At 62.8% G+C, this 54,297-nt stretch carries 63 protein-coding genes (1 of these 63 only partly in view); 41 read left to right on the top strand and 22 right to left on the bottom strand.

Annotation, left to right across the window (positions count from 1 at the left end; translation table 11 throughout):
• Together NKI47_RS26810 and NKI47_RS26805 are read left to right on the top strand one after the other, a co-directional pair.
• Positions 1–39, top strand: partial view of a hypothetical protein gene (locus tag NKI47_RS26810; RefSeq protein ID WP_352594183.1) — the 3' end only. 804 nt of this gene lie to the left of the window's left edge; the window shows 39 of its 843 coding nt (coding positions 805–843); its start codon lies off the left edge, out of view; it ends in the stop codon at positions 37–39.
• Complete coding sequence (locus NKI47_RS26805; RefSeq protein WP_352594182.1) at positions 36–521, top strand: hypothetical protein; 486 nt, start codon at positions 36–38, stop codon at positions 519–521. The genes NKI47_RS26810 and NKI47_RS26805 overlap by 4 nt, the downstream gene beginning before the upstream one ends.
• 231 nt (positions 522–752) lie before the next feature.
• Here NKI47_RS26805 and NKI47_RS26800 read toward each other — a convergent pair whose 3' ends face one another.
• A complete protein-coding gene (locus NKI47_RS26800; protein WP_502898077.1) occupies positions 753–1,589 on the bottom strand; it encodes an ATP-dependent DNA ligase in 837 nt (278 codons plus the stop codon).
• Positions 1,590–1,700: 111 nt separating this feature from the next.
• Positions 1,701–1,913 (bottom strand): KTSC domain-containing protein, encoded by a 213-nt coding sequence (locus tag NKI47_RS26795; RefSeq protein ID WP_352594181.1) that lies wholly within the window; start codon positions 1,911–1,913, stop codon positions 1,701–1,703.
• Between the two features lie 290 nt (positions 1,914–2,203).
• Between NKI47_RS26795 and NKI47_RS26790 the strand changes: the two genes are divergently transcribed.
• The 4 genes from NKI47_RS26790 (at position 2,204) to NKI47_RS26775 (ending at position 6,918) form a co-directional block, all read left to right on the top strand.
• Complete coding sequence (locus NKI47_RS26790; RefSeq protein WP_352594180.1) at positions 2,204–2,578, top strand: VanZ family protein; 375 nt, start codon at positions 2,204–2,206, stop codon at positions 2,576–2,578.
• 158 nt (positions 2,579–2,736) lie between these two features.
• Positions 2,737–5,946, top strand: coding sequence for an SGNH/GDSL hydrolase family protein (locus tag NKI47_RS26785; RefSeq protein ID WP_352594179.1), 3,210 nt, complete (start codon positions 2,737–2,739; stop codon positions 5,944–5,946).
• Positions 5,947–5,949: 3 nt separating this feature from the next.
• Positions 5,950–6,171 (top strand): hypothetical protein, encoded by a 222-nt coding sequence (locus tag NKI47_RS26780; RefSeq protein ID WP_352579390.1) that lies wholly within the window; start codon positions 5,950–5,952, stop codon positions 6,169–6,171.
• Between the two features lie 33 nt (positions 6,172–6,204).
• Positions 6,205–6,918, top strand: a complete 714-nt coding sequence (locus tag NKI47_RS26775; protein WP_352594178.1) for a class I SAM-dependent methyltransferase — start codon at positions 6,205–6,207, stop codon at positions 6,916–6,918.
• Here NKI47_RS26775 and NKI47_RS26770 read toward each other — a convergent pair.
• From NKI47_RS26770 to NKI47_RS26750, 5 genes are all read right to left on the bottom strand, one after another.
• Complete coding sequence (locus NKI47_RS26770; protein ID WP_352579389.1) at positions 6,907–7,458, bottom strand: acyltransferase; 552 nt, start codon at positions 7,456–7,458, stop codon at positions 6,907–6,909. The two genes, NKI47_RS26775 and NKI47_RS26770, sit on opposite strands and share 12 nt — an antisense overlap.
• A 1-nt stretch (position 7,459) precedes the next feature.
• Positions 7,460–7,681, bottom strand: coding sequence for a hypothetical protein (locus NKI47_RS26765; RefSeq protein WP_352579388.1), 222 nt, complete (start codon positions 7,679–7,681; stop codon positions 7,460–7,462).
• Between the two features lie 234 nt (positions 7,682–7,915).
• Positions 7,916–8,089 (bottom strand): hypothetical protein, encoded by a 174-nt coding sequence (locus tag NKI47_RS26760; RefSeq protein ID WP_352594177.1) that lies wholly within the window; start codon positions 8,087–8,089, stop codon positions 7,916–7,918.
• Between the two features lie 152 nt (positions 8,090–8,241).
• Positions 8,242–8,409, bottom strand: a complete 168-nt coding sequence (locus NKI47_RS26755; RefSeq protein WP_023675755.1) for a hypothetical protein — start codon at positions 8,407–8,409, stop codon at positions 8,242–8,244.
• 502 nt (positions 8,410–8,911) lie between these two features.
• The gene (locus NKI47_RS26750; RefSeq protein ID WP_352458142.1) at positions 8,912–9,097 is read right to left on the bottom strand and encodes a hypothetical protein; all 186 of its coding nucleotides are present in this window, start codon (positions 9,095–9,097) and stop codon (positions 8,912–8,914) included.
• A gap of 158 nt (positions 9,098–9,255) precedes the next feature.
• On the opposite strand from NKI47_RS26750, the gene NKI47_RS26745 reads away from it, so the two are divergent.
• From NKI47_RS26745 to NKI47_RS26720, 6 genes are all read left to right on the top strand, one after another.
• Complete coding sequence (locus tag NKI47_RS26745; protein WP_352594176.1) at positions 9,256–10,059, top strand: N-acetylmuramidase family protein; 804 nt, start codon at positions 9,256–9,258, stop codon at positions 10,057–10,059.
• A 1-nt stretch (position 10,060) separates the two neighbouring features.
• Positions 10,061–10,273: a hypothetical protein gene (locus tag NKI47_RS26740; RefSeq protein ID WP_352594175.1), complete on the top strand. Its 213-nt coding sequence runs from the start codon at positions 10,061–10,063 to the stop codon at positions 10,271–10,273.
• On the top strand, positions 10,273–10,542 hold the full coding sequence (locus NKI47_RS26735; protein ID WP_352594174.1) for a hypothetical protein: 270 nt from the start codon (positions 10,273–10,275) through the stop codon (positions 10,540–10,542). Before NKI47_RS26740 ends, NKI47_RS26735 begins: the two co-directional genes overlap by 1 nt.
• Complete coding sequence (locus NKI47_RS26730; protein WP_352541123.1) at positions 10,527–10,730, top strand: hypothetical protein; 204 nt, start codon at positions 10,527–10,529, stop codon at positions 10,728–10,730. The genes NKI47_RS26735 and NKI47_RS26730 overlap by 16 nt, the downstream gene beginning before the upstream one ends.
• Entirely contained in the window at positions 10,730–11,053 is a 324-nt protein-coding gene (locus NKI47_RS26725) for a hypothetical protein (protein ID WP_352594208.1), read from the top strand. The genes NKI47_RS26730 and NKI47_RS26725 overlap by 1 nt, the downstream gene beginning before the upstream one ends.
• 167 nt (positions 11,054–11,220) lie before the next feature.
• Positions 11,221–11,520: a hypothetical protein gene (locus NKI47_RS26720; RefSeq protein ID WP_023675763.1), complete on the top strand. Its 300-nt coding sequence runs from the start codon at positions 11,221–11,223 to the stop codon at positions 11,518–11,520.
• Between the two features lie 51 nt (positions 11,521–11,571).
• Here NKI47_RS26720 and NKI47_RS26715 read toward each other — a convergent pair whose 3' ends face one another.
• Positions 11,572–11,847, bottom strand: coding sequence for a hypothetical protein (locus tag NKI47_RS26715; protein ID WP_352594173.1), 276 nt, complete (start codon positions 11,845–11,847; stop codon positions 11,572–11,574).
• A 167-nt stretch (positions 11,848–12,014) separates the two neighbouring features.
• On the opposite strand from NKI47_RS26715, the gene NKI47_RS26710 reads away from it, so the two are divergent.
• The 4 genes from NKI47_RS26710 to NKI47_RS26695 all read left to right on the top strand — a co-directional run bounded on the left by NKI47_RS26710 (position 12,015) and on the right by NKI47_RS26695 (position 13,616).
• Entirely contained in the window at positions 12,015–12,311 is a 297-nt protein-coding gene (locus NKI47_RS26710; protein ID WP_352594172.1) for a hypothetical protein, read from the top strand.
• 342 nt (positions 12,312–12,653) lie between these two features.
• Positions 12,654–12,959: a DUF1236 domain-containing protein gene (locus NKI47_RS26705; protein ID WP_023675766.1), complete on the top strand. Its 306-nt coding sequence runs from the start codon at positions 12,654–12,656 to the stop codon at positions 12,957–12,959.
• A 124-nt stretch (positions 12,960–13,083) separates the two neighbouring features.
• Entirely contained in the window at positions 13,084–13,296 is a 213-nt protein-coding gene (locus NKI47_RS26700; protein ID WP_352594171.1) for a hypothetical protein, read from the top strand.
• An 86-nt stretch (positions 13,297–13,382) separates the two neighbouring features.
• A complete protein-coding gene (locus NKI47_RS26695; protein ID WP_352594170.1) occupies positions 13,383–13,616 on the top strand; it encodes a DUF2934 domain-containing protein in 234 nt (77 codons plus the stop codon).
• A gap of 261 nt (positions 13,617–13,877) precedes the next feature.
• Here the strand turns inward: NKI47_RS26695 and NKI47_RS26690 are convergent, their stop codons facing one another.
• On the bottom strand, positions 13,878–14,210 hold the full coding sequence (locus NKI47_RS26690; protein ID WP_023675769.1) for a hypothetical protein: 333 nt from the start codon (positions 14,208–14,210) through the stop codon (positions 13,878–13,880).
• Positions 14,211–14,483: 273 nt separating this feature from the next.
• Here NKI47_RS26690 and NKI47_RS26685 point away from each other — a divergent pair, with 273 nt between their 5' ends.
• The 3 genes from NKI47_RS26685 to NKI47_RS26675 all read left to right on the top strand — a co-directional run bounded on the left by NKI47_RS26685 (position 14,484) and on the right by NKI47_RS26675 (position 16,589).
• Positions 14,484–14,735 carry a hypothetical protein gene (locus NKI47_RS26685; protein WP_023675770.1) on the top strand — a complete coding sequence of 84 codons (252 nt, stop codon included), beginning with the start codon at positions 14,484–14,486 and terminating at the stop codon, positions 14,733–14,735.
• 184 nt (positions 14,736–14,919) lie between these two features.
• Positions 14,920–16,170, top strand: coding sequence for an aconitase X (locus NKI47_RS26680; RefSeq protein ID WP_352594169.1), 1,251 nt, complete (start codon positions 14,920–14,922; stop codon positions 16,168–16,170).
• Positions 16,167–16,589 (top strand): aconitase X swivel domain-containing protein, encoded by a 423-nt coding sequence (locus NKI47_RS26675; RefSeq protein WP_023675772.1) that lies wholly within the window; start codon positions 16,167–16,169, stop codon positions 16,587–16,589. Before NKI47_RS26680 ends, NKI47_RS26675 begins: the two co-directional genes overlap by 4 nt.
• Here the strand turns inward: NKI47_RS26675 and NKI47_RS26670 are convergent.
• Both NKI47_RS26670 and NKI47_RS26665 read right to left on the bottom strand, forming a co-directional pair.
• On the bottom strand, positions 16,586–16,804 hold the full coding sequence (locus tag NKI47_RS26670) for an SIP domain-containing protein (protein ID WP_352458312.1): 219 nt from the start codon (positions 16,802–16,804) through the stop codon (positions 16,586–16,588). The two genes, NKI47_RS26675 and NKI47_RS26670, sit on opposite strands and share 4 nt — an antisense overlap.
• A 172-nt stretch (positions 16,805–16,976) precedes the next feature.
• Positions 16,977–18,008, bottom strand: a complete 1,032-nt coding sequence (locus tag NKI47_RS26665) for a LacI family DNA-binding transcriptional regulator (protein WP_352571254.1) — start codon at positions 18,006–18,008, stop codon at positions 16,977–16,979.
• Positions 18,009–18,380: 372 nt separating this feature from the next.
• Here NKI47_RS26665 and NKI47_RS26660 point away from each other — a divergent pair, with 372 nt between their 5' ends.
• The 21 genes from NKI47_RS26660 (at position 18,381) to NKI47_RS26560 (ending at position 42,156) form a co-directional block, all read left to right on the top strand.
• Positions 18,381–19,994 carry an extracellular solute-binding protein gene (locus NKI47_RS26660; RefSeq protein ID WP_352458310.1) on the top strand — a complete coding sequence of 538 codons (1,614 nt, stop codon included), beginning with the start codon at positions 18,381–18,383 and terminating at the stop codon, positions 19,992–19,994.
• Between the two features lie 78 nt (positions 19,995–20,072).
• Positions 20,073–20,933 (top strand): carbohydrate ABC transporter permease, encoded by an 861-nt coding sequence (locus tag NKI47_RS26655; protein WP_254820511.1) that lies wholly within the window; start codon positions 20,073–20,075, stop codon positions 20,931–20,933.
• On the top strand, positions 20,930–21,889 hold the full coding sequence (locus NKI47_RS26650) for a carbohydrate ABC transporter permease (protein WP_352594168.1): 960 nt from the start codon (positions 20,930–20,932) through the stop codon (positions 21,887–21,889). Before NKI47_RS26655 ends, NKI47_RS26650 begins: the two co-directional genes overlap by 4 nt.
• Entirely contained in the window at positions 21,886–22,977 is a 1,092-nt protein-coding gene (locus NKI47_RS26645; RefSeq protein WP_352458308.1) for an ABC transporter ATP-binding protein, read from the top strand. The genes NKI47_RS26650 and NKI47_RS26645 overlap by 4 nt, the downstream gene beginning before the upstream one ends.
• 1 nt (position 22,978) lies before the next feature.
• Positions 22,979–24,052 carry an ABC transporter ATP-binding protein gene (locus NKI47_RS26640; RefSeq protein ID WP_352458307.1) on the top strand — a complete coding sequence of 358 codons (1,074 nt, stop codon included), beginning with the start codon at positions 22,979–22,981 and terminating at the stop codon, positions 24,050–24,052.
• Between the two features lie 50 nt (positions 24,053–24,102).
• Positions 24,103–25,191, top strand: a complete 1,089-nt coding sequence (locus NKI47_RS26635; RefSeq protein WP_023675779.1) for a Gfo/Idh/MocA family protein — start codon at positions 24,103–24,105, stop codon at positions 25,189–25,191.
• Between the two features lie 42 nt (positions 25,192–25,233).
• A complete protein-coding gene (locus NKI47_RS26630; protein WP_023675780.1) occupies positions 25,234–26,148 on the top strand; it encodes a sugar phosphate isomerase/epimerase family protein in 915 nt (304 codons plus the stop codon).
• A 37-nt stretch (positions 26,149–26,185) separates the two neighbouring features.
• Positions 26,186–27,127, top strand: a complete 942-nt coding sequence (locus tag NKI47_RS26625; protein WP_023675781.1) for a sugar ABC transporter substrate-binding protein — start codon at positions 26,186–26,188, stop codon at positions 27,125–27,127.
• A 61-nt stretch (positions 27,128–27,188) separates the two neighbouring features.
• Positions 27,189–28,193: an ABC transporter permease gene (locus NKI47_RS26620; RefSeq protein ID WP_245274659.1), complete on the top strand. Its 1,005-nt coding sequence runs from the start codon at positions 27,189–27,191 to the stop codon at positions 28,191–28,193.
• A complete protein-coding gene (locus NKI47_RS26615) occupies positions 28,190–28,972 on the top strand; it encodes an ATP-binding cassette domain-containing protein (RefSeq protein ID WP_023675783.1) in 783 nt (260 codons plus the stop codon). Before NKI47_RS26620 ends, NKI47_RS26615 begins: the two co-directional genes overlap by 4 nt.
• 34 nt (positions 28,973–29,006) lie before the next feature.
• Positions 29,007–30,188: an aldose 1-epimerase family protein gene (locus NKI47_RS26610; RefSeq protein ID WP_023675784.1), complete on the top strand. Its 1,182-nt coding sequence runs from the start codon at positions 29,007–29,009 to the stop codon at positions 30,186–30,188.
• 91 nt (positions 30,189–30,279) lie between these two features.
• Positions 30,280–31,368: a fatty acid desaturase family protein gene (locus NKI47_RS26605; protein ID WP_352594167.1), complete on the top strand. Its 1,089-nt coding sequence runs from the start codon at positions 30,280–30,282 to the stop codon at positions 31,366–31,368.
• 44 nt (positions 31,369–31,412) lie between these two features.
• Positions 31,413–31,727, top strand: a complete 315-nt coding sequence (locus tag NKI47_RS26600; RefSeq protein WP_352594166.1) for a MocE family 2Fe-2S type ferredoxin — start codon at positions 31,413–31,415, stop codon at positions 31,725–31,727.
• A gap of 37 nt (positions 31,728–31,764) precedes the next feature.
• On the top strand, positions 31,765–32,565 hold the full coding sequence (locus tag NKI47_RS26595) for a 3-methyl-2-oxobutanoate hydroxymethyltransferase (RefSeq protein ID WP_023675787.1): 801 nt from the start codon (positions 31,765–31,767) through the stop codon (positions 32,563–32,565).
• A 226-nt stretch (positions 32,566–32,791) separates the two neighbouring features.
• On the top strand, positions 32,792–34,234 hold the full coding sequence (locus tag NKI47_RS26590) for a DHA2 family efflux MFS transporter permease subunit (protein ID WP_352594165.1): 1,443 nt from the start codon (positions 32,792–32,794) through the stop codon (positions 34,232–34,234).
• A 280-nt stretch (positions 34,235–34,514) separates the two neighbouring features.
• Entirely contained in the window at positions 34,515–35,501 is a 987-nt protein-coding gene (locus NKI47_RS26585) for an ABC transporter permease (RefSeq protein WP_023675789.1), read from the top strand.
• A gap of 57 nt (positions 35,502–35,558) precedes the next feature.
• Positions 35,559–36,584, top strand: coding sequence for a sugar ABC transporter substrate-binding protein (locus NKI47_RS26580; RefSeq protein WP_352594164.1), 1,026 nt, complete (start codon positions 35,559–35,561; stop codon positions 36,582–36,584).
• Between the two features lie 83 nt (positions 36,585–36,667).
• Positions 36,668–38,791, top strand: coding sequence for an ABC transporter permease (locus tag NKI47_RS26575; protein WP_352594163.1), 2,124 nt, complete (start codon positions 36,668–36,670; stop codon positions 38,789–38,791).
• Positions 38,788–39,846, top strand: coding sequence for an SMP-30/gluconolactonase/LRE family protein (locus tag NKI47_RS26570; RefSeq protein ID WP_352594162.1), 1,059 nt, complete (start codon positions 38,788–38,790; stop codon positions 39,844–39,846). Before NKI47_RS26575 ends, NKI47_RS26570 begins: the two co-directional genes overlap by 4 nt.
• Positions 39,846–41,342, top strand: coding sequence for a sugar ABC transporter ATP-binding protein (locus NKI47_RS26565; RefSeq protein WP_352594161.1), 1,497 nt, complete (start codon positions 39,846–39,848; stop codon positions 41,340–41,342). Before NKI47_RS26570 ends, NKI47_RS26565 begins: the two co-directional genes overlap by 1 nt.
• Positions 41,343–41,748: 406 nt before the next feature.
• Positions 41,749–42,156 carry a carboxymuconolactone decarboxylase family protein gene (locus tag NKI47_RS26560; RefSeq protein ID WP_352594160.1) on the top strand — a complete coding sequence of 136 codons (408 nt, stop codon included), beginning with the start codon at positions 41,749–41,751 and terminating at the stop codon, positions 42,154–42,156.
• A gap of 213 nt (positions 42,157–42,369) precedes the next feature.
• Here the strand turns inward: NKI47_RS26560 and NKI47_RS26555 are convergent, their stop codons facing one another.
• The 11 genes from NKI47_RS26555 to NKI47_RS26505 form a co-directional block, all read right to left on the bottom strand.
• Positions 42,370–43,257 (bottom strand): amidohydrolase family protein, encoded by an 888-nt coding sequence (locus NKI47_RS26555; RefSeq protein WP_352594207.1) that lies wholly within the window; start codon positions 43,255–43,257, stop codon positions 42,370–42,372.
• Positions 43,257–44,393 (bottom strand): vWA domain-containing protein, encoded by a 1,137-nt coding sequence (locus NKI47_RS26550; protein WP_352594159.1) that lies wholly within the window; start codon positions 44,391–44,393, stop codon positions 43,257–43,259. The genes NKI47_RS26555 and NKI47_RS26550 overlap by 1 nt, the downstream gene beginning before the upstream one ends.
• Positions 44,394–44,628: 235 nt before the next feature.
• Positions 44,629–45,510, bottom strand: coding sequence for an AAA family ATPase (locus tag NKI47_RS26545; protein WP_352594158.1), 882 nt, complete (start codon positions 45,508–45,510; stop codon positions 44,629–44,631).
• A 9-nt stretch (positions 45,511–45,519) separates the two neighbouring features.
• Positions 45,520–46,524, bottom strand: a complete 1,005-nt coding sequence (locus tag NKI47_RS26540) for a xanthine dehydrogenase family protein molybdopterin-binding subunit (RefSeq protein ID WP_352594157.1) — start codon at positions 46,522–46,524, stop codon at positions 45,520–45,522.
• 1 nt (position 46,525) lies between these two features.
• Positions 46,526–47,893 carry a xanthine dehydrogenase family protein molybdopterin-binding subunit gene (locus NKI47_RS26535; RefSeq protein ID WP_352594156.1) on the bottom strand — a complete coding sequence of 456 codons (1,368 nt, stop codon included), beginning with the start codon at positions 47,891–47,893 and terminating at the stop codon, positions 46,526–46,528.
• Positions 47,894–47,907: 14 nt separating this feature from the next.
• Positions 47,908–48,390, bottom strand: a complete 483-nt coding sequence (locus tag NKI47_RS26530; protein ID WP_352594155.1) for a (2Fe-2S)-binding protein — start codon at positions 48,388–48,390, stop codon at positions 47,908–47,910.
• A gap of 49 nt (positions 48,391–48,439) precedes the next feature.
• Entirely contained in the window at positions 48,440–49,234 is a 795-nt protein-coding gene (locus NKI47_RS26525; protein WP_352594154.1) for an FAD binding domain-containing protein, read from the bottom strand.
• A gap of 33 nt (positions 49,235–49,267) precedes the next feature.
• Positions 49,268–49,711, bottom strand: coding sequence for an SRPBCC family protein (locus NKI47_RS26520; RefSeq protein WP_023675802.1), 444 nt, complete (start codon positions 49,709–49,711; stop codon positions 49,268–49,270).
• Between the two features lie 108 nt (positions 49,712–49,819).
• Positions 49,820–50,647, bottom strand: a complete 828-nt coding sequence (locus NKI47_RS26515; protein ID WP_352594153.1) for an AraC family transcriptional regulator — start codon at positions 50,645–50,647, stop codon at positions 49,820–49,822.
• Between the two features lie 315 nt (positions 50,648–50,962).
• Positions 50,963–51,961 carry an ABC transporter permease gene (locus tag NKI47_RS26510; protein WP_254820532.1) on the bottom strand — a complete coding sequence of 333 codons (999 nt, stop codon included), beginning with the start codon at positions 51,959–51,961 and terminating at the stop codon, positions 50,963–50,965.
• A gap of 34 nt (positions 51,962–51,995) precedes the next feature.
• Entirely contained in the window at positions 51,996–52,736 is a 741-nt protein-coding gene (locus NKI47_RS26505) for an ATP-binding cassette domain-containing protein (protein WP_352700186.1), read from the bottom strand.
• A 427-nt stretch (positions 52,737–53,163) separates the two neighbouring features.
• Here NKI47_RS26505 and NKI47_RS26500 point away from each other — a divergent pair, with 427 nt between their 5' ends.
• Positions 53,164–54,153 (top strand): sugar-binding protein, encoded by a 990-nt coding sequence (locus tag NKI47_RS26500; RefSeq protein ID WP_023675805.1) that lies wholly within the window; start codon positions 53,164–53,166, stop codon positions 54,151–54,153.
• Positions 54,154–54,297: the final 144 nt, after the last annotated feature.

Here is a 54,297-nt window from a genome sequence, read left to right as displayed (position 1 = left end):
AACTATATAAATGCAACTATGCAGCAGCTATTCGGATGAAGAAAATTAGGTATCTTCTTGAGAGATTCGGTCCATCCACGCTGGCCCTTGTCTCAGCTGTGCTAATTTACTACTATAGAGCACCGCTAAGCAATGGTGCATACCAAGAACATATAAGCTTTTCAGGCCTATACTCGTCAGTGTTCGATTGGGCATCTATTCAGACAGGGTTCTTATTTGGCATATATGGCTATGTTGCTGGCAAATCTGATGGGTTCATTGGAGCAGTCAAAAACACTCCCGCTATGACGCTATTTATAGGTTACACCAAAGTCGCAACGTACCTTGGCTTTCTGGTGACGTTCTTTTCTATACCTTTGATTGTCGTTGATTTTTCGATCACCCCAGCTGCTTGGTGGCGCTATGCAATCTTCATCGGATGGTCATTTTTCTCGATTTGGGCCTTTTTCGCGTTTTTGAGAGTGGCATATGTCTTTGGCCACTTGATCCGCCCCGCAGATCAGAACAGAGTTGTGGGATAATGACCGACCAAGAGACCGAGAGACGGCGGTCCGAGATGCGGCGGATTAGAACCAACAACATCGCGACCGGGTACAAGGGGAAGCCCCACGACGGGCCTGTCGACGACGAGTCAAAACACTTCATCTACTGTCCGGTTTGCGGGCAGACATTTGACGCGCGCGACCTGGGACAGGTGTTCCATCTGCCGAGCCGGAACACCAACCGCTTCCGGCGGAGCAGTAGAAAGCTGACTACTCGTCCCAGAAATCCTGCAGCGACGCGTGGCGAAGGTCTTCCTCGCCCCTGAGATGTTTGACGCGAGCTTTGATCCCCGGCTTCACCCATTGCGTTGCCGGCCGCTTTGGCATGTTCTTTGGCGGTGGGCCGGTATGTTCCTGGACCCGCTTCCACAGCCGCTCGCGCATTTCGCGATTGACGCTTACGAAAGCGCTGCCGACATATTTGCGCGTGCCGGGCTCGGCCATCAGGGCAAAGGCCGGTTTCCCGCGCTCGCGTTCTACGCCGAGCAATTCGTATTCGCCAATTGTATAGCACTTGGTTTTCAGCCAGCTGGTGGTCGGGCCGCTGACATACTTGCTGTTTATTCGCTTCGATACCATGCCCTCTAGGCCAGCCTTGTCGACCAAATGATAGATCGCGGTTGCCTCGCCTGGCAGCGCCTCGCTGAATTGGATACGGCCACCGGGCTCTATCACGCCGGCGAGGATTTCGCGTCGCTCCTCTAAGGCCATCGTTCGAAGATCATGACCGTTGAGGTGCAGGAGATCGAAGGCGACGAAGTAGAGATCATGCTGGCGCCGCGTGATTGCTTTCCGCAGTTCGGCAAAATCGGAGAGGCCATTTTCATTAAGGACGATGATCTCGCCGTCGATGATCGCGTTCTGGACGTCCATCTCTTTGGCTGCCGCAGCCAGGTCGCGGTATTTCGATGTCCAGTCTAGGCCACGCCGGGTGAAGATTCGCGCGCGGCCGGCGTCGATGATGATCTGGGAGCGGTAGCCGTCGAACTTGACCTCGTGACTCCATCCGTCGCCCTGGGGCGGATTCGCTACCAGAGTGGGCATCATCGGAGGGATGAACTCTAGACCTCCGGCAGTCGATCCCTTAGTCACGACTAGGGTCTAGGTCTTGGTATGTCGGAACGCATCCCTCGAACGGGGGATGATCGTCAAAGGTCGTTACCCATCGTCGACAGCGACAAGCCGGTAGCGGAAGTGATTGCGAATGTGATCGTTAAAATAGCGGCCCTTGGCGAAGGCCGCTTTGAACGCAGCATACGTCTCGGGTGGTACGTCCTCAAACTTGTACTGTTTGCCGCTGGCCACGAACCACACCGAAAGGGTTCTGTTCTCCGGATCGTATTCCGTCTTGCGTATCGACGTCGATGGCATCAAGGCGGCCCGACTAAAAAGCTATCAATGATCAAGGAGACGGTCGCGTTCCCTAAAAGCTGCTTTCTAAGTCTTCGGCGCGCCACAGCGACCTTTGGCCCGGCAGCCGGCTCGACCGGATCAGCGCTGGCGCTATCACCGGTGAGTACGCCACTCCGCGGGTTGGTGCCGCCATCGGGACAGCGGTCTGATTGTGGTCACGATCCTGGCTTATGGCCTGCTAACCGCCGAGCGGTCAGTTTGGCGATGCCTTCTGGATCGCCTCCTGTTTCAGATGAAGGATTGACCTGTTGCGCACAGACACTTTTCCGACCATGGCAAGGATCGTTTTTCTGCTCACCTTGGTCGTTGTTCTCCTGCTCGCGCTTTCGCCGGTGCGCTTCCTGCAGGAGTTGGACATGGGCTTCACCTTCCAGCATGACAAGCTCAACCACGCCGCGGCGTTCGCGGTGCTGGCGGCGCTCGGAAGCCTCGGCTGGCCGGAACACAAGACGAGGCTGGTCGTGCTCCTCGCTCTTACCGGCGCGGCGATCGAGCTGCTTCAGGGCGCGCAGCTGATCGCGCGCGATATGGATATCCTCGACTGGGTCGCCGACTGCGCCGGCATGGCCTGCGGGCTGGCGGCCATGGGCGGGACAAGAAGGCTCATCGGCGGATTGCTGTAGTCTCGACCGCGCTGCTCACTATCCGCAAAATCGTCCGTGAATATACCGGCTGCGCCGAATAGCGCGGTGTCCGGCCGCGTAGCTTAAGTCTCCCACCGACAGCACCGAACCCCTTCCAGCCTCGCTTATGCGGGGCTTTTTTTATGGAGCAAGCCCTCATGTCCCGACCTGCAACTGCCGCCGTTCGCCTCCTGACCGGCGAACGCGAACCCGTGCGCCTCGCAACCACGGCCGACATCCTCCTGCACGGCCTGCAGGCCATCGATGGCGTGCCGGCCGAAATCGGCGACCGCGTGCTGGTCAAGGACCAGGCCGACCCGACGCAGAACGGCATCTACACCGCGAGCGCAGGCGAATGGTTCCGCGCCGCCGATGCCCGCACTACCCGCACCCTGCAGAAGGGCACGACCGTTCACACCCAGATCGGGTCGGACAATGCGGACCGCGTGTTCGAGTTCACGGCCGACGAGCCGGCCGTCGGCGCCGATGCCATCACCATCGCCGCATCCGTTCCGCCCGACATCGCGGACGTGGTCGAAGAGGTCGAAGCGCTGCGCGATGAAACCCAGGCGCTGAAGGATGCTGCCGCCGCCAGCGCCGGCCAGGCATCCGCGAGCGCTGCCGCTTCCGCCGCGAATGCCGGCCAAACCACTGCCGACCGGGCTGCCACCAATTTCGATGCTGTCGCGGCCGCGGCGGCCGTCATCAGCGCTCAGGCCGCACGCGACGCTTCGCTCTACGGCAAGGGCATTTTCCCGACGACTGCGGCGGCAATCGGCTTCGGCGTCGTCGGCAACGGTGCGATCACGGCGGGCTCGGGCGGCGCCAATGGCACGTTCGACCTGGCGTTTACTGGCGGGACCGGTTCGGGCGCCGCCGGCCGCTTCATAGTGGCGGGCGGGGCGCTGACGCAGATACTGATCACGGCGCCGGGCTCCTACACGGTGGCGCCGACGTTCAGTTTTGCAGCCTCGGCAGGGCTCGCCGGCGCCGCCGCCGCGGCGGTGCTGGGCAGGAATGTCGATGTCGGCGAGTATTTCTGGACCGAAGTTTCGACTGGTGTGCTTGGGCTGTACAATGTCACGGCCGGGCCTGTGGCGGCCGATACGGGCGTTCGCGCGGCAACGGCGGAAATTGCCCTGATCAGCTCAAGGATCGTCGGACCCGTTCCGATCACGGGTTCCGTCGGCGGCACGGTGATTACGAACGACAGCGTCTATTTTTGGCCTGGATCGCTGTCGACGGTCGATGAATATCTGTCGACCTTGGAGCTTGGATTTGGCATCGTGCCGGGGATAGCCCACATCGTTATTGCCCACGTCGAGGGCGACGGGACGCTTAGCCTGGTTTCCGACCAGACAATGTCCGTTCCAGCCGGCCCGTCGTCTGTTGTTTCAGGGCTTTCGATCCTGAAGCCTGCCGGCAGCGTCATGGGCCTCCAGCGCACTGGCGCTGGTAGCTGGTACTACACTGCCGGGGCAATTCCGAACGGCGAAGTCGAGTGGTTCACGGCGGCGGTTCCGGCCTCGCACACTGCCAAGACTATAGGCGCTGTAAATGGTCCGCAGTGGAAGGCGACCTTCACCGGCGAAGTCGCCGTCAAGGCGCGTGCTGCCTATACCACAGCAAACGGTCTCGTTTCCGCTGTCGGCGTTAGCCAGGAAATCGGCTGGCCGACGCTGGTCAACACGGGGTCGGACGTTCCGGGCAGCTACAGCGTCATCATGCAGACGCCAGCGCCGGCCGACGGCCATATTACAGCGGTCGACGTTGGCGCTGGCGCTGGCGCTGGCGCCGGCGCTGCGCTCATTCATGTAGTGGACTATCTCGGCGGGTTGGTGGTCAATGTCCTAAGCACATATGCGGTGACGCTGGTCAACGGGGTCGCTCATATCCCGCTGGGTATCCCAATCCCAGCCGGCAAATATCCGGCGATCAGCGGTGGCGCCTACAAATTTCAAAACAACGTCAACCCGCAAGGCATCCCGGCATGGATCAAATCAGGCGCGCTGTCGAATGGCGCGACCGTAGCATCGTCCGCCCAGCATCGGTACGAGGTCCGCTTTACGATCAAGACCGGTCTGCTCGCCGATGCCGACCGGGCCTTGACCGGCGGCGCCAGCAATACCGGCATGAACCTGCTGGCTGACGCCGATCCGAACGGCGTCGTCGATGCGACCGCGCTGTTTGCGTCCGCGGCGAGCGCTCATCCCAACCCCTATGTGCCGCCTGGAAATTTCGCCTTGACGGCCATTCCCGCATCTGGCGACGGTTTTTGGGGACCTGGCGAGCCGGCCGTCAACAGTAAGCGCTTCTTCATTCCGCGCCGGCCGTCGCTGCAAAATCTCTATGACGGCTTTCGCGCGACGATGGCCGAACACATCGCCAACAACGATGTGCTCTGCCTGATCGCCGATAGCATCGGCCATTGGGCGCTTGCCAGCGACGGGCCGAAACACTGGTTCAACCTGGTTACGCGTTTTGCCAATATCGGCATTGCCGACGATGAACCGGGCATGACTGCTTTGCGGCCAAGCTCTACCTATCTTCCGACTTTCTATGGCGTCACCGTCGCCGGGAGCGTGTTGACAGGGTCGCGCGGGCCGATCGGCGAGAGCATCATCCTCGCCGCCGGCGCGTCCTTGGCGTTTACCGGCACCTATGAACAGGTCGACGTCCACTACACTCAGGACGCCGCTCAGGGATCGCTTGCCTTTGTCTTCAACGGCGGCGCGGCGTACAAAACCGTCAACTGCGCCGGCGCCCTGGCGCTTGATCAGTATTCGGGGCCTTCGCTCACCGGGCAGGCGGCAAGCGGCAATTACACTCTTACGGCTGTCGGCGGTCCTATCGAGATTACCGGGCTCATCAGGCTTGGCGTCAAGGCGGCCGGCTCGCGTCCGCGCCTGCGCACCTTGCGCGCGGCACACGGCAGCTATGCCTTCTCGTCATTCAACACCGCGCGTCTTACATCGGCCGCCGCTCAATGCGGCTACGCCGGCGGCAAGATCGTGCCCATCCTAGCGCTCGGCATCAATGACAGCTTTGGCACGCCGCCGGCCACGATATCGGCAAACATCGCAACAATCATCAACACGTTGGAAGCGGCCGCTGCACCGCGTATCCTTGTGATGCCGCCGACGCGGCCGTCAGCCGCATGGGATGCAAGCTACACGGGCGGTCGGACCTATGATGCCGCCCTTGGCGCAATCCGTCAGACCTATCGATCGCGCAATGTGCTGACCATCCCGATCGACGGCTTCGACTACATCAATTCGGGAAACTATCAAGAGGGCTTGCATTTCAACGATGCCGGCCATGACGGCAATGCGCTGCGCTTCATCGAACAAGTCGCGGAAAGGGGATAAGCAATGGCATTCGCTATTCAGCATAAGGGCGAAATCATCACCGAGCTCGAGGAGGGCGAGGAATGGCTGGTGGTGGGCGCAATGATCATGGTCGCAAAGCCGAAGGATCCGGCACACAGCCGCGAAATCCCGGTTCCTGACGGCGACATTGAGGGTCTCGTTGAGGTCTGGGTAGGCGGCGCCGTAGTCGACGCTGGACGCCATTCGCAGGCAATGGCAGGATGAGGGCGGCGGGGGCTATCCTTGGAGGATTGTCCCATGGCGCATGCCGGCAGCATCATCGACATCTATGACGACTATTACGCCGATGGAAAAGTAGCCGCAAAACGGGACATAGCTTCAAACCAGTCGGTCGGGCACATCGAAGCGGTCATTCAAGGCCAATTCTTCGACAGGATTCTTGACATCGGGGCGGGCGAAGGTGCGGTGCTGGATAAGCTGAACAGGAAGGGGCTCGGTAAGAAGCTTGGCGCCGTCGAGATTTCGAAGAGCGGCGTCGAGGCCATCAAGGCAAGAAAAATCGCCAAACTGGACCGCATCGACGTATTCGACGGCTATCACATCCCTCATCCCGACAAGTCGTTCGATCTTGGGCTTGCCATTCACGTCGTCGAACACGTCGAGCACGAACGGATGTTTCTGAGGGAGGCGGCTCGGGTCTGCGAGAAGCTCTATATTGAAGTGCCTTTGGAGCATACGCGAGATCTCAGCAAGGCCATTCGGATGTCAGGGCCGTATGGGCATATCAACTTCTACACGACCCAAACGTTTGAAAACCTTCTCAAAACGTCTGGGCTAAAGGTCGAACGGCTAAAGGTTTTTGCGCACGACCTCGCTTATGAACAGCACCTGGCTGGCGAAAAAAAAGGATGGGTAAAACACAGACTGCGGACCGAATTTCTAAGGTTTGCACCCAAGACGGCGATGCGCAGCATGGCCTACATGGCCGGAGCTCTGTGCTCAAGTCGCTGATCTAGCAGCAGCGCCGCCGATTTGCTTTGCAGGATTACCGCCGACCATACTAAAGGGCGGCACGTCTTTCGTGACGACAGAGCCCGCACCAACGACCGATCCCTTGCCGATCGTTACGCCCTTGAGAATAATGACGTTGAAGCCGATAAAAACACTGTCTTCAATCTTCACTGGCGCAATGGTGATCTTTGACCAGTCCTTTTTTCCCTGATGCCAGTCGGCGACATCTTCCTTGCGGTCTTGCCAACCCGTCGCGTGTGAGTTGTGATCGACGACTGTGGTACCCCAACTAATGATCACGTCATCCCCGATTTCGATCTTCTCAGCCGCCACGAGGTGGCTCTTGCCGATATAGGATCTTTTTCCAACGGTGATCTTTGCATCGGCGCGATCGAAGGAAAAGACGCTGTTGATGATGCATTCTTCGCCGATCGCATGCTTGCCTCGCCGCAAACTGCGGACGCTCCGCAAACTTAGCTTCGTTGCGGGGCCGGAGTTGATGCCGGCTAGGCGGTAGAGGAATGGTGGAACGAATGGCATATCAGTTGCGGCCGAAGCGCGACTTTCGCACCCTCTCAGCGAAAAGCTGCGATCGCTCGAAGAAATGCTTCCAATGTTGGTGTTCAGATACCCCTTCGAAGAATGCCCGCGCCGCGTCTTCGAGGTCCGAATCAATAATTGCACGTGGGATCGGTGGCTCGTCGGCTAACTGAGCCGACAACCGAAATCGGCTGTTCGCAATAGACAGGTCAGCCTCCATCATCCATGCGTCTCTTTACGGCCTAGCTATTGCGACAAGCGGCGGCGGTTTGCAAGCTTGCGAGACGACCGCGTCCGCCAATATAGACGCCGTGAAAATCGCCGAAAGACGTCAGAAGAATCGGGAGCCGCGAGGGCACACCAACATGGCACTGCAACTCGACCAGAAATCCTGGGGGGAGAGGTTTCGGCTAGGGTTTATCGCTGACGCGGACCCAGACCCACCGCGGCAGAGCCGCTACCGTCTGCTGTCCTGCGGCTTCTGATGAGGTTCCTGGCTTTTCGACCACCAGACAAAATACAGCGAGCCCATCTTCATCACAGGCACGCGGCGGTCGCGTTCCCTGGCCCGCAACTCACGATAGGTCTTCAGCTTCAGAGTGCCGCCCGGCAACCTGATACGCACTGCCATCGGTCCAACTCCCGTTGTGCAACGCAGCAATTTTCGTGCAATGCGGTAAGTAGAGACCTTCCGTTACGGAAGAGTCAACAGCAGGATCATCAACTTATTTTGCGAGCTGGCCGGCGGAGGCTTCGCGGCGGGCAGGGCCGGCCGAAGGAGCTTCATCCTGGCGACTGATCATCAATCAGGCGCTGGCGGTTCGACCACCAGGTGAAATAGATCCGGCCGATCTTGACGACGGGTATGCGGCGGGCGCGTTCGCGGTCGCGCAATTCGCGGTACACCTTCACCTTCAGTGTGCCGCCAGGCATCCTGATACGCACCGCCATCGATTCCGCCACCCCATTGTGCAATGCAGCATCAGAGACCTTCCGCTGCGGAAGAGTCAATGCCTGCCCGCTGACTATTTCTGGGACTAGTCGAGCGGTCTTGAGGTTTGGGCGCGCGCGGCCGTTCCCGATCCCGCACGGAGGCGTCATTGCTCAGTCGGCATCGTCTGGTGCGCGGGCTATTTCCTGGGCGAGGATTTTCGGGGCGAGGATGGGCGATCGGACACGCCGCTCGGCCACCAGATGACGAAGTAATTGCCGACCTGCCAAACCGGCACCTCGCGATTCTGCTCGCGGCGCCGCAGCTCGTCCCTTTTCTTGATCTTCAAAGTCCCGCCTGGAAGCCTGATTCTTATCGTCACGTGTCCTCCCGTACCCGCTACAGGTACGAACGATAGACGGGAACAGTTTCATCCCGGCTAAGCAATTTCATCCAGGTCGAGCAATTTCGGGCGCGGTAGACGCAGGAACCGGGACCGGAGCGAGATCGCCGGAACCGGCTTCATTTGAAGAAATCCGCAATGCCGTTGATGGCCAGCACCGCATAGACGATCGGTCCGGCGATAAACGCACAATAGAGACAGAGGATCGCCGCCAGCACCAGCAGCAACGGCTTGTCGCGAGCGACGGCGCGGAGCTCGGACTTCACCGTCCAGCGCGCCGCAGCGGTTTGTTCATCATCAGACATGTGCACCATCCCGCGCCCATTTCACACGGCAGGTCGAAAACATCAACCTTCCTTGCCACGGCAACATCGGCACGGGCTGCCGCGCAATTCTGCTTTGCCGCCACGCATCTGCTTTTTCAACCTCAAAACCTTGCCCGCGAGGGCGGAAAGGACTGCCCATGGACATGACGTTCAGGGGCGCCGCCAGGCGCCTCGATGATATAGACTTGCCGAAACTCGGTGCCCGGATCGGCGTCGGCGAGGACGAGATGCACGCGTTCCTCGATGTTGAAACCAGCGGGCACGGCTTCGACGCCGTTGGCCGGCCGGTCATCCTGTTTGAACCGCACGTCTTCTACCGCAACCTGTCGGGTGCCAAGCGGGCACAAGCGGTAGCCGCCGGCCTCGCTTATCCGAAGTGGGGCGAGAAGCCCTATCCCAGGGACAGCTACCCACGGCTCAGGGCAGCTTGTGCGATCGACGAAACCGCGGCGCTCAAATCGGCCTCATGGGGCTTGGGCCAGGTCCTCGGCGAGAACTTCAAGGCCGCCGGCTTTCTTACCGTGCAGGCGATGGCCGAGGCGATGATGGCGGACGAGGCGCTGCAGCTCGGCGCGTCGATCGATTTCATCGTCGAGAAACGGCTCGACGACAATCTTCGCAATCATGACTGGTCGGGATTCGCCAAGGGCTACAACGGCGCCGGCTATCGCAAGAACTCCTACGATACCAGGCTTGCCGAGGCCTATCGCAAATGGTCGCGCATCAAGGACACGCCCTGGCCGTCTGCCGGTCCGGTGTCATCGGCGGTCGTCCCCGCAGTCCCGCCAGAGCTCGCTAAGCCAATTGCCGTTCCGCAAGCGACCGCTGCGCCCGCGTCCTCTGCACCTCCCGTGCCTGCCGCCAGGCCCGGCCTCTGGGCAGCGCTGATCGCCGCCATCCTCAAACTATCAGCCATCCTCAAACTGTCTGGAAGGAAATGACATGTGGACCCGGATCAAGAGCTTTTTCCGCGACAGCGAGACAATATTCTGGGCGCGGCTTCAGGCGGCCCTCGGCGTCATCACGACCATCATCACCTATATCGACCCGCAGGTGCTTTCGCCGGTCATTCCGGGGGAATGGTTCCCCTGGTTTCTTGTGATCAACGGCGTTTTGACCGAGTTCCTGCGCCGCCGCCGCGCGGAGGATTTGTGATGGCCGCGCTCCTCGCCATTCTCAGCGCCATCCTCGGCAACAAGGTCGTCATGACGGTATTGGCCGCCGTGGCCGGCGGCATCGGCCTTTATGTTGCCGGCGGCATCAACCGGGCGAAGAAGGAGGCGGTCAAACAGGCCGAGGTAAAAGTCGCGGCCGCCGAAGACCGCCTGGAAATGAGGCGCGAGGCCGCCGCCGAAGAGCGCAAGGCCGCCGGCATGGCCGATGCGGCAGCAAGAGCGGAGGCTGCGAAATGGGCAAAGCGCTGATCCTCTGCGTGGTGCTCGCCGGCTGCGCGACAACCGCACCGGCCGGCAATCCGCGCCAGGTCTGGTGCGACCACAACCAGCCGCGCCGGCCATCGGCGGCCGTGATCGCCGCCATGACCCGGCCCGAGCTCGACGAGATGAACGCCTTCAACGGGCAGGGTGCCAGATGGTGCGGGTGGACGCCATGATGCACGAATTGCTCGACGTCCTGGGCATCAAGGCGCCGGTGTTGGTCGCCGGCCTGTCCGGCGGCATTTTGCGGGCCTTGTCGCGTCATCGCTACAAGGTCCGCGAAATGGTGGCCTCGCCGATCTGCGGCGCGCTGGCGGCGGCCTATCTGACGCTGCCGGTCGTGCATTATTTCCGCGTCGCCGGCCTGCCCATTCCTTCTCCGGACGACGACACCACGACGCTGGCCGCGGCGTTCCTAATCGGCGTCTCGGCCATGTGGATTTCGGACATCGTCTTCGAAATGATCGTGCGCCGGTTCGGGCCGGTGAAGGAGGAATAAGCCGCCCAAGCCCGACGAAATAGTGACGTTCGGTTGGAGCCCGCCGCGCCGCAAGGTGCGGCGGGCTTTTTGCATTTTCCCTCGCATTCTGTACGATCTTTCTTTCGCGACAGGGCGGCTCGATCCGGCGCTGCCCGAGCAAGATGCGCGTTATGGGAGATGGTGTCATGCTTGCCAAGGTCCTGACACAAGCGGCGGTCCTGACAGCCGGGGCGCTTCTGTTTGCCGCGACGGCCCACGCCCGGCCGGACAGCCGCGCGATGACGTGCGAACAGACACAGCTTCTGATCCAGAGGCACCGCTCTGTGGTGCTCACCACCGGCCAGAACACCTACGACCGTTACGTCCGCCAATTCGGCAATGAATGCGACTGGCCGCAGGTGCCGCGCGCCGCTTATATCAAGACGCGTGACGGTCAATGTCCGGTCTATCGCTGCCAGGATCCGGTCTTCGACCTCCCGGACTGAAAGCAAGGGTTTTTCATCCGGCCGCCGATGCAGAATGCGGAAGGCGGTGGCTCATTCCTCGTCGAAAGGACCACCTTCCCGTTCGAGATCGCGCGAAATGACGCGTTCATCGGTGTCGTCCGGCAAGGCCTCGTCGCTTTCCTGGTAAGCGTTATCGTCGTCCTCCTCCGGCAGTTCGCCGCTTTTCTCGACGTCATAGCGAATATCGCCGTTTTGCGGCACGCCGTCAGGGAGGATTCTCCCGCTCCGGATGGCGTCCCAGTCCTGCTGCTGGATCGTCGGGCTCTCCGTCTCGTCGTCGGTTCGTTCTTTCCTGCGCGGTTTCATCGCGGTTCTCCATAATGTCAGGGGCCCTGAATTGGCTCAGTGGTTGAACTCATAAGTCTGGCGGCCGGTTCCGGGCCGCTGCGGTCCGGGCGCATTGCCGCACGACGGAACCAATCGCGCCTGCCCGCCTTCACATTCAGAAGATACTGGCGCGAAAGGAGCTCGACATGAGACCGCTCATTTTCTTGCCGTATATGCTAGGTGCGCTGCTGCTGGCGGTGCCGGCGGCCGCGCAGCCGGGCGAACAGGCGCAATCCGACCGCTGCAAAGTCGAGCTGCCCGACAAGAACAGCGAGCAGCAGAAGCCGGCCGGCAACAATTTGTCCGATACGCTCGAGCCATGCGGTGGGGTGCTGAAGCCCCCGCCAACGGGCGATCAGCGCATGGCGGCGCCACCGCCGGATGAGGGCAAGACCCCGGTGATCAAGCCCGGCGAGGTGCCGCCACAGCCGCCAAAGCAGTAGCAGCGACGAGCGGCAACTTCGCGCCGCTTGCGCCGGCAGGTTTGTTGCACTCGCTTAGGAACATTAGCTTGTCCTAAATGTTATTTCAGACGCAGTAGATATCACCCCCCTCCGGTATCGCTGCTGATCGGGAAACCGATCGGCCCGCGTCTTGCGACGCGGGCCACCGCAGTTCATTCGCAGTCCATTCGCCGCATCGCGCGGGCACTTCACCGGTGTTCGATTAGCCGCCACTTACGGAACAACAAGGTGGCGTGGGCGTTTGCCTAGAGGGTTCGCCGCTTCGACCGGAATGCCGCGTCGCAATTGTAAGGGCGAGGCCCGTAACAACAGGAGTAGACGATGAAAATCCACCTTGTTCCTGCTGCGGCGGGATTGGCGTTGCTTGCCGGCGTCGGCGTGGCCACCGCGGACCAGGTGATTGTCACGCCCGAACAGCAGACGGTCATCCGCGAATACGTCCACAAGCACCCGCTTGCGTCGATCAGTCTTCTGGGGGTGGAGCTCAATATCGGTTCCACGTTGCCCGATACGGTCGAGCTGCAACCGATCGATGTTCCAGACGTGCGGTACAGATACGTCGTCGTCGGCAATCGCACCGTGCTCGTCGACCCAGGCACCCGCAAGATAGTGCAGGTCATCGAGTGATCGGCGTTGCCAAACCGCGAACCGGGTTTGGAAAGGTCACGGTCTAATAACCAAATCAGAGCTCCATCCCGCGCGATCGGGATGGAGCCGCTGTCGTCTCGAAACAAGGAAAGGAGCCATTCCCATGCTGCCGCATGTCGAGCCGGTCAACGTGGCCGCCGCCGTCGACAAACTGCTTGCTGAACGAGGCGATGGCCTGCTGTCGATGAAGGCGGCGATAGCACTGTTGCGCGAACGCACCGGAACCGAGCGCTCGGACGCCGACCTTGAAGGGCTGATCATCAAGAAGGCGGCGCTCCTTGGCGTCGCTGTCCTGTGTGACAGAGAGGCTCAATGACGGTGTTGCCTGCGCCTCAAGACGCGGGTCGAAATTTCAGCTAGAACAGCGTTGCTTACGCATGAACCGAGCCGACGGAGGTATCAGTGACGGACAGGCAGGAACGGATTCGCCAGCGGGCACACGCGATCTGGGAACAGGCAGGCAGGCCCGATGGGGCGCATCAGCAGCATTGGGATCAGGCTACCACAGAAATCGACACGGAAATCGCCGCGAAAGAGAAGACCGCCAGCCGGCCGAAGCCGAAAGCACGCCAGCCTAAGCCGGCGCCCGTCACCAAGGACGGAAGCAAACCCAAGGCGCGACCACGCAAAGCGTGAACGAGCGGATTTAGGCAGACTTGGATTGAACGCGTCCAAACGGCAGAATTCAGATCCATTATAGGCTACCGCCTTGTCCGGATCGGTCCGGTCACGGCGGAACTGCCCTGCCCAGGCAATGGCAACAGCCATTCCTGCTGCCAGTGCAGAGCTCATATTCAGGCGCGAGATTCGTCGGCGCCAAGCCCGCCATCCCAATGGCGGGCTACTTACCGCCTTGCACGTGGCGGCAGCAGGGCGGGGCTCACACGAGCACGCGCCTCAGTGTGTTTGACGGCCAGGATCCGGCGAAGCGGACGCTCCGTCTTCCAAGGCGTCCCAGCCCACGGCGGGGCTTCTTTGCATCAGCTGAGGGCACGCAAACTCCGCCAGATCGGTTTCCGCGAAGCCGTCGAACTCGATAGCCGCCCCGTAGAGCTGGGCTGCTTGCATGACGAGCCATTCGATGTCTTCGCGCGCAACATTCTCGGCGAGGTTCTGCAGTCGCGCGGCTTCGGCGACAGCAGTCAGATTGATGGCAATCCCGGACCGCAATGTAGCCCGAACTCGGGAACTGACGTCTTCGTGCAGGCGAACCGAAAATCCGTAGCGCATGGAAAACCTTCCCTTCAGGAGCGGTTTATCCCTCGCTTTCACCATGCGCCCAGAGTCGGCGATTGACAAGCGAAAATCTTGAAAAATCATTTAGTATCAAATAGTTAGTGTATTTTGTCGATTGTGCGGTTGATGCTTGATCCGCTTCATTGGATTTCTGCACGGATCACGCATCTGGAGATCTTGACGTACTCTGCCAACATACCTAACTCTGCGAAGAATTAGGAACATGCTAACTCAGCTAGTTTTAGCCTGGTATGACTGGAGGCCGAGATGTCCGAACTGGAACGCCCGGAACGATTGCAGATCATGCTGACCGCCGATGAACTGGCGGCGTTGGAGAACTGGCGCTTCGACAAGCGCATGCCGAGCCGGTCGGCCGCGGTACGGGAACTTTTGAGGCGAGGCCTCACAGCCGATGGTTTCCTGACGGCGGCGCATGGGACCAAGTCGCGCGACTTCGGCATCCTGCCGCATTCTGCAGATGGCGACGGGGCAGTCGACGGGGTGCCCCAGAAGGAATAGCGTCGTTTCCGCGGCGATCGCCCGCTCTGCGACCGTGCTTCGCGACTCTCTTGCTTCGCGATGAGCTGTGAACGTCTGGCCCGCTGATCGCCGCGAAGTAGAAGAGATCCAAAGCTCTGTCTTGCCAGACGCTCCGCAATCAGGGAGTGCTCGATCGGCATAGTGTGGGCTCGGGAATTTGCCGATGACGCTGGAATTGACGGCCGGCGACCAGTCGATGCTGCATGGCGAGCAAGGCTCGGCAGCGGCTGCCGCCATGAAGATCCTGGTCGCTTTCGCGAAGGCGGTCGGCGCGCGCAAATTGCTGGACATTGCCGGTGCCCATATCGACGGCTGCCTTTATCACGGCCAGGCCAGCCTCGATTTCGTCGAAATGCTGATCGAGGGCGGCGGCCGCGTTCGGGTGCCGACGACGCTGAACGTCGGTTCGTTCGACCTCATCCATCCCGGATTGGTGAAGATGCCGGTGTCGCAAGAAACGCCGGCGCGACGCCTGATGAAGGCGCATCTGGAACTCGGCTGCCAGGCGACCTTCACCTGCGCACCCTATCAGACCCGGTTCCGGCCAAGGTTCGGCGAGCAGATCGCCTGGGGTGAGTCCAACGCCATCGTCTTTGCCAATTCGGTGATCGGGGCGCGGACCAACCGCTATGGCGATTTTATCGATTTGTGCTGCGCAATGACCGGGCGCGCGCCGGCATGGGGGCTGCATCTGAGTGAAAATCGACGAGGCCAGGTCCTGTTCGAGCTGACTGACGCTGCTTTCGAGCCAAGCGACGCTCTGTTTGTCGGCGTCGGGCTGATCATCGGGCAAAGGGCTCGCGACCGCATCCCTGTCATATCGGGCCTGCCGCAGCCGCGCGACGAGGACCAATTGAAGGCGCTGGGGGCGGCGGCGGCAACGACGGGTGCCGTGGCGCTGTTTCATGCCGTCGGCATCACGCCGGAGGCGAAGACGCCGGATGAGGCGTTGCACGGCCTGGCGCCGGAGGAAAAAATCCGGATCTCTCGCGCTGACATCCACCATGCGCTGGCCAGGCTGTCGAGCGTCCCCGACGGCGTGCAGCTTGCAGCCGTGTCGTTAGGCACGCCGCATTTCTCCCATGAAGAGTGGATGCGCCTGTTGCCGCTGCTGCGCGAAGTCGGTCCAGGCAAGGGTGTCCCAATCTATGTCAACACAGGGCGCGCGACGCTGACGCGGCTGCAGGACGAAGGCGCACTGGCCGGCATGGAAGCCTTCGGCCTCGTTCCGGTCACCGACACCTGCATCTATGTCACGTCGATCCTCGAGCGTCTCGATGGCGTGGTGATGACCAATTCGGGCAAATGGGCGCATTACGCACCTGGCAATATCGGTGTCTCGGTGGCCTTCGGTGACATGGAAGACTGCGTCCGCTCGGCTGCGGCCGGCCGCGTCGTGCGAGGCGCGCCATGAAGACGCCGGCCAGAACCGGTACATTCCACCTTTCCGGCTCGGCACAAGGCCCAGCGCTGGTGCTTTCGCAGGCGCTCAGCTTCTGGGGCGGGATCGACGTCGAAACGGGCGACATCATCGACCATTCGCATCCGGACCTGGGCGGCAATATCGCCGGCAAGATCCTGGTGATGCCGAGCGGGCGAGGGTCGTCGTCCTCGTCTTCGGTTCTAGCCGAAGCGATCCGCAGAGGCACGGCGCCGGCCGGCATTATCCTGGAGCGGCCGGACCCGATCCTTGCCGTCGGCGCCATCGTTGCCGAATTCCTCTACGAAATCAGCATGCCGCTGGTTGTCTGCGACATGTCAGGCATTGTCTCCGGCGACCGGATCGCAATCGGTCTGGGCGAAGATGCGCAAGCGATGGTGAGCAAGCTCTAGCCGGCCATCAGTCCCGCCGCGCCCCGCCGCCAGTAGGCTGCCGCCAGTGTTTCGTTGCGGCCGAGCGCCAGCGTGCCGCGCCAGTGTTCGCGCACCGTCGTGGCGGCTGCCGCTTCGGCCGCGAACCAGCCGAATGCCGAACCGGTCGGCCATGCGAGCAACCTTACCCACAGGAGCGAAATGGCATGGTCGGCAGTGATAGCGGGCGCGGGCACATGCGCTGGTTTCGATCGGGCAGCATGACGGTTATGCTGCCGATGGCGTGTCTGTCCTTGCGCCGTCTTGCGGGTTCAAGGCACTGGCCGCCGAGACGGTCGTCGCCGGCGGCGGAGACGAAGGCGCTGTTCGTATTGGGCGGCGCATCTATGATCGGCTTCGGCCCTTCTTTCAGATCTCCGGGATGCTTTCCCTGAAGATCACTTGCAGCCGTGGCTGGTGCAGTTCGTAAGGCAAGCCCCTGACCGCATGGGTCAAGGTGTTGAGCGCTTCGCGGGCTTCGACGCGCGGGTTCTGGTCGATGACCGCGTCGAGCGTGCCGTCGAGCAAGAGCTCCTTGGTGCCCTCCGTTACCTCATGGCCGAGAAAGACCGTTGACAGTGCACGCCCGCGTTCCCTTAGCGCGCGGGCGATGCCGGTGTTGCCGGCGCCGACATTGTAGATGGCGGCTAGGTCCGGGTGCCGGTCCAGCAGGGCGGAGGCCTCCGAATAGGCCTTCTCCCGGTCGTCGAGCATCTCGCGCATCTCGACGATCTGCAGATTGGGCGATTCTTCCGCCAGTATGTGGCGGAAGCCCATCTCGCGCTCCTCGTGGCCGCGGTAGGAGAGCGAACCGGCGAACAGCGCGACCTTGCCCGGACGCCCGGCACCCATGAAGCGGTTGAGAAGGTAGCCGGCGAGCCGGCCGGCGGCGCGGTTGTCGATGCCGATATAGGCAACCCGCGGCACATGCAGGATGTCGGAAGCGATGGTGACGACCCTGACGCCGCTGGCCGAAAGCGAGCGGATCGCCTCGCGGACCGTCGGATGGTCGAGCGCGATCACACCGACGCCTTGCGTCTGCCCGTGCAGTTCCTGCAGCAGACGCGCAAGCCGGTCCGGATTGAAGCCTTCGATGGTAGCGACGCGGACGTCGAGGTCCGGCCGCGCCTGCGCCTGCGCCTCGATCTGGCGGTGCAGCATCTTGATGAAGGAATTGGTGCCGGCGGGCAGGGCGAAATCCAGCCGTATGACCTCGCCAGTAACCGCGTTGCGCTGGTTCGGATTGTTCGAATTTTCAGCGATATAGCCAAGCCGCTGTGCCGTTTCGAGCACGACCTCGCGGGTGCGCGCCCGAACCCCGGCGCGGTTGTTGAGCACACGGTCGACCGTGGCGGCCGAAACGCCGGCCTCCCGGGCTATGTCTGTCAGGGTGGACCGCACTGTCGATCACCTCATTCCAAAACGCGCCAGGGGCGCATCGAGATCACGCATTTCATGGGTCCACCGTCGGAGAGCGGCTTCATCGCCGTCCGCGATTCTGATGGGAAATGATGTAACCGGCCTTGGCCGATGCGCAAGCCGCCGCGCTACACCAAAATGCCCAAGCAGACCAAAGCGGGGAGGTGGGCAGCCGGGCTCCCTCAAATTCAAGCACCGGCTTCAGTATGAGAGCCTTTACAAACGCCATTCTTCCCCTCCCATGAGATGTTATGAGGTGTATTGATTATTTATGATGTTGACAGCCTTCGTATAGTGCCGTCAATATCCATCATAAGGGCCGTGGAGGAACAAGGCCCTGAGGGAGGAGTTCCAATGTCGAATTTGATCCGCGTGTCGCGGCGCCGTTTGCTGGCGTCCGGTGGAAAGGCGGCAGTCCTTGTTGCCGCCGCAGGTATTGCACCGAAATTCATTCGCCCAAGCCGTGCCTATGCGGCCGATGCCCTGGCGCCCGGCATGATCGGTGGCCCGACGGGCTTCGACGGCTCGGAGCGCTACCAGTATGGCGCCGACACGCCCGAGGGCCGCGCCATCGAGGCGGCCAAGGCGATGAAGGGCGCCGGCAAGGCGCCGGCCAAGATCGTACTTGGCCTGTCCGACGGCTCGATCGGCCAGTTGACCCAGCCGTTTCCGGCCGGCGCGCCGTCGATCAAGGATCTCTGGGAGAAGGAAACCGGCATTCCGTTGGAAATCGTCGGTGTGCCAAACGGCCAGGAATTCACCAAGACGATGCAGGACATCTCCACCAAGGGTGGGGCATATGACATCTACGCGGTCGAATGGAACCGCCTTGGCGACCTCGCCGAAACCGGCGGCATCCTCAAGCTCGACGACTTCGTCGCGCAATACAAGCCGGAATGGGACGATCCCGAGCGCGGCTATGTCGACGGCGCCAAGGGCGTCTCGCTGCTCAACCAGTATCGCGGCTCGACCTACGGCGTGTCGCTGGATGGCGACTTCCAGACATGGGTCTACCGTACCGATCTGTTCGGCGACGCAAACGAGAAGAAGGCCTTCTCCGACAAATACGGCTATGAACTGGCGGCGCCGAAGACCTGGAAGCAGCATGACGAGATCGCGGCCTTCTTCCAGCGCCCGGACAAGGGCCTGTTCGGCTCGACCGATCTGCGCAACCAGGGCTGGGGCTACACCAACTGGTATCAGCGTTATGTCTCAATGGCTTCGCCCAATCAGTTCTTGTTCGACGATACCGGCAAGCCGCTGATCAATTCTGAGCAAGGTATCGCGGCGACCAGCGAGTACATCGCTTCGCTTTCGCACCATTCGCCGGACGCGATCTCCTGGGGCTGGCCGGAGCAGTACGGCAATTTCGCCAAGGGCGGTGCGGCCATGACCTGCGCCTTCTCCAATCTGCCGAAATTCCTCGACAATGCCGGCAACAAGGATTCAGCTGTCACCGGCAAGATCGGCTCGATGCTGCCGCCCGGCCGCGAAATCGACGGCAAGCTGGTCAGCCGGTCGGTGCTGTGGCTCAATCTGTCGGCGTCGGTGTCCTCGCAAGCCAAGAATCCGGAGGCCTGCTACCTGTTCCTGCAGTGGCTGGGCTCAAGCCGCATCTACGCCTGGATGACTGCCAATCCGGGCGGCTACTTCGATCCGTTCCGGCTATCGGATTTCTCGGATCCGCTGGTTCGCCAGACCTATCACGCCTACCACATGGACGTGGTGCGAGAGACGGTCGCCCGCACCGTGCCCACCATCAACTATCCCGGCGCCACCGCCTTCCACAACGCGCTGGACGAGAACCTCGTCGCCGCGCTGACCAAGGCCAAGACAGCCGAGCAGGCGATGGCCGACACCGAGGCCGAGTGGAAGAAGATTGCCCGCCGCACCGGCGAGGAGAAGCTTCTCGAAGCCATCAAGACCAACAAGGAGGCCTGGCCGACCGTCCTCGATCCGATCGCCTGATCGTCGCAGGATCTTACCAAGAAGGGGAGGAGCGGTCGCTCTTCCCCTCGGCAACGAAGGACCCAGCAAAGCCGCAAGATGAAGCGTTCAGTTCCTTTCGAGATATTCCGCTATGCCGCGATCCTTGCGGCGATGGCGGTGACGCTGGTGCCGATCCTGTGGATGGTGTCGATGGCGTTCAAGCCGATCGCCGAATGGTCGGCGACCGGCGCCGACCTGACCTGGTGGCCGAAGAACCCGACACTCAGCAATTTCCGCTTCGTCTTCGGTGAATCGACCAACAATCTGATCGTCGCGCTCGACCGCACAGCTTTGAAGCCGATCCTGTCATCGCTGCTGTCGGCCACATTCGGCACGGCAATCGCCATGTCGGCGGGCACCGCGGCGGCCTACGGTCTGTCGCGCTTCGGCTCGGGCCAGAACCTGCCGCTGGCGCTGATTCAGCTTCGCCTGTTTCCGCCAATGGCGGTCATGACCCCGGTGATGATCATGTGGGCCTTCCTCAATTTCACCGACAGCTGGTGGGGGCTGTCGTTGATCTACGGCATCGTCACGCTGCCTTTCGCCTTCTGGCTGATGAAGACCTTCTTCGACGACATGCCGCGCGAGATCGAGGAAGCGGCGCTGGTCGAGGGCTGCTCGCGGTGGCGCGTCTTCACCCGCATCACGCTGCCGATGATGCGCGCGCCGCTGGCCAGTGCTGCGCTGTTCGTCTTCATCCTCAACTGGTCGGACTATCTGATTGCATTGCTTCTGACGACGCGCGAATGGGTGACGGTCCCCGTCTACATGGCCTCGCTGTCCTCATCGATGACCGGACAGCTCTACGGCGCCAAGGCAGCCCTCGGCCTGATAGCGGCAGTGCCGCCTGTCATCATGGGCATCGCCATCCAGCGCCATCTGGTGCGCGGACTGACCTTCGGGGCGCTCAAGCAATGAGCGCGGTGACTGCGACGATTTCGGAGGGCGACATGCAAGCCTCCAAAGCGGCGTCGGTGCTGCCGGACGAGGGCGCAAAGCTCGGCTTCCGGCTGACGCTGCCGGCGCAGATCCTGGTGCTGTTCATCGCCGTCTTCCCGCTCCTGATGCAGCTCTACATCAGCCTGACCGACTGGTCGCCGCTGTCGGGCACCGGCTGGTGGAACGCCTGGTCGATGTGGAACAGTTTCGCCAACTACACCGACCTTGCCGCCGATGCGCGCTTCTGGAGTGCGCTGAAGCGCACGGCCATCGTCATGATCGTCTGCGTGACGGCGGAGTTCCTGCTCGGCTTGGCGCTCGCGACACTGTTTGCCGACGAGTTCCCCGGCAAGCGGATCTTCTACTCGATCCTCTTGATGCCGATGATGGTGGTGCCGGCGGTAGCCGGCTACATGTTCTTCATGCTGTTTCAGTCAGGCGGCCCGGTCAACGACATCCTGTCGGCGATCTCAGGCTTTCCCGTCACCATCGCCTGGCTGTCGGACCCGACGCTGGCGCTCATCGCCGTCATGGTCGCCGACATCTGGCAGTGGACGCCGCTGATGTTCCTGATCCTGCTTGCCGGCCTGGTCGGCGTGCCCGACGACCAGATCAAGGCGGCGACGCTGCTCGGCGCCAACCCGTGGCAGCGCTTCGTCACCATCGTGCTGCCGAAGATGAAGACGATCATCATCATCGCGCTGGCGATCAGGGTGATCGAGAACTTCAAGATATTCGACACGCTTTACATCATGACCGGCGGCGGTCCCGGCGTCGCTACCGAAACCATCTCAGTCTACATCTACAAGCTCACCACCCAGGACCTGATCTGGGGCTATGTGGCGGCAATCGCGCTGGCCATATTGATCGTGCTGTCCATCGCTGCGGTGTTTGCCATGAAACGCATGGCCCGGGTACGCGAGGTGGCGGCATGAGCACCATCCACCTGCAGAACCTGGTCAAGAAATTCGGCGACTTCACCGCGCTGAAGACGATGGACCTGGCCATTGCTGACGGCGAGTTCATGGCGCTGCTCGGGCCGTCCGGCTGCGGCAAGTCGACGACGATGAACATGATCGCCGGCATGGAAGGGCCGACCAGCGGCAAGATCCTGTTTGGCGAGCGCGACATGGCCGGCGTGCCGATGGGGCGGCGCGGCGTCGGCTTCGTCTTCCAGAACTATGCGATCTTCACTCATATGAGCGTGCGGCAGAACCTCGCCTACGGGCCGAAAATGCGCGGCGCACCAAAGGCCGAGATCGGCCGCCGTGTCGACGCCATTGCCGAGATGCTGCAACTGACGCCGCTGCTCGACCGCAAGGCGGACAGACTGTCGGTCAACATATTGCAGCGGGTGGCGATCGGCCGTTCGGCGATCATGGAGCCGGCGATCTTCCTGCTCGACGAGCCGCTTTCCAATGTCGACGCCGCCTTCCGGGCAGTGATGCGGACCGAACTGAAGCAGTTGCAGCGGCAGTTCCGGCAGACCATGGTCTACGTCACCCACGATCAGCTCGAAGCAATGACCATGGCCGACCGCATCGCGGTGATGGACCACGGCGTGCTGCAGCAGGTCGGCACGCCGCTCGAGGTCTACAACAACCCGGCCAATGTCTTCGTCGCCCGCTTCATCGGCGCGCCGGGCATGAACCTGCTCAAGGGCAGGCCGGCGGAAAGCGACCGAGGTCTGGTCATCGATCTCGGCCCGCTCGGCGTGACACCGCCGCTGCCGGTCGAGATCGCAGATGCCGTACGCAGGATGCGCGGCGAGGTGTTTTATGGCTTTCGACCGGAGCAGGTGACGCTGGCTGAAGGTGGCCGTGGCCTGTCCATGCCGGTGAGTTTCGTCGAGCGGATCGGTGCGCGCACCATCATCCACCTTGGCGACGGCGAGACTGCGGTGAAGGCGGTGTTCGACAATGATGTCGGGCTGGCGATCGGGCAGACAGCCGTCGTCGCGCCTGCGGCGGAGGCGGTGCGCGTCTTCGACGCCGCCTCCGGTCTTGCATTGAGAGCAGGTTGAGATGGCCGACATCGTTTTCCGTAATGTGACAAAACGCTATGGCGGCACGCTGGCCGTCGACGATGCGTCGTTCGCGGTGAACGACAACGAGTTCTTCTGCTTCTTCGGGCCGCCGCTGTCGGGCAAGTCGACGATACTGCGCCTGGTGCTCGGGCTGGAAACCCCGGACGCGGGCGAGATCCTGATCGGCGGAAAGCCGGTCAACACGGTGTCGCCGGCCGAGCGCAACGTCGCCATGGTGTTCCAGAATTTGGCGCTGTTTCCGCATATGAGCGCGCGCGACAACATCCGCTTTCCGCTGGTCGAACGCCGGGTCGCCGAAGCCGAGATCGAAAAGCGCGTCGCCGATGTCGCGGCCAAGCTGCATATCGGCCATATCCTGCACAAGCCGCCGGCACAGCTTTCCGGAGGTGAGCGGCAGCGCGTGGCGATTGCCCGCGCGCTGGTGCGGGATCCCGCCGCCTATCTGATGGACGACCCGATTTCGGCGCTCGACGCCCGGCTGCGCGAGGAGACGCGGGTCGAGCTCAAGCGCATCCAGCGCGAGCTCGGCAAGACGCTGATCTATGTCACGCACGACCAGGAAGAAGCGATGTCGGTCGCCGACCGAATGGCCATTCTGGAGAACGGCAAGATCAGGCAGATCGGCGCGCCGGCCGAGATCTATGACCGGCCGGCCAGCACCTATGTGGCGCGGCTGCTCGGGTCGCCGATGATGAATATATTGAAGTCGGTGCACGGCGCGGAAGGCGTGGAGGCGGCGGAAGGCACGATCCGCGTCGCGGACAAGGCTGCGCCGGCCGATGCCGTCGAGATCGGGCTCAGGCCGGAAGACATCAAGGTCAGGTCTTGGTCGGGTGGAATGCCGGAGGGGGGCGCGGGCCGCCCGGCGCGAGTGTTCGAGGTCGAGCCGCTCGGCGGCTACACCGTTGTGACGCTCGCCGCCGGAAAGACGCGTCTGCGGGCGCTGTTACGCGGCCAGCCGGACATCAGGCCGGACGCGATGGTAGTGATATCCTGCGAGCCGGGCAGGGTGCATTATTTCGGACAGAGCGGGGGAGCCTTGGCACGATGACGGCGGCTGCAAGGAACGAGCTTCGGGAGGAACATATGGCAAGCCAAGAAATGGTGGGCAACGGCTTCGAGCCGGACGTTAAAGTCCGCACCAGGGAATACAGGATCGGCTGCGTCGGCGCCGGCATGATCATGGCCGAATGTCACCTTGCCGCCTACAAGGAAGCCGGTTTCCCGGTGGTGGCGATTGCCTCGCGGACCAAGGCCAGCGCCGAGAAAGTCGCCAAACGCTGGGATATCCCAACCGTCCACGACACGCCGGAACAGCTCATCGAGGACAAGAACGTCGAGATCATCGACCTTGCCTTTCCGCCGGACAAGCAGCCGGCACTGATCCGTCATGCTCTGAAGCAGGCACATATCAAGGCGATCCTGGCGCAGAAGCCATTGGCGCTGTCCCTTGAAGAGGCCGTCAAACTTCGCGACGAGGCGGCCAAGGCAGGCAAGATCCTCTCGGTCAACCAGAACATGCGTTACGACCAGTCGATGCGCGTCTTGAAGCAGATCATCGACAGCGGCGCGCTCGGCGACATCGTTTTCGCCCAGATCGACATGCATGCGATCCCGCACTGGCAGAGCTTCCTCGAGGACTATGACCGGCTGACGCTCGCCAATATGAGCGTCCACCATCTCGACGTATTGCGCTTCCTGTTCGGCGATCCCTTGGAGATCACCACCCTGACCCGCAAGGATCCGCGCACCCGCTTCGATCATTCGGACGGCATCACCGTGTCGACGATAAAGTTCCCGTCGGGCGTGCTCGCCGTATCGCTTGAGGATGTCTGGTCCGGTCCGCGCCAGGAGGGCTACAAGGACGACCAGCACATCAACTGGCGCGTCGACGGCACCAAGGGCGTCGCCAAGGGCACCATCGGCTGGCCGACAGGTTCTGCCTCGACGCTGACCTATGCCTCGACCGAGACCACCGGTGGTGAATGGGTGACGCCCAGCTGGGACACGATGTGGTTCCCGCATGCCTTCATCGGCGTCATGGAGCAGCTCCAGCACGCGGTCAAGACGGGCGAGCCGCCGGCGCTGTCCGTCGCCGACAACGTCAAGACCATGGCGCTGGTCGAAGCCGGCTACCGCTCCATCGACAAGGGCCGGACCGTCAAGCTTTCCGAAATCTCGATCAACTGAAACACCGGACGACTGAATCACTTACAGGGAGGACTTCACACCATGATGCAGGCAGGTATTTTCACGGGTTATTTCCCGTATGGCCTCAAGGAAACCGCGCAGAAGATCCGTGCGCTCGATTTCAACACCGTGCAGCTCGACCTGCATTTCAGGGATATCGACCTTTCCGCCGGACAGATCACCAAGGACAAGGCCAAGACTGTCCGCGATACGTTCCGCGACCACAATCTGCCGATCTGCTGTGTGTCGGGCTACACCAACATCATCCATCCGGACCTGGGCGAGCGCGAGCGGCGCGTCGGCTATTTGAAGGAGATCATCCGCAACGCACGCCATTTCGGCACCCCTTACGTGATCTCGGAAACCGGTACCTACAACACCGAGTCCGACTGGGTGCATCACCCGAAGAACAAGACCGAGGAAGGTTTTGAGGAATGCCGCAAGGTCATCGCCGACCTTGCCCAGACCGCCTATGACCACGGCGCAGTCTTCCTGCTCGAAACCTATGTCAACAATGTCGTCGGTTCGGTCGAAGAGACGGTGAGGATGTTCGCGCAGATCGACCACCCAGGCCTCGGCCTGCTGATGGACCCGACCAACTATTTCGAAACGCACAACATCGACAGGATGGACCAGATCCTGAACCAGGTGTTCGACACATTGACCGACAAGATCAAGATTGCCCACGCCAAGGACGTCAAGCGTTCCGGCGGCGACAAGTCGGAAAAGCACGCAGACATCGGCGACGAGGACGCGCTGGAGAGCCACACCTTCCGCGGCGTCGGCGAGATCGAGCTGCCGGCGCCCGGCCTCGGTTCGCTGAATTACGACCTCTATCTCAAGCGGCTGGCCGAAAAGCATCCGAACATCCCGGTCATCATCGAGCATCTTTCGGAAGACGACGTGCCCCGTGCCAAGAAATTCCTCGACGGAAAATTCCGCGCCAACGGACTGTGATGGCGCGGTTCGGCTACGAAACAAGGGAGGAAGAGAAATGTTGAAATTCGCGTTGAAAATCGCTGCCGCGGCGACGGTTCTCGCCGGTGTTGCGCTGGGTACGCCGGCGCTGGCGCAGGACGCCCAGAAGACGTTCTACCTGCTGTCGCATGGCGGCCCGTCGGATGCCTTCTGGATCGACTGGAATGCCGGCGCCACCAAGGCCTGCGACCAGCTCAAGGTGACCTGCAAGATCTCGTTCAGCGGCGGCGACATGGCGGCGCAGAAGGAAGCCTTCAACTCGGCACTCGCCGCCAAACCGGACGGCATCGCCACGACCTCGGCGCAGCCCGGCCTGTGGACCGAGGAGGTCAAGGCAGCCAAGGCGGCCGGCATCCCGATCGTGTTCTTCAATACCGACGATCCGGCAACCGGCCGGCAGGCCTATGTCGGCGCCGACCTTAAGGAAGCCGGTGTCATCTGGGCGAAATATCTGGTCGACCACAAGATGGTGAAGCAGGGCGACAAAGTGTTCCTGCCGGTCGAAGTGCCGGGCGCCAGCTACCAGCAGCTCGAGACCGAAGGCATTGCCAGCGTCTTCGATCCGCTCGGCATCAAATATGACGTGGTCGATTGCGGCACCGATCCGGCCGGCATCATCGCCAAGATGACCGACTACATGGTTGCCAACAATCCGCCGGCAATCATCGCGCTCGGCGATTCCGTCGCGGCCAGCGTCAAGCGGGTGTTCGACGGCGCCGGCGTGCCGGCCGGCAAGATTCCGGTCGTCGGCTGGGGCAATTCGAAGGAAACCGCCGAGTCAGTCAAGTCCGGCTTCATCAACGCGGCTGCCTGGCAGTTCCCATCGGCGCAGGGCTTCATGCCGGTGGCGCTGCTCGGTCTCGCCGCCGCGGGCGAACCGATCGGCTACGACATTCACACGTTCAGCCTCTACGACGCCTCGAGCGTCGAACCGATCCTGAAACTCTACAACAAATGATTGAAACTGACGCTCGCCGCGCAGGCGGCGAGCGTCACCCTGGCGTATGGTTCGAACTGTCATGACAATTGCCGCAGAAGAGGAAATGCCGCGTGCCAAACGCAGGTCGAGCCTGATGCGCTCGCCGCAGTTCTCTTCGCTCGTCATCCTGATCGTCCTGCTGGCGGTGTTCGCGATCGCCGACGCGAATTTCCTGTCGCCGCTCAACATCTCCAACATGATGGCGTTCCTGCCCGAGCTCGGCATCATCGCGCTCGGCATGACGCTGCTTCTGACGGCGGGCGAGTTCGACCTTTCGGTCGGTGCCGTGTTCGGGCTGGCGCCGGTCGTCGTCATGCTGCTGGTGCAGAACGGCGGGTTTGATATTGGCGTCGCGCTGTTGGCCGGCCTGCTGCTCTGCATAGCGATCGGTGCGATCAACGGCCTGATCGTCACCAAGATCGGGATCTCGTCCTTCCTGGTGACACTGTCGATGTTGCTCGTCGTGCGTGGGGCAGCGCTTTACATCACCCAAGGCTTTCCGCTGAAATCCTGGAACCAGCCAGGCTTCTTCGTGACGCTGCTGGCCGGCAGCTTCAATATCGGAACGTTCCGTTTCTATACCTCGCTTTGGTGGTTCATCGGCCTGTCGCTACTGGCGATCTATGTGCTGCACTACGCCAAGCTCGGCAACTGGATCAGCGCTATCGGCTCGAACCGTAACGCTGCCGTGGCGCGCGGCGTGCCGGCCGATGCGGTCAAGATCTGGCTGTTCATCCTGACCTCGGTGCTGGCCGGTCTCGCCGGCATGATCAGCGCCTTCCGCATCTCTGCCGCCTCGCCGGTGGCCGGCACCGGCTACGAGCTCGAAGTGATCGCCATGGTGGTGGTCGGCGGCACTGCGCTGACCGGTGGGCGCGGCACCATCCTAGGCACCATCGTCGGCGCGCTGATGCTGCGCAGCATCCGCAACGGCATCGTGCTGATCGGCGTGCCCGGGCTCGCCTATAACATCTTCGTCGGCGTCATCATCCTTGCCATGCTCATCCTGCACGCTTTGCTGCAGAAGAACGCCGCCAGGAGCTGATCATGGAAGTGCTTCGGCTGCAGAATTTGCAAAAATCCTTCGGCAGCGTCCGCGCCCTGAAGAGCGCCTCCTTCACGCTCAACGAGGGCGAAGTGGTGGCCTTGCTCGGCGACAACGGCGCCGGCAAATCGACATTAATCAAGGCGATCTCCGGGGTCTTTCCCGTCGATCGCGGCGACATCTATGTGCGCGGCCAGAAGGTCTCCATCCGCTCGACGCGCGACGCGATGGATCTCGGCATCGAGACCATCCACCAGGACACCTCGCTGGCTCCCGATCTCAGCATCGCGCGCAATCTTTTCCTTGGCCGCGAGCCGGTCAATCTCAAATGGCTTGGCGTGTTCGCGCCGCTCGATCTCGCTCGATTGCGCGATGCTGCGTCGGCTCTATTGAAGCGCGTCGGCATCTCGAAGAAACTCGACGCCGATGCGCTGGTTAGCACGCTGTCAGGCGGCGAGCGTCAGTCGATCGCCATCTCCCGCGCCATGCAGTTCGCCGCCAAGGTCATCATCCTCGACGAGCCGACCAACAATCTCGGCGTCGAGGAAACGCACGGCGTGCTGCGCTTCGTCAAGGAAGTGCGCGACGCCGGCCACTCGGTGCTTTTGATCACCCACAACATCCATCACGTCTTCCAGGTCGCCGACCGCATCATCGTTATGCGCCGCGGCGAGATCGTCGCCGAGCAGACGGTCGCCGGCACCGATCTGCTGACCGTGGAAAGCATCATCACCGGCGCCGACATGTCGGCCCTGCTCAAGGAGACGAGAGCGAAGTGAAGGACGGGAGCAAAGTGAAAGAACTGGCCGTCACATGGTAGAGCTTTACGGCAAGACGCTGTCGCGCCGGCAGGTCTCGGAACGCTCGGGCATGCTGTCGCAGTTCGCCGGCGTGCGGCTGATGACGCTTGGCGACGGCGTCGAGCGCGGCATCCGCATGCTCGAATTCCGCACCGGCTCCGGCCTGCGCTTCACCGCGCTGGTCGACCGGGCGCTCGATATCGCCGATTGCGATTTCAGGGGCCAGGCGATCGGCTGGCACTCGCCGAGCGGTTTTCGCCATCCCGGCCTGCACGAATATGAAGGCGAGGAGGGATTGGCGTGGGCGCGGTCGTTTTCCGGCCTTCTGCTGACCTGCGGCCTCGACCATATATTGTTCATGAACGAAGTACCGGCCGATACCTACAACTACCCGCCGAAGACGATGGTGCGCCATTCGCTGCACGGCCGCATCAGCACCATCCCGGCGCGGCTGACCGGCTATGGCGAGACCTGGGACGGCGACCGCTGCGTGTTGTGGGCCGAAGGCATCGTTCAGCAATCGACTGTATTCGGCGAGGATCTGCACCTGCTGCGGCGGATCGAGGCCGATGTCGGCGGCAACGAGATCCGGCTTTCGGACCGTGTCGTCAATCACGGTTTCAACCGTACGCCGCATATGTATTTCTACCACATCAATATCAGCCATCCGGTGCTCGACGAAGGATCGCGCTACCTGGCGCCGATCCGCGACGTCGTCTGGGCGGGCCATGCCGGCGAGCGCTATGAAGTGCAGAAGGTCGGCTACCGCACGGTGCCGGCGCCGCAACCGGGATTCAAGGAACAGGTCTGGCAGCACGAGCTCGGCGCCGACAGCGCCGGCGAAGTGCCGGTCGCGGTGGTCAACGACAGGCTCGGCCTCGGCTTGCAGGTGGTCACGCGCAAGGACCAGTTGCCTTGCGCCTATCAATGGCAGAATTTCCAGGCCGGGCAGTACGCGCTTGGCATCGAGCCCTCGACGCATCATGTGCTGGGAAATCTGGCCGCGCGCGAACGCGGCGAGATGATCTGGCTGGAGCACGGCGAGAGCCGCTCCTACGATGCCGTGTTCCGGGTTCTCGACGGCGCCGGCGAGATCGCCGATGCGGAGAGCCGGATCGCGGCAATCGCCAGGCAGCCGCGAGAGGACTACCCGCAGCCGTCGGGCCGTTTTCCTGTTCTTGGAGGCAGGTCGTGATAATGGCGAACAAGATACGGGACACCAGTTGGGAGGCTGGCTCCGGCCGGAGCGGGGAGGGCTCGCGGCCGATCGGGAATTGGAGGTCACAATGGCTGGCACGGTAAAGCGCGATTACAGCCTGGTCGGCGAAAGCACGCGCAGGGCGATCGAGACGGGACTGGCCTCGGCGGAGTGGTACCACACGGATGTCTCCCGCAAGGCGATCAAGGAGTTGATGCAGCGCTCAGACGGCCCGGCGATCCGCGACACGATCATCTGGATCGTCGCCATCCTCGGCTCGGCCGCCGGCGCCATCTATTTCTGGGGTACCTGGTGGTGCGTGCCGTTCTTCTTCGTCTACGGCGTGCTCTACGGCTCGTCCAGCGACTCGCGCTGGCACGAATGCGGCCATGGCACTGCCTTCCGCACGCGCTGGATGAACGATGTCGTCTACCAGATCGCCAGCTTCATGCTGATGCGCAACCCGGTGACCTGGCGCTGGAGCCATGCCCGCCACCACACCGACACCATCATCGTCGGCCGCGACGCCGAGATCGCCGTGATGCGCCCGCCGGACCTTTTGCGTGCGGCGCTGGCTTTCACCGGCATCCTCGATTTTCGCTATTCGCTTCCGGCACTGGTACGCCAGGCGTTCGGCAAGCTGACGCCCGACGAGAAAAGCTACGTTCCCGAGATGGAACAGCACAAGGCCGTCATCGCGGCGCGCTGGCATATTGCCATCTACATCGCCACGATAGCACTCGCCCTCTACATGCAGTCGTGGGTGCCGGTGGTGCTCATCGGCGTGCCGCGCCTCTACGGCACCTGGCACATGGTGATGACCGGCCTGCTGCAGCACATCGGTCTGGCCGACAACGTCGTCGATCACCGGCTCAACACCCGTACCGTGTACATGAACCCGATCAGCCGGTTCATCTACTGGAACATGAACTACCACGTCGAGCACCATATGTTTCCGATGGTGCCCTATCACGCGCTGCCCAGGCTGCATGAATTGATCAAGCACGATCTGCCGGAGCCGAACCCGTCGATATGGCATGCCTATCGCGAGGTCTGGCCTGTCCTGCTCAGGCAGCTCAAATACGAGGATTATTTCCTCAAGCGCGAACTGCCGCCAACGGCCAGGCCCTATCGTGGCGAGTTCCACGAAGTGAACATGTCGGCGGCGGCTGAATAGGCACCGCACCGGCGCCATGCAGAAAATTTCAGGAGAGATATAGAATGGCCGATTGGGTCGAAGCGTGCGCCGTGGACGATGTCGACGAGGAAGACGTCATCCGCTTCGACCATGGCGGCCGCACCTTCGCGATCTACCGTTCGCCGGACGATGAATTCTTCGCCACCGACGGGTTTTGTACGCATGAGAAGGCGCATCTGGCCGACGGGCTTGTCATGGACGACATCATCGAATGCCCCAAGCACAATGGCCGCTTCAACTACAAGACCGGCCAGGCCAAAGGGGCTCCCGTCTGTGTCAATCTGCAGACCTATGCGGTCAAGGTGGAAGCTGGCAAGGTGATGATCCAGATCGCCTGACCGGCCTTCTGTCACGTAGCAAAGGGGACCAAAATCCATGAGCCGGAAAAGACCGACCGTCGCAGACCTGCGGGCCATGAAGGGCAAGCGGCAGCTGACGATGCTGCGCGTGCTGACGATGGACGAGGCCGAGGCCGCCGAACGCGCCGGCGTCGACATCGTCTCGGTGCCGCCGGAGCTGGTGCTCAATCCGCAATACCGCGATGCGGCACCCAGCCTGTTCACCATGCCGGGCGAGAATTTCTTCGAGATCGGCACCGCCGATGATTTCGTCCGCTGGGCGTTCCGGCTCTACAAGGCCAGCGCCGATGCGGTCTATTGCAGCGCCGGCTATGCCACCATCAAGCGGATGGCCGACGATGCCATTCCGGTAATCGGCCATGTCGGCCTCATCCCGTCACGCGCCACCTGGACCGGCGGCTTCAAGGCTGTCGGCAAGACCGCCGACACCGCCATGCAGGTGTTCGAAGCGGTGAAGCAACTGGAGGCCGCCGGCGCGATCGGCGCCGAGATCGAAGTGGTGCCGGTGGAAGTGGCCAAGGCGATCTCGGAACGGACGTCGCTGATCATGCTGTCGATGGGAGCGGGCACCGGCTGTGACGCGCAGTATCTGTTCGCAGACGACATCCTCGGCCAGAACCGTGGCCACATGCCGCGCCATTCCAAGGTCTATCGCAATTTCGCCGCCGAATACGATCGCCTGCAGGCCGAACGCATCGCTGCCTTCTCCGAATATGTCGCCGATGTGAACAGCCTGGCGTATCCCGAAGACAGGCACGTCGTGCACATGGACCCGGACCAGCTCAGCCTGTTCCTGGAGAAGATCGAAGCCGCATAAGACGCCCCGGCAGCGGCACAAAGCGTCATCGCGGATCGTAAAAGGCCGGTTCGGCGCCAGGGCCAGGTCATCGCATGGCCGGCTGCGATGCCACACGAAAGTTTGTTGGACCAGGTCTGGACGGCACCGGCCAGATGCTGTTGAAACCGGTGCGTCATCGGTTTGCCGGACAATTGTGCGGTTGCCGATGGAGCGGGTGAAAATTCCCCTTCGGACAGTTCTGTGCATGACCGCCATTCCCGAAAACAAAGCCTTGCCCGAAGCCGCGCCGGCGGCGCGGCAAGCTCGGCGGGTGGCGTTGATCGTCGCCGTCGCCTTCTTCATGCAGCTTCTGGATTCGACCATCATCTCGACCTCGCTGCCGCAGATGGGAGAATCCTTCGGCGTGCCGGCGGTGGCGATGAGCATCGGCATCACCGTCTATATGCTGACCATGGCGGTGTTCGTGCCGCTGTCCGGCTGGCTTGCCGACCGTTTTGGCGCGCGCAACATCTTCCTCGTGGCAATCGCCCTGTTCACGCTGGCCTCGCTCGTTTGCGGCATCTCACAGAACCTGGCCGAGTTCGTCGCCGCACGCGCGGTTCAGGGCCTGGGCAGCGCGCTGATGACGCCGGTCGGCCGCGTCCTGGTGCTGCGCAACGCGCCGAAATCCGAGCTTCTCAACGCCACGGCGCTGATCACCTGGCCGGCGCTGTTTGCGCCGGTGGTCGGGCCGGTGCTTGGCGGCTTCATCACCACTTATCTCTCCTGGCACTGGAATTTCTTCATCAACATTCCGCTTGGGGTTGCCGGTTTGGCGCTGGTTGCCCGCTTCATTCCCAGCGACCGCGAAGCTGGGGCCAAGCCGCTCGACTGGCCGGGCTTCCTGCTGACCTCGGTGGGGCTCGCCGCGATGCTCTATGGCCTCGAGCGCATCGCGCATCCGCAAGAGGGTGTGTTGCCGACCGTGGCACTGCTCGGCACGGGCATTTTGGTCGGCTGGCTGGCGGTGCGGCATCTGCGACGCGCCAACCATCCGCTGCTCGATCTCACAGCTTTCAAGGTGCAGACCTTCGCCATCTCGACGCTGTCGGCCGGCACGATCTTCCGCATCGCCATCAACGCCACGCCGTTCCTGCTGCCGCTTTTGTTCCAGGTCGGCTTCGGCCTGAGCCCGGTCGATGCTGGCATGATGATCCTGGCCTATTTTCTCGGTAATCTCGGTATGAAGGCGGTGACGACGCCGACGCTGAGGCGCTTCGGTTTCCGTTCGGTGCTGATCGTCAACGGGGTGATCGCTTCTTTGTCGATCATGGCCTGCGCGGCGCTTTCGCCGCAGACGCCGCAAGCGTTGGTGGTGGTGCTGATGCTGATCGCCGGCCTTTCGCGCTCGATGCAGTTCACCGCGCTCAACACGCTGGCCTTCGCCGATGTGGCCTCACAGCAGCGCAGCTCGGCGGCGACATTGTCCAGCATGCTGCAGCAGGTGGCGATGCTGTTCGGCGTGGCGGTGGCGGCGGCACTGCTCAACCTGTCACAGATCGCCAGGGGCGCGGCAGCGCTCGATCTCGTCGACTTCCGCCTTGCCTTCCTGGTGATCGGCGCAATCGGTCTCGTCGCCTCGTTCCGCTTTCTGGCGCTACCGAACGCTGCCGGCGCCGAGGTCTCGGGCCATGCTTTGCGGATTTGACGCGGGAATCCAGCGGCGATCGCGGACATAAATTCTGCCTGCTTCGCTCGTTGTGGAACAAACTTTTGCGAGCGCTCCGATTGGCACGGTCAATTGAAAAAGTGCTTGAGTTCCTGGCATTGCGCCAGCCTCGCCAATCAGCGCGTCCAACCGCAGAATTTCCTCGCAAGCCGGCCTGCAATGCGCGGATTCATTTGACGAATTGGTCTTGAGCCGATTAGCTTTCGTTCCGATGGCCGCAGAGGGAGCAGGGCGTAGCCATCGCGGGTGAAAGCGGGCAATGAACGCGACCGGCTGGCTAAACTGGAGAAGCCTGAACCAGGAGGGCATTGTCTTTGCCATCGCGGTTGTGCTGTTCATTGCCGCGGCCATCGGACTGCCTGGTTTTATCAACTCGAACAATCTCGTTGCCATCGTGCGCTCGGTCTCGGTGCTGGGAATATTGGCGCTCGGCATGGCGGTCGTCATAATAGGCAGAGGCATCGACCTGTCGGCGGTGGCGATCATGGCGATGTCGGTCGCCTGGTATCTGCAACTGCTGAATTCGGGAACATCCGACGGGCTGGCCTTCGCCTATGTGCTCGCCGGCGTTCTCGCAATCGGGCTGTTGAACGGAATCCTGGTCGCCTACGCCGAGGTTCCGGCGATCTTCGTGACGCTGGCGACCGCATCCTTCGTCTTCGGCTATGTGCGCTCACAATTGATCACGCAGGACGCCGTGCCGGTGCCGCCCGGCCATTGGGTCGAGCTTCTGGGCGGGCTGCGTTTCCTCGACATCCCGGTCGAGGTGTTTGTCTTCGCCGGGCTGGCTTTCGCATTCTTCCTGTTCCTGCGCTACACCAAATGGGGCCGCTACGTCTATTTCGCCGGTGACAACCCGGTCGCCGCGCGCAACATCGGCATTCCAGTGCGCCCGATGCTGGTGCTGCGCTACGTGCTGTCGGCCCTGGTCTCTCTGGTGGCCGGCCTGCTCACCGCCGCCAGCCTGCATTCGATCAACACCCGCATCGTCAATTCCACGCTGCTCTACGACATCGTGCTGGTGGCGGTGATCGGCGGCATCGGTCTGTCTGGCGGGCGGGGCGGGGTGCGCAACGTGCTGGTGGGTGCCGCGCTGATCGGCATTCTGCTCAATGCGATGACCATCATCGACATTCCGCTGCTCTATCAGAACCTGATCAAGGCCGCGATCCTGCTGGCGGCGATCATCGTCGATGGGTTCATCAATCCGCGCGACGAGCAGACCGCGCAACAAGGCGACATTTAGACTGACGCGAACGGTTGGGGCCGGCCGCGAACGACATACCAAACCAGAGGATGTGACATGAAAATCATCAGGACATTTATGGCTGCCGCGGCAGCGCTCGCCGCCTCCGCATTCGTGGCGCCAAGCTTCGCGGCCGAAGATCCGGGTCCGGGCGCCTATTCGCAAGCACTCAAGGGCAAGCGCGTGATGCTGGTCCCGATGGCGATGGGCTTCGACCTGGCACAGGGCTGGGCGCATTACCTGAAGACGGAGGTCGAGGCCTGGGGCGGCGTGTTCGAGACGCGTGACCCGAACTGGGTGGTCGATGCCGGCGCGCAGGCGATAACCGACGCGATCTCGTCGGACGCCAGGCCGGACGTGCTGATCATCCACTCGCCCGACCTCAACTCCTATGCCAAGCTGATGAAGAAGGCGCAGGCGGCCGGCACCTATGTGCTTTTGGTCGACAATCCGGCGAACTTCCCGGCCGATGCCTTTGTCGGCAGCGACTGGGATCGCCTCGGCCAGCTGGAAGCCGAAGCGGCGATCAAGGGTTGTGGGCCGAACTCGTCCAAGAAGATCGGGCTGGTGCAGGGCGACCAGGCCAACTCGTCGAGCCTCTACCAGTATGCCGGCATCATGAAGGTGCTGGACAAGAACCCCGACTTCAAGGTCGTGGCCAAGCCGGACTCCAACTGGGATGCGACGACCTCGCGCAACGTGACGACGACGATGCTGCAGCAGAACCCCGACATCTGCGCCATCATCGATTTCTGGGACGGCGACGCGACCGGCGCATCGGCCGCGATCCGCGATGCCAAGCTCGAGGGCAAAGTCTTTCTGGTCACCACCGGCGGTGGCGAAAAGACCGCCGACTGCGACAAGCTGCAGGACGGCACCTATGGCGCGGTGGTGATGACCGACCTTGCCCGCCAGTCGGGCGACATGAACGCCGTCATCAAGTTCCTGTTGCAGAGTGGCCAGCCGGCCGGCACCTCGCACACCTACATCTATACGCTGGAGAAGGCGACAACCAAGGCCGACCTCAAGCCAGACAGCTGCTGGGACTTGAAGGCACTGCAAGCCCAAGCTGCGGCCAAGTAAACCGCGGGTCCGTTGCAAGCATCGACGAGGTGGCCGGACCGGGTTCGGCCGCCTCTTTCTCTCTTGAGTGGCAGCAGCAACCGATGTCCTTTCGCGAACGCCTTCAATCCTGGCGCTACAATCTCGTGCCCGACCACCTCGTCGGCGAGATCCTAAGCAAGCGCTGGACCGACAACGCCATTCCTTTCCTGGCGCTGGTGGCGACGCTCGGCGTGTTCGGTTCGATCATCCCCGGCTTCTTCAAGCCGATGTCGCTGCAGGAATCGACCCGCCAGCTCGGCGAGTTCTCGCTGGTCGTCACCGGCATGACGGTGGTCATGCTGGGCGGCGGCATCGACCTGTCGGTCGGCTCGATCTTCGCGCTGTCCTGCTTTTCCGCCGTCTTCGTCTTCTTCATCCTCGAACAATCGGTGTGGCTGGCGCTGGCCGCCTCGATCGCCACCGGCCTGCTGTTCGGCGCGATCAACGGTTACCTGATCGGTTATTTCAGGCTGCGCGCGTTCCTGACGACACTGGTCACCTTCATTTTCGGGCGGGCGCTGTTCGACATTTTAGTCACCACTTATGCCGCCGACGTCCAGCTTTCCGATGCCACATCGGATGTGCTGGACTTCATCGGCGATGACACCTTCTGGGGCCTCTCGGTTGCGGTGTGGGCGGCGATTATCCTGGCCATCATTACCCACGTCGCGCTGACGCGCTCGCGGCCCGGCTGGCATGTGCAGGCGGTAGGCGGGTCGCGGCGCTCGGCCCACAATGCCGGCATCCGCGTGCGCCGCACCGTGTTCATGACTTATGTGTTCTCCGGCTTCTGCGCCTCGCTCGGCGGCTTTCTCATCGCCTGCCGGCTGAGCGGGGCAGGGCCGGGAACCGGCCTCAACCTTGAGGTCATGGCGTTGACGGCGGCGGTCGTCGGCGGCGTCAGCCTGGGCGGCGGCCGCGGTTCGGTGATCAAGGGGCTGATGGGCGCGATCATCGTGCTGACCATGACCAACGGGCTGATCCGGCTGGGCTATGGCACCGGCACCAACCAGATGGTGCTGGGCATCATGCTGGCCGTCGCCGTCACCATCGACATTCGCTGGCTGAAGAACCGCCACAAGGTGCTGGACGAGGTCTATGTCGCACCGGTCTATCTGAAGATGGGGGCAACGCAGTCGGCTGCACCGGGCTCGGGCACGCCTTACGAACTCGACAACCGATTGTCGGAGGCCGACCATATCGGGCTCGGCGAGCTGGAAGGGCCGGAAGACGTCATCCTCGACCGCGACGACCATCTCTATTGCGGCACCAGGCATGGCGAGATCGTCCGCTTCTTCGCGCCGGACTACAAACGCTCGGAGGTCTTTGCCCATATTGGCGGCTTTCCGCTCGGCCTGGCCTTCGACAAGACAGGCGATCTGATCAGCTGCGTTGGCGCGATGGGCCTCTATTCGGTCTCGCCGCAGCGCGAGGTGAAGCGGCTTTCGGCGGAAACGTCGCGCTCCTGGACCTCGATCGTCGACGATGCGCGGCTGCGCGACCCCAATGATTGCGACATCGCGCCGGACGGCCGCATCTACTTCACCGATTCCACCAAGCGCTATGACGCGCACGACTGGGCGCTGGACTCGATCGAGAACCGCGCCACCGGGCGGCTGCTCGTCTATGATCCGAAGGACGGTTCGACCAAGACATTGCTCGACGGCTACCGTTACACCAACGGCGTCTGCATGGCGCATGACGGCAAGTCGCTGTTTTTTGCCGAAAGCTGGGCCTGCCGCGTGCATCGCTATTGGCTGGTGGGGCCGAAAGCAGGCACCGCCGAATGCGTGATCCGCGACATGCCGGGCTACCCCGACAACATCAACCGAGCGTCAGACGGCAATTACTGGATGGCCTGGCTTGGCATGCGCACGCCAAGCTTCGACCTGTCGCTGCGCCATCCCGACATGCGCAAGCGCATGACGCGCCGGCTGCCGCAGGACGAATGGCTGTTCCCCAACATCAACACCGGCGGTGTGGTGAAATTTGACGAGAACGGCGGCATCGTCGAGGCGATGGGCGACCTGTCGGGCGCCGCGCATCCGATGGTGACTTCGATGCGCGAGCACAAGGGTTTTCTGTTCGTGGGCGGCATCCTCAACAACCGGATCGGCCGCTACCGGATTGCCGGCGCCGACCCGAACTGGACCAGCCCTGCTTCCTACTGGGGAGCAAAGGCATGATGCTGGACCCGATCCTCGACATCTTTCGCGGCAAGGCGGTGACAATCCCGCCGCTTGATGGCGCCTTCAGGCCGAATACGCTGCTGGACGATGCTGCGGCCTTTGCTGAACTGCCCGAGCCTGACAATCTGCTGATCGCTGACGGCCGGCTGCTGGCGTCCAGTGCCAATGCCGTCTACGCGGTCACCGCCGGTGGCGCGCCTGTTCTGGTCGAGACATTTCCCTCCCGCGTCACAGCGCTCGCGCGCTCGCCCGCCGGCGAACTGACGGTCGGGCTCGAAAGCGGCAGGCTGCTGATTGCAGGCAAGGAGGCCGCCCTGCCGGCCGAGATCCGCTGCATCACAGCACTCGCCTATGCGGAAGATGGCACGCTTTGGCTGGCCAATGGCTCGGCCGACCACGGGCCGTCGCAATGGGCCGCCGATCTGATGAAGAAGGGCGCATCGGGTTCGCTGTGGAAGCGCGATCCGGCAGGCAGCGAATTCCGCAAGCTCGCCGGTGACATCGCCTTTCCCTATGGGCTGCATCCAACCGGCAAGGACGTGCTGGTCGGCGAGAGCTGGCGGCACCAACTCGTCCGCTTCGACAGCGCGACAGGCAGCCGCTCGACGGTGCTGGCGCATCTGCCCGGCTATCCCGCGCGGCTATCGCCCGCCGCCGATGGCGGTGCCTGGCTGGCGCTGTTTGCGCCCCGGAACCGTCTGATCGAATTCGTGCTGCAGGAAACGCACTATCGAAACGACATGCTGGCGCAAGTGCCGCCGCAGCACTGGATCGCGCCGGCACTCGCCTCCAACCGCAGCTTCCTCGAGCCGCTGCAATGCGGCGGCATCCGCACCATGGGCATCCACAAGCCATGGTCGCCGAGCCGCTCCTACGGGCTGGTGGTCAGGCTCGATCGGGAGATGCGGCCGCAATTCAGCCTGCACAGCCGCGCCAACGGCACGCGCCACGGCATCTGCAGCGTGGCGGAGAAAGACGGTCGCCTGTTCATCGCCTCGAAAGGCGGCGATTGCCTGCTGGCTATCGATCTGGCCTCAGGAGGGCATCGCTGATGGAACCGATCGTCCGCCTGGAGAACGTGACCAAGACCTATCGCGGCGTGCCCGCGGTGAAGAATGTCAGCTTCGAGCTGCGCAAGGGCGAGATTCACGCGCTGCTCGGCGAAAATGGCGCGGGAAAATCGACGCTGACCAAGATCATCGCCGGCGTTGTCGACGCGACATCGGGAAAGATGTTCCACAAGGGCCAGGAGATCGCCTACGCCTCGCCGCATGCGGCGCTTCAAGCCGGCATCGCCATGGTGTTCCAGGAGACCAGCCTGGTGCCGTCGATGACCGTGGCGCAGAACCTCTATCTCGGCACCGAGAGCTTTCTCAACCGGCTGCGCGGCACCTACATCTCGGCGCAGCAGTTCCTGCAGTCGCTGAATTTTCCCGTCGACCCTAATGCCATGGTGGCGACGCTGGGCGCGGCCAAGCGGCAGATGGTCGAAATTGCACGCGCCGTCCACCACAATGCCGAGATCATCATCTTCGACGAGCCGACGGCGACGCTGACGCCAGAGGAAAAGCGGCACTTCTTCGCGCTGATCCGCCGGCTCAAGGCAAGGGGCGTGTCGATCGTCTTCATCAGCCATGCGCTCGAAGAGGCGCTTGATATCGCCGACCGCATCACCATCCTGCGCGACGGCGAGCTGGTGATCACCGACGATACCGTCGCTTTCGATCGCGACAGGATCGTCGCGGCGATGGTCGGGCGCACGCTTTCGGGACAGCTCTACAGCCAGCGCGACGAGACCAAACTGCGCAAGCCCGGCAAGAAGGTGCTGTCGGTGCAGGACATCTCGATGAGCAATGTCGTGCGCAACAATTCCTTCTCGATCTTCGAGGGCCAGATCACCGGCGTCTTCGGACTGATCGGCTCGGGCCGCACCGAGACGTTCAAGATCGTCTCCGGCATCTACAAGCGCGACTTCCTGCGCGGCGGCACTATCGAGCTGCACGACCGACCGGTGCGCTATCTCGTGCCGAGCGAGGCGGTGGCGGACGGCATCGTCTATGTCACCGAAGATCGCAAGAGCGAGGGGATTTTCGAGACGATGGACGTCGCCGAGAACCTGTTCGGCGGCTTTTTGGCGGCGGGGCGGGAAAAGGGCTGGGTAATCAATGCGCAGGAGATGCGGACGCTGTCGGCCGAATGGACCAGGACGCTGAACGTCAAGGCGATCAACGACAATGCCCGGGTGGTCGAGCTTTCCGGCGGCAATCAGCAGAAGGTGGTGATCGGCAAGGGGCTGGTGCAGAAGCCGCGCATCGTCATCTTCGACGAACCGACGCGCGGCGTCGATGTCGGCGCGATTGCCGAAATCCACCAGATCATCAACCGGCTGGCCGATGAAGGCCTCGCAGTCGTCGTCATCTCGTCCTACCTGCCGGAGATCATGAACCTGTCCGACCGCATCCTGGTCTGCCGGCAAGGCCGCATCGTCGAGGAGTTCTCGCCTGCCGAGGCGACGGAGGAGAAGATCATGTACGCGGCCGTGCACTAGGTTCCCGGGCGCGGAAGGTTGACATTTGGATGGTTTTTGCGCCGGCGGATCGTACACTTTGGAGATTGGCCGAGGCGCCCGTCGTTTCGTCATCCTGGGGCGAAGCAAGGAGCGAAGCGACGCGGCGCAGACCCCAGGATCCATGCCGCTACATCAGAGCGCTGCTGCGGTGCAGAATTCTGTTTCGCTGCGTTCTTCGGCTAAGGTCACGGCATGGATCCCAGGGTCTCCGCGACGGAGCTTCGCTCCTGCTTCGCCCAGGGATGACGAAGGTGAGGGGCCTCGGCCAGCCTTACGGTCTTGCCTCAGCGCGTCAATTGCTGATTCATCCAAGACGGTTAGCCGCCTTTTCTCCCGACCTGATTCAACGACCTCGCATAACGATTCAAAGCGAAAGGACCAAGCCATGGCCACGACGAAACTTCTGACCGATGCCGAGGTCGAGGCGACTCCCGCCGTGAAGGCGGTGTTCGACGATATCCGCGCGACGCGCAAATCCGACTTCGTCAACAATTTCTGGCGCGGGCTGGCCAATGATCCGGTTTCGCTGAAGCGGGTGTGGGAGCAGCTCAAGGCGGTGATGGTCGCTGACAGCGCCATCGATCCGCTTACCAAGGAGATGATCTACATCGCCGTCTCGACCGCCAATGGCTGCTCCTATTGCGTCCACTCGCACACCGCCGCAGCGCGGGCCAAAGGCATGACCGACGCGCAGCATGGCGAGTTGGTGTCGATCATCGGGCTGGCCGGGCAAACCAACCAGATGGTGACAGCGCTGCAGATCCCGGTCGATCCGGAGTTCGAGGTGCGGTGAGGTGAGGCGCGGCGCCTTCCCTTCTCCCCTTGTGGGAGAAGGTGGCCGAGCGAAGCTCGGTCGGATGAGGGGTGCTGGACGGATCGCGGCCTTGGAGACGTAAGTGCTTCAAATCGCTGGGATTTTCTCCGCCGAGTTTCTTCCAGCACCCCTCATCCGTCTCGGCGCTACGCGCCGATCCACCTTCTCCCACAAGGGGAGAAGGGATGCGCGCTACACCGGCCGATAAACCTTCGCCGCAGTGTTCCAGAAAATATCCGCCTCTGCCGCCGTGCCGTGCTTGCCCACCGCCTCGCGGTGCGCCCTGATCAGCTCGGCATGGCTGGTCCACAGCTTCTCGATCGGGAAGTTCGAGCCGAACATCAGATGATTGCTGCCGAGGATGTCGATGGCGTTGTCGACGATATAGCTGATCAGCGCCGGGTCGTTGCGGTGGACGAAGGTGCCGAGGCCGGACAGCATTGCATAGAGGTTGGGCGCCGCTGACAGCGTGCGCAGGCCGGACTTCCACGCCTCGGTGGTCTCCGGCTCCATGTCGGTCAGCATGCCGGCGTGGGTGAGGATGAAATTCGTCTCGGAGTTGTCGCCGACGAGCGTCAGCCCGTCCTTCATCTGGGCGGGGAAAAGCTGCAGGTCGAAGGACAGGCCGTAATCCTTCAGCCGCGCGACATTGGCCCGCACCTTGGGGTCGATGACCTGATCGGCCGAGGCGGCGAAGCGGAAGGCCGGCGTTCCGTGCCAGTGCAGCTGCATGCGCACGCCGCGCAGCAGAGGGTATTTGATCAGCCGGTCGATCTGGGAACGCACGTCGTCCACGGTCATGTCGGCATAGCCGACGATGGCGTGCGGCCAGCCGGTTTCTTCCGCGGTCTTCTGCAGGAAGGCGACCTCTTTTTCGAAATCCTCCTTCGCCCAGTTGGTCTGCACATAGACCGCCTTCTCGACACCCGAACCTTGCTGATCGGCGAGGAATTCCTCGATCGGATAGTCACGGCGGATCGGCTCGTATGGACCGAAGATGCGCGGCACCATCGGTCCGACCAGCCAGGGCTGGTCCTCTCGGCGCCAGATGTGGAAATGCGCGTCGATCGCCTTCTGCATCACGAAACCCTTTTCCAGATTGGCGCGGCCGCCGGAGCGGGGCGGGCGAGCGACAGGATGAACTCGGTGAGGCCGGCGATCGAGGAGCCGTCGACCAGATCGTCGAGCACCGGCAGGATGGCGCGAAGTGCTGCCGTTGCCGGCCGGAAGCGCGGGTCGCCGGCCAACGGCGTCGCCAGCGAAAGCCGAAAGGCGCGGGCGCTCAGCCGGCGCATCGCCGTCTCCAGCTCGGCATGATCGCCGCGCTCCAGCGCATCGGACAGAATGACGATTGCCGCCCCGCGCGCAAAAGCGGAGAAGCGCGGCACCGACAGGAAGGCGAGCAGCGTCGGTCCCATGCGGGTGCCGCCGTCCCAGTCGTCGACCTGGGCAGCGGCGCGGGCCAGCGCCTGATTGCGGTCGCGAATGCGCAGCGGCGAGGTGATACGGGTCAGCCGTGTGCCGAAAGTGAAGACCTCCGCCCGGTCGGCGCCTTGCACCGCCGCGTGTGCCAGCTTGAGATAGTCCGATGTGTAGAGCTTCATCGAGCCGGACACGTCGATCAGCATGAGAAGCTTGCGCGGCACTGTCTGCCGCCGGCGCAGCAGCGGCGAGGGGATATCGCCGTCGGCACTGACGATTTCGCGCAGCGAGCGGCGCAGGTCGAGCTTGCCGCGGGCATTCGTGCGCACGGTGCGGAAGGAGCGGCGGGCGGGCAACGCGGTGGCGAGCTTGCGGCGGAAGGCGGCAAGCCCGTCGCTGTCGCGCTGGAACTCGCGGACGCTCAACTGTTCGCTGGCCGAAGACAGTTCGCCGCCTTGCTCCTGGCGGACCACCTCGATTTCTTCTTCGCCCGTTGCACCATCGTCCTTGATGCGGGTTTCCTCGTCGGCCTCGCCTTCGACCAGCGCCGCGGCGTCCCCATAGAAATGGCTCCGGAAATGCGCCTCGAATTCGTCGCGGCGGTCGGGCGGCGGCGCCAGCGTGGCAAGGGCCGCCTCGTGGATGTCGGCCATCGAGCGCGGCCCGAGCAGGGTTACGGCCTGCATGAAGTCTGATACCTGCTCCGGCGCGACAGCAAAGCCATAGCGGCGCAGCAGCCGGCCGAAGCCGAGCATTGGGGTTGCGGCGCGCGGCAAGCTTTCTCCCCGCATCATTCCTTCGCGCCCCCCTCTGTCCTACCGGACATCTCCCCCTCAAAGGGGGAGATTGGCAGCTTTGACGCTCCGCTCAGCCCTGCAATGTTGGAGTTTAGCGAAAGCCGGGATGACATCTGATCTCCCCCCTTGAGGGGGAGATGTCAAGTGGTGGCAAAGAGGGCAGGACAGAGGGGGGTGCTGTCCCGCCAACGTTGCGGAATGGACGGGAGGAGGGGATTGCCGACTTCCCGGCTCACGCCAGCGCCTCCTCGACAATCTTGCCGAGCTCGGGCGCGATGCAGGATAGATCCTCCTCGTCCTTGATCAGCACGCCGATGGCGCGGCGAAACGCTTCCGGCCAGGGGCTGCCGCCCTTTTCGAGGATGCTGGCGGCATTGGCCCATTCGACCGCCTCGGCGATGCCTGGCGGCTTGGCCAGCGGACGCGCGCGGATGTCGCGCACGGCGGAAGCCACGGCGCGCGCCGTTTCCTCGGCGACATCGCCGGCGCGCAGCATGATGATCTCGGCCTCGCGAATGGCGTCGGGATAGGTGATCCAGTGATAGACGCAGCGCCGCCGCAGCGCTTCGGCCAGTTCACGGGTGCGGTTCGAGGTCAGGATGACGATCGGCTGGGCCGTCGCGCGAATGGTGCCGCGCTCGGGAATGCTGATCTGGAAATCGGACAGGAATTCCAGCAGCAACGCTTCGAACTCATGGTCCGAGCGGTCGATCTCGTCGACCAGCAGCACGCGCTTTTCCGGCGCCTTCAGCACCTGCAGCAGCGGCCGCGCGATCAGAAAGCGGTCGTCATAGATGTCGACCTCGTGCTCGCCGGCGTGGCGGATGGCGAGCAACTGGCGCTGGTAGTTCCATTCGTAGAGCGCGTGTGCTGCGTCGATGCCCTCATAGCATTGCAACCGAACCAGATCGCGCCCGAGAACTTCGGCAATCGCCTTTGCAGCTTCGGTCTTACCGACGCCGGGCGCGCCTTCGAGCAGCAGCGGCTTGCCCAGCCTTATCGCCAGAAAGATGGCCGTGGCCAAGCTTTCATCGGCCAGATAGCGCGAGGCGGCGAGGCGCGACGCCACTGCCTCCGGCGAGGTCGCGACAGTCTCGGCGCTTCTCTTGGGCATTTCCAGCACTCAGTTTGGCGCCTGCGCCTTCAGCGCTCGCAGGATGCGCTCCGGCGTGATCGGCAGCGTATCGATGCGCACACCGACCGCGTCGAATACGGCGTTGGCCACCGCCGGGATTTGCGGGTTGGCGCACATCTCGCCCGGCCCCTTGGCGCCGTACGGTCCGTCGGCCGAGGGCCGTTCCAGCACGATGATCTCGGTTCGTGCGAGATCGCCGGGTCCCGGCATCAGATATTGGTTGAAATCGGTGCCGCCATGGTCGCGGTTGGGATAATAGGGTTCGGTCGTCTCGTAGAGCGCATGGCTGATGCCCATCCATGAACCGCCGACGAGCTGCTGTTCAACCATTTTCGGGTTCAGCGCGCGGCCGATCTCAAAGACGTTCTTCACCGTCAGCACGGTGACTTCGCCGGTTTCGTCGTCGACCTCGACCTCGGCAACCGTGCAGGCGTGGGCGTAGCAGTTCGACGGCTTCATCGCGCCGGTCTCCTTTTCGGGATAGGAGCGGGGGATCAAAAACATGCCGCGGCCGGAAATCGAACGGCCGCGCTTGAAATGCGCCGACAGCGCGACATCGAAGATCGAGATCGATTTCTGCGGCGCGCCCTTGACCAGGATGTTGCCCTGGCCATCGGTCTCGAGGTCGGACGCATTGACTTCAAGCTCCTCGGCCGCCACTTCCAGCATCACCTGGCGGGCTTCCCTGGCCGCCTGGATGACGGCGTTGCCGGCGCGATGCGTGCCGCGCGAGGCGAAGGTGCCCATGCAGTGCGGACCGGTATCGGTGTCGGCGGTGTCTACGACGACACGGTCGGTCGGCACGCCGATCGTCTCGGCGCAGATCTGCGCCATGATCTGCTTCATGCCCTGGCCGAGATCGACGCTCGACAGCGTGACCATGAAATTGCCGGTCGGCGTCGAATGCACCAGCGCCTGGGTCGGGTCGCCGCCGAGATTCATGCCGGTCGGGTAGTTGATCGCGGCGACGCCGCGTCCGCGCCTGATCGCCATCTCAAGCTCCCTTCGCGTAGGACGACATCGCCATGAATTTTTCTGCCACGGGCCAGTTGGCGGCGCGCGAGGCTTCCTGCATGCACTCGATCAGCGCAGCACCCTCGGTCGGCTGCCGATGTGCTTTCATGTCGCCATCGCGATAGGCGTTGATGAAACGGAATTCGAGCGGGTCCATGCCGATCAGCCGGGCGAGCTTGTCCATCTGTACCTCCAGCGCGAAATCGCCGATGGTGACGCCGAAGCCGCGCATCGCCGAGGACGGGGTGCGGTTGGTGTAGACGCAGTAGGTGTCGATCCAGACGTTCGGGATCGTATAGGGGCCGGGATAATGGCCGGCGCCCTTCTGCGCGCCGTAGGGCGAATGGCGCGAATAGGCGCCGGCGTCGGTGTAGCCGGTCACTTTGCGCGCGACGATGCGGCCGTCGTTCATGACGCCGTCCTTGATGACGACTTTCTCGGCGGCGCGCGGCGAGGAAATCTGCATCTCTTCCTCGCGGCTGTAGATAAAACAGACCGGTCGTCCTGTTATTTTGGCGCCAAGGATGGCGATCGGCTCGACGATGACGTCGACCTTGCCGCCAAAGCCGCCGCCGACAGTGCCGCCGACGAAATGCAGCTTGTTGCCGGGCATCTGCAGGATGATCGAGGCGTTATCGAGAGTGAAGAACATCGCCTGCGTGTTGGTGTAGCAGGTGAAGCGGTCGTTGCCCTCCGGCGCGACGATGCAGCCGGTCGTTTCGGTCGGCGCATGCTCGATCGGTGAAGACTGGTAGGTCTGTTCGAGCACGTGGTCGGCTCCTGTAAAGCCTGCCTCGACATCGCCGAAGCGCACCTTGCGGCATTCGCCGCTATCGTAGAGATAGTAGTTCCGGCCATGGTACTCATTGACGATCGGCGCGCCGGGCTTCAGCGCTTCGTCCATGTCGAAGACGGCCGGCAGCACCTCGTAATCGACCTTGACCTTGGCGGCGGCTTCCTGCGCGGCGCGCTCGGTCTCGGCCAGCACCGCCACCACGGCCTCGCCCTTCCAGCGCACCTTGCCGTCGGCCAGCACCGTCTCGTCCTCCGGCCCGATCTGGATCAGGATCAGGATGGTGTAGACATTGTGCGGCACATCCTTGGCGGTCAGCACCTTGACGACGCCGGGGTGCTTTTCCGCCTCTGACGTATCGATGCTGCGGATGCGGGCGTGATGATGCGGGCTGCGCACCATCTTCAGGTGCAGCATGCCGGGAAAATTGCGGTCGGCGAAATAGGTGGTCTTGCCGGTGACATGGCCGGGCGAATCCGAGCGCGGCCGCGGCTGGCCGATCTCGTGCAGATCGTCCTTGCGCTGGTCGGCGAAGTAGCTCTTGCGGAGTTCCATTTTCTTAACTCCCCTCAAGCCGCGCTCTGCGAATTGGAGCGCGCAGCGCTCAGCACCGCCTGGATGATCGGTTCGTAGCCGGTGCAGCGGCAGATATTGCCGGACAGTGCCTCGACCACATCCTCGCGGCTGGGGTTCGGCGTGTGATCGAGCAGCACCTTGGCGGCCATGATCATGCCCGGCGTGCAGAAACCGCATTGGGTCGCGAAGGCGTCGAGGAAAGCGCGTTGCAGCGGATGCAGCACGCCGCCTTCCGCCAGTCCCGAGGTGGTGGTGACGGTTGCGCCGTTGCAGGTCTCGGCCAGCGTCAGGCAGGAGAGCCTGAGCTCGCCATCGATGATGACCGAGCACGCGCCGCAAGTGCCCTGGTGGCAGCCGCCTTTTGGCGAGGTGTCGCCGATCTTGTCGCGCAGCGCATGAAGCAGCGTTGTGCCGCTGTCGATGAATTCGGCCTTTTCGGCACCATTGAGCGTGAACTGAACCGGGACCTTTGCCATCTTTTTACTCCTTGCGCCGCAGCCAGGCGGACATACGCGCCACGGTCTTTCAGGCGAGCAGCAGCCGGCCGAGATGGACCGGCAGGACTTCGTTGCGATACCAGGCACTGGCGATCGGATCGGTTCGCGGCGAAGTGCCGTCGCGGGCAACAGCCAGTGCCGGTGCGATGCCCTCGCTCGTGAGTTCCCGGCCAATCAGGGCCTTCTCCGCCGCCCTGGCACGGATCGGCCGGTCGGCCATGCAGCCGAGCGCGATCCGCGCGGACGACACAGTGCCGTCCGGTGCGTGCTCCAGCACGGTCGCGATGCTCAGCACCGAAATGCCCTTTGGCTTGACCCTCGACACTTTCAGGAAGCGAAAGCCGCCTTCCTTCGGAAGCGTGAAGCCGACCGCAGTGACGATGGCGTGGTTGCTCTCGCGTTTCGCCAGGAATGTCTCAATCGGCAGCTCGCCGTCATCGGTGCTGACAGTTGCATCCAAAGCCAGCAGCGCAACGGTGAAATCGCCGTAAGGCGTTGGCGCGAAGAGATTGCCGCCGACGCTCGCCATGTTGCGGATCGCCGGGCCGCCGACAGCGCGCGCGGCGTGGGCAAGGGGGGTGAGATCCGAGTGACGGGCGACCGCCGCCATGGTCACCGAAGCGCCGATGCGGACCTCGCCGCCGGAAATGCGGATAATTGACAGCGCCGGTTCGGTCGACCGGATGAAACCGGAGATCGACACGTCGCCTTCATTGGCGGCGCGCACGACCAGTGTGCCGCCACCGAGATAGCGGGCGCCGGCGGCTTTCAGCGCCGCGCCGGCGTCCTTCACCGTCGCGAAAGTCTGCAGTGCAAGCGCCATGGAACGCTCCCTTTTTCGGGCTTAGTCCGTCATTCAACTCTGGCCGGCAAAGTGGTTCTTCAGGGCGTTGAACCCGCCCTGGAAAACATTGGCGCCCATGCCTTCGGCCAATTTATCGGCTTCCTCGGGAGCGGCGTCGAAGCTGGCGGTCCATTCGGCATAGGTGCGGTCGCCGTCCGTCACCCGCCGCAACTGCAGCGTCGACTTGTGGTTGGTCAGCGGCTGCGGCGTCTCCAGGATGGCGTAGCTGACGAGGAAGTTCTCGTCGGAGAAATCGAGCAGCTTTTCGCGGAGGCGGGCGCCGCTGGCGAGCTGGAAATTGCGCACGCAGCCGATCGTGCCGGCATCCTTGCCGTCTTCGATATGGCTTTCGACCATGCGCGGGTGCCAGGTCGGCAGGCCGTTGAAGTCGCGTATGCGCGCCCAGACCTTTTCGACCGGTGCGTCGATGACGCTGGAGATGGTGACTTTCGCCATATGATCGTTCCCTTGCAAATCAGCTGCTTGGGAGGGTAGGGCGGCAGGCTCGGCAGCGCTTATCAATGCGTCTTGAACGCCTATCAAATAGTCTGAAAAAACGGGCGCTCAGCTGATCGCCCGCGCCGCCTCGCGGTAAAGCGTCGGCGGGACTCCGACATGGTCGCGGAAGAAGCGCGAGAAATTGCCTTGCGTGGTGAAGCCGAGATTGCAGGCGACCGAGATCAGCGGCTCCTGCGACCACTGTAACTGCCGCACCGCTTCCTCCATGCGCAGCGTGTTCCAATAGACGTTGGGCGTCAGATTGGTCTGTTCCTTGAACAGCGCGAAAAAATGCGGCCGCGACAGGCCGACGCTGCGCGCCACGTCGTCGAAGCAGATACGCTCGCAGACATTGGCTTTCATCAGCTGGATCGCCTTGCGGACGCGGAAGTCCTGCATGGTGTTGACGCGGGCGCGCACCGTCTGCGGTGCGGAGGCATCGGCGGCGTCGAGTACGCTGTCGATGAAGCGCTCGATCTCGTAGTTGGCGATGTCGTCGATGCTCTCATTGTCGCTGAGATGATCGAGGAGGTTGGCCGCTGCCTTGTGCAGCCAAGGCTCGAGCGTGATTGCCGGGGCGGAGAACAGCGGCGCGGCGGAAGGCAGCTCGCGGCGCCTTCGAGCCCAGTCCGGGTCGATGTAAAAGGCGAGGAACAGGCCAGGCGTGCCGTCGCGGGACAGAGCGTGGCTGTGCGGCTGGAAGGAATTGATGCCGGCGGCAGTGCCCGGTCCAAGCCGCACCGCCTCACGGCCGATGGTCATCTCGCCGGCCGTGCCTTCCAGCCAGATGATGATATGCGCCTCGACATGGGCATGGGTGACGAAGTCGCTGGCGACGTTCAGGACAGAAACATGTCCGAACCGGCCCCAGTAGAGCCTGATCGCTTCCGTCATGGGTATATCCTCCCGCAGGCGACTGGCCTCCCTTCGCCTGCTGCGAGCGATTGTGCGGCTCAGTTCGGGCTTGCGTCAAGACGGATGTGCACGTCCGGGCGCCGGCCATGCGCCGCAGCGGCGGATTTTCAGACCCGGCGATAGGAGCGCGTCCCCTTCTCCCCCTGTGGGAGAAGGTGGATCGGCGCGCTAGCGCCGAGACGGTTGAGGGGTGTTGGAAGAAATGAGGCGATGCCAATCTGGAGCACCCCTCATCCGTCGCCTTCGGCGACACCTTCTCCCACAAGGGGAGAAGGGGGAGGCTGCGCTTGAACGTCAGTCGTTGCGCCTGAAATTGCGGATGCGGTCGAACAGGACCGCCAGTAGGATGGCGCCGCCGATGAACACGCCTTGCCAGAAGGCATTGATGCCGAGCAGGCCGAGGCTGTTGCGGATGACCTCGATCAGCGCCGCGCCGACGACCGCGCCGAAGGCTGTGCCCATGCCGCCGGCCAGGTTGGCGCCACCGATGACGGTGGCAGCGATCACCTGAAGCTCCATGCCGTTGCCGAGATTGGTGGTGACCGCGCCCAGCCAGCCGGTCTGGATGATGCCGGCAAGGCCAGCCGCCAATGCCGAGATCATGTAGACGACGACCTTGATCTGGCGCACCGGAACGCCGGTCAGCGTTGCCGCATGCTCGTTGCCGCCGATGGCGAAGATGTGCCGGCCGAATTTGGTCCAGCGCAGCACAAAGCCGGTGATCAACGCCAGCACGATCATGTAGAGCACCGGATTGGCGATGCCGAACACCCAGGCGCCGCCGCCCAGCGCCAGCAGCTTGTCGTGGTCCGGCCCGAACTGGAAGACGACGGTGTTGTTGGAGGCGACCATGGCAAGGCTGCGTGCAATCGACAGCATGCCGAGCGTCACCACGAAGGGCGGAAAGCCGAGATAGGCGATCAGAACCCCGTTGAAGGCGCCGATGATCAGCGCTGTCGCGATCGCAGCGCCAATGCCGATCTCGATGCCGTAGCCGGCATGCATGGTCACGGCCAGCACCATCGAGCACAGGCAAAGCACCGAGCCGACCGACAGGTCGATACCGCCGGTGATGATGACGAAGGTCATACCGAGCGCCACGATGGCGACGAAGGTGACGTTGCGGGTGATGTTGTAGAGGTTCTTGGTCGTGGCGAAGGAATCCGTGGCCACCGACAGGAACAGGCAGGCGAGGATGACCGCGATCACCACCCAGAAGGTCTGGCTGGCAAACACCTTGCTCAGCAAGGTGTGCTGCTTGTGCGCGATCGTCTGATCAAGGGTGACTGCCATTATCGACCTTTTTTACTCATGGTTGAGGCGTCAATCATACCTGTTCGATGGCGCCGGTGATGAGTCCGGTGACTTCTTCCGGCGAACTCGATGCGATCGTCTTGTCGGCGACCTTGCGGCCGCGCCGCATGACGATGACGCGGTCGGCGACGTCAAAGACGTCGGGCATGCGGTGGCTGATCAGCACGACGGCGATGCCCTGGTCGCGCAAATGGCGGATCAGGTTCAGCACCTCGGCGACCTGGCGCACCGAGATCGCCGCCGTCGGCTCGTCCATCAGCACGATCTTGGCCTGCGAAAGCATGGTGCGGGCGATCGCCACCGCCTGCCGCTGGCCGCCCGACATTTGTTTGACCAGGTCGCGCGGGCGCGTTTCGGATTTCAGCTCGGCGAAGATCTGGCCGGCACGCTTGTACATCGCAGCATAGTCGAGGATGCGAAGCGGCCCGAGGCCGCGGCCCAATTCACGGCCGAGATAGACGTTGGCGGCGGCCGTCAGATTGTTGCACAGTGCCAGGTCCTGATGGACGATTTCGATGCCGTGCTGGCGCGCCTCGACCGGCTTGTGCAGGATCAGCTCCTTGCCGTCCATCTGCATCGTGCCATGGCTCGGCGGGAAATTGCCGGCGATCATCTTGACCAGCGTCGACTTGCCGGCGCCGTTGTCGCCCATCAGGCCGACAACCTGTCCGGCCTCGATCGACAACGAAACGTCGTTGACCGCCTGGATGGCGCCAAAATGCTTCGAGATGTTGGTGAGTTCGAGAACCGCCACCAGCCTTCTTGCCTCCCCGTGCTTTGCGGCCTGCGGTTCTGCCGCGGCCATTCGCTCTCCCCAGTTCCTCCCGGAAGCAGCGATTTTGCCCATTTACGCATAAGCCTCCTTGGCGTCAACCACGGCTTCTTTCGAAAAATCAGTTTTGTAGGACAAATAGCATTGACGTCGGTGACAAGGCGATATTAGCTAAGTGTCGGAGGAGCTTGCGCCGAGCCACCGGGTTGCCGGAAGGAATCGGTGAGGGTTTGTCGGTCAGGGATTTGGTAACCAGCGATATCTGTCGGTGCCGGTCTGAGACTGAATATGAAAATGCTTATCGACCTGGCTTGGCGACACGAGTGCGACGTCCTCTGTCATCTTGCTCCGGGTCGGTCTGTGTGTGGCGGGCACGCGGTGTCCGTTTGTTTCAAAAGGGAGGACTGACATGAGGAAATCACTATTGCTCGCCGCCGCCGCCGTCATGGCGTTGGGTGCCGGGCCGGCCATGGCCAAGAAACAGCTCGTCATCGTGGTGAAGGGTCTCGACAATCCATTCTTCGAGGCCATCCACCAGGGTTGCGAGAAATGGAACAAGGAAAACGCCAGCTCGGAATATGAGTGCTTCTACACCGGACCGGCATCGACCTCGGATGAGGCCGGTGAAGCCCAGATCGTCCAGGACATGCTGAGCAAGCCCGACACGGTGGCAATGGCGATTTCGCCGTCGAACGCGCCATTGATCGCGCAGACGATCAAAAGCGCCAATCCGTCGATCCCGATCATGACCCTCGACGCCGACCTCAGCAAGGAAGATGCGGCGCTGCGCAAGACCTATCTCGGCACCGACAATTACCTGATGGGTCACAAGATCGGCGAATACATCAAGAAGGCCAAGCCGAATGGCGGCAAGATCTGCACCATCGAAGGCAATCCGGCCGCCGACAACATCCTGCGCCGCGCGCAGGGCATGCGTGACGCGCTGTCGGGCAAGGACGGCCTCGCGGCGCTGGCAGGCGAAGGCGGCTGGACGGAAGTTGCCGGCTGCCCGGTGTTCACCAATGACGACGGCGCCAAGGGCGTGCAGGCGATGACCGACATCCTCGCCGCCAATCCCGATCTCGACGCCTTCGGCATCATGGGCGGCTGGCCGCTGTTCGGCGCTCCGCAGCCCTACCGCGACCTGTTCAAGCCGATGGCCGACAAGATCGCCAGCAACGCCTTCGTCATCGGCGCCGCCGACACGATCGGCGACGAGGTGGCGATTGCCCGTGACGGACTGGTGACCGCGCTGGTTGGCCAGCGGCCGTTCGAGATGGGCTACAAGGCGCCCTCGGTGATGATCGACCTGGTCGACGGCAAGCCGGTCGCCGATCCGGTGTTCACCGGCCTCGACGAATGCACCAAGGACACCGTCGACACCTGCATCCAGAAGTAGGTTCGCAGTTTCGGGGGGGCCCCGCGCCCGGCGGCCCCCGCTCCCAGGGCCTAAAAAAACCCCCCCCCGGCCCCGCGGTTGGGGGGTTGCCCCCGCCCATTGGTGGCCCGAGCTTTCGGGTTTGGCACCAACCCCCCCGGGGGG

Source organism: Mesorhizobium sp. M0633 (assembly GCF_040320645.1).
In the GTDB taxonomy this organism is placed as follows: Bacteria; Pseudomonadota; Alphaproteobacteria; order Rhizobiales; family Rhizobiaceae; genus Mesorhizobium.
The sequence above is the reverse complement of the archived record's forward strand: the minus strand, read 5'-3'. Positions and strand labels throughout refer to the sequence as shown.

Bases quoted from the DNA above. Each gene is read 5' to 3' on its own strand.
- NKI47_RS26510 (WP_254820532.1), bottom strand. From the start codon at position 51,961: ATGGCAGTCACCCTTGATCAGACGATCGCGCACAAGCAGCACACCTTG.
- NKI47_RS26685 (WP_023675770.1), top strand. From the start codon at position 14,484: ATGTCCGAACTGGAACGCCCGGAACGATTGCAGATCATGCTGACCGCC.
- NKI47_RS26530 (WP_352594155.1), bottom strand. From the start codon at position 48,390: ATGGCAAAGGTCCCGGTTCAGTTCACGCTCAATGGTGCCGAAAAGGCC.
- NKI47_RS26560 (WP_352594160.1), top strand. From the start codon at position 41,749: ATGGCCACGACGAAACTTCTGACCGATGCCGAGGTCGAGGCGACTCCC.
- NKI47_RS26575 (WP_352594163.1), top strand. From the start codon at position 36,668: ATGTCCTTTCGCGAACGCCTTCAATCCTGGCGCTACAATCTCGTGCCC.
- NKI47_RS26520 (WP_023675802.1), bottom strand. From the start codon at position 49,711: ATGGCGAAAGTCACCATCTCCAGCGTCATCGACGCACCGGTCGAAAAG.
- NKI47_RS26595 (WP_023675787.1), top strand. From the start codon at position 31,765: ATGAGCCGGAAAAGACCGACCGTCGCAGACCTGCGGGCCATGAAGGGC.
- NKI47_RS26715 (WP_352594173.1), bottom strand. From the start codon at position 11,847: ATGAAACCGCGCAGGAAAGAACGAACCGACGACGAGACGGAGAGCCCG.
- NKI47_RS26650 (WP_352594168.1), top strand. From the start codon at position 20,930: ATGAGCGCGGTGACTGCGACGATTTCGGAGGGCGACATGCAAGCCTCC.
- NKI47_RS26515 (WP_352594153.1), bottom strand. From the start codon at position 50,647: ATGACGGAAGCGATCAGGCTCTACTGGGGCCGGTTCGGACATGTTTCT.
- NKI47_RS26705 (WP_023675766.1), top strand. From the start codon at position 12,654: ATGAAAATCCACCTTGTTCCTGCTGCGGCGGGATTGGCGTTGCTTGCC.
- NKI47_RS26540 (WP_352594157.1), bottom strand. From the start codon at position 46,524: ATGGCGATCAGGCGCGGACGCGGCGTCGCCGCGATCAACTACCCGACC.
- NKI47_RS26680 (WP_352594169.1), top strand. From the start codon at position 14,920: ATGACGCTGGAATTGACGGCCGGCGACCAGTCGATGCTGCATGGCGAG.
- NKI47_RS26760 (WP_352594177.1), bottom strand. From the start codon at position 8,089: ATGGCAGTGCGTATCAGGTTGCCGGGCGGCACTCTGAAGCTGAAGACC.
- NKI47_RS26800 (WP_502898077.1), bottom strand. From the start codon at position 1,589: ATGATGCCCACTCTGGTAGCGAATCCGCCCCAGGGCGACGGATGGAGT.
- NKI47_RS26625 (WP_023675781.1), top strand. From the start codon at position 26,186: ATGTTGAAATTCGCGTTGAAAATCGCTGCCGCGGCGACGGTTCTCGCC.
- NKI47_RS26545 (WP_352594158.1), bottom strand. From the start codon at position 45,510: ATGCCCAAGAGAAGCGCCGAGACTGTCGCGACCTCGCCGGAGGCAGTG.
- NKI47_RS26745 (WP_352594176.1), top strand. From the start codon at position 9,256: ATGGACATGACGTTCAGGGGCGCCGCCAGGCGCCTCGATGATATAGAC.
- NKI47_RS26585 (WP_023675789.1), top strand. From the start codon at position 34,515: ATGAACGCGACCGGCTGGCTAAACTGGAGAAGCCTGAACCAGGAGGGC.
- NKI47_RS26660 (WP_352458310.1), top strand. From the start codon at position 18,381: ATGTCGAATTTGATCCGCGTGTCGCGGCGCCGTTTGCTGGCGTCCGGT.
- NKI47_RS26805 (WP_352594182.1), top strand. From the start codon at position 36: ATGAAGAAAATTAGGTATCTTCTTGAGAGATTCGGTCCATCCACGCTG.
- NKI47_RS26690 (WP_023675769.1), bottom strand. From the start codon at position 14,210: ATGCGCTACGGATTTTCGGTTCGCCTGCACGAAGACGTCAGTTCCCGA.
- NKI47_RS26570 (WP_352594162.1), top strand. From the start codon at position 38,788: ATGATGCTGGACCCGATCCTCGACATCTTTCGCGGCAAGGCGGTGACA.
- NKI47_RS26525 (WP_352594154.1), bottom strand. From the start codon at position 49,234: ATGGCGCTTGCACTGCAGACTTTCGCGACGGTGAAGGACGCCGGCGCG.
- NKI47_RS26795 (WP_352594181.1), bottom strand. From the start codon at position 1,913: ATGCCATCGACGTCGATACGCAAGACGGAATACGATCCGGAGAACAGA.
- NKI47_RS26565 (WP_352594161.1), top strand. From the start codon at position 39,846: ATGGAACCGATCGTCCGCCTGGAGAACGTGACCAAGACCTATCGCGGC.
- NKI47_RS26740 (WP_352594175.1), top strand. From the start codon at position 10,061: ATGTGGACCCGGATCAAGAGCTTTTTCCGCGACAGCGAGACAATATTC.
- NKI47_RS26555 (WP_352594207.1), bottom strand. From the start codon at position 43,257: ATGCAGAAGGCGATCGACGCGCATTTCCACATCTGGCGCCGAGAGGAC.
- NKI47_RS26610 (WP_023675784.1), top strand. From the start codon at position 29,007: ATGGTAGAGCTTTACGGCAAGACGCTGTCGCGCCGGCAGGTCTCGGAA.
- NKI47_RS26730 (WP_352541123.1), top strand. From the start codon at position 10,527: ATGGGCAAAGCGCTGATCCTCTGCGTGGTGCTCGCCGGCTGCGCGACA.
- NKI47_RS26500 (WP_023675805.1), top strand. From the start codon at position 53,164: ATGAGGAAATCACTATTGCTCGCCGCCGCCGCCGTCATGGCGTTGGGT.
- NKI47_RS26630 (WP_023675780.1), top strand. From the start codon at position 25,234: ATGATGCAGGCAGGTATTTTCACGGGTTATTTCCCGTATGGCCTCAAG.
- NKI47_RS26780 (WP_352579390.1), top strand. From the start codon at position 5,950: ATGGCATTCGCTATTCAGCATAAGGGCGAAATCATCACCGAGCTCGAG.
- NKI47_RS26725 (WP_352594208.1), top strand. From the start codon at position 10,730: ATGCACGAATTGCTCGACGTCCTGGGCATCAAGGCGCCGGTGTTGGTC.
- NKI47_RS26535 (WP_352594156.1), bottom strand. From the start codon at position 47,893: ATGGAACTCCGCAAGAGCTACTTCGCCGACCAGCGCAAGGACGATCTG.
- NKI47_RS26590 (WP_352594165.1), top strand. From the start codon at position 32,792: ATGACCGCCATTCCCGAAAACAAAGCCTTGCCCGAAGCCGCGCCGGCG.
- NKI47_RS26770 (WP_352579389.1), bottom strand. From the start codon at position 7,458: ATGCCATTCGTTCCACCATTCCTCTACCGCCTAGCCGGCATCAACTCC.
- NKI47_RS26605 (WP_352594167.1), top strand. From the start codon at position 30,280: ATGGCTGGCACGGTAAAGCGCGATTACAGCCTGGTCGGCGAAAGCACG.
- NKI47_RS26655 (WP_254820511.1), top strand. From the start codon at position 20,073: ATGAAGCGTTCAGTTCCTTTCGAGATATTCCGCTATGCCGCGATCCTT.
- NKI47_RS26620 (WP_245274659.1), top strand. From the start codon at position 27,189: ATGACAATTGCCGCAGAAGAGGAAATGCCGCGTGCCAAACGCAGGTCG.
- NKI47_RS26710 (WP_352594172.1), top strand. From the start codon at position 12,015: ATGAGACCGCTCATTTTCTTGCCGTATATGCTAGGTGCGCTGCTGCTG.
- NKI47_RS26750 (WP_352458142.1), bottom strand. From the start codon at position 9,097: ATGTCTGATGATGAACAAACCGCTGCGGCGCGCTGGACGGTGAAGTCC.
- NKI47_RS26720 (WP_023675763.1), top strand. From the start codon at position 11,221: ATGCTTGCCAAGGTCCTGACACAAGCGGCGGTCCTGACAGCCGGGGCG.
- NKI47_RS26765 (WP_352579388.1), bottom strand. From the start codon at position 7,681: ATGATGGAGGCTGACCTGTCTATTGCGAACAGCCGATTTCGGTTGTCG.
- NKI47_RS26755 (WP_023675755.1), bottom strand. From the start codon at position 8,409: ATGGCGGTGCGTATCAGGATGCCTGGCGGCACACTGAAGGTGAAGGTG.
- NKI47_RS26635 (WP_023675779.1), top strand. From the start codon at position 24,103: ATGGTGGGCAACGGCTTCGAGCCGGACGTTAAAGTCCGCACCAGGGAA.
- NKI47_RS26785 (WP_352594179.1), top strand. From the start codon at position 2,737: ATGTCCCGACCTGCAACTGCCGCCGTTCGCCTCCTGACCGGCGAACGC.
- NKI47_RS26580 (WP_352594164.1), top strand. From the start codon at position 35,559: ATGAAAATCATCAGGACATTTATGGCTGCCGCGGCAGCGCTCGCCGCC.
- NKI47_RS26550 (WP_352594159.1), bottom strand. From the start codon at position 44,393: ATGATGCGGGGAGAAAGCTTGCCGCGCGCCGCAACCCCAATGCTCGGC.
- NKI47_RS26645 (WP_352458308.1), top strand. From the start codon at position 21,886: ATGAGCACCATCCACCTGCAGAACCTGGTCAAGAAATTCGGCGACTTC.
- NKI47_RS26700 (WP_352594171.1), top strand. From the start codon at position 13,084: ATGCTGCCGCATGTCGAGCCGGTCAACGTGGCCGCCGCCGTCGACAAA.
- NKI47_RS26675 (WP_023675772.1), top strand. From the start codon at position 16,167: ATGAAGACGCCGGCCAGAACCGGTACATTCCACCTTTCCGGCTCGGCA.
- NKI47_RS26600 (WP_352594166.1), top strand. From the start codon at position 31,413: ATGGCCGATTGGGTCGAAGCGTGCGCCGTGGACGATGTCGACGAGGAA.
- NKI47_RS26775 (WP_352594178.1), top strand. From the start codon at position 6,205: ATGGCGCATGCCGGCAGCATCATCGACATCTATGACGACTATTACGCC.
- NKI47_RS26640 (WP_352458307.1), top strand. From the start codon at position 22,979: ATGGCCGACATCGTTTTCCGTAATGTGACAAAACGCTATGGCGGCACG.
- NKI47_RS26735 (WP_352594174.1), top strand. From the start codon at position 10,273: ATGGCCGCGCTCCTCGCCATTCTCAGCGCCATCCTCGGCAACAAGGTC.